59 protein-coding genes and 1 riboswitch are annotated in these 55,988 nt (G+C 28.5%); of the genes, 43 read left to right on the top strand and 16 right to left on the bottom strand.

The window, feature by feature from the left end; all coding sequences use genetic code 11:
- Window positions 1-91 precede the first annotated feature (91 nt).
- From RSF37_RS05840 to add, 3 genes are all read left to right on the top strand, one after another.
- Window positions 92-952: an MBL fold metallo-hydrolase gene (locus RSF37_RS05840; protein ID WP_332563464.1), complete on the top strand. Its 861-nt coding sequence runs from the start codon at window positions 92-94 to the stop codon at window positions 950-952.
- A gap of 80 nt (window positions 953-1,032) precedes the next feature.
- Window positions 1,033-1,200 (top strand): small, acid-soluble spore protein, alpha/beta type, encoded by a 168-nt coding sequence (locus RSF37_RS05845; protein WP_332563465.1) that lies wholly within the window; start codon window positions 1,033-1,035, stop codon window positions 1,198-1,200.
- A 38-nt stretch (window positions 1,201-1,238) separates the two neighbouring features.
- Window positions 1,239-1,338, top strand: a riboswitch (purine riboswitch).
- A 78-nt stretch (window positions 1,339-1,416) separates the two neighbouring features.
- A complete protein-coding gene (gene add, locus RSF37_RS05850; protein WP_332563466.1) occupies window positions 1,417-2,415 on the top strand; it encodes an adenosine deaminase in 999 nt (332 codons plus the stop codon).
- Window positions 2,416-2,696: 281 nt separating this feature from the next.
- Here add and RSF37_RS05855 read toward each other — a convergent pair whose 3' ends face one another.
- A complete protein-coding gene (locus tag RSF37_RS05855) occupies window positions 2,697-4,055 on the bottom strand; it encodes an MATE family efflux transporter (protein ID WP_332563467.1) in 1,359 nt (452 codons plus the stop codon).
- Window positions 4,056-4,145: 90 nt separating this feature from the next.
- Here RSF37_RS05855 and RSF37_RS05860 point away from each other — a divergent pair, with 90 nt between their 5' ends.
- Complete coding sequence (locus RSF37_RS05860) at window positions 4,146-4,958, top strand: MerR family transcriptional regulator (RefSeq protein WP_332563468.1); 813 nt, start codon at window positions 4,146-4,148, stop codon at window positions 4,956-4,958.
- A 40-nt stretch (window positions 4,959-4,998) separates the two neighbouring features.
- Here RSF37_RS05860 and RSF37_RS05865 read toward each other — a convergent pair whose 3' ends face one another.
- Both RSF37_RS05865 and RSF37_RS05870 read right to left on the bottom strand, forming a co-directional pair.
- Entirely contained in the window at window positions 4,999-5,736 is a 738-nt protein-coding gene (locus tag RSF37_RS05865; RefSeq protein ID WP_332563469.1) for an amino acid ABC transporter ATP-binding protein, read from the bottom strand.
- 12 nt (window positions 5,737-5,748) lie between these two features.
- The gene (locus RSF37_RS05870; RefSeq protein ID WP_332563470.1) at window positions 5,749-7,257 is read right to left on the bottom strand and encodes an ABC transporter permease subunit; all 1,509 of its coding nucleotides are present in this window, start codon (window positions 7,255-7,257) and stop codon (window positions 5,749-5,751) included.
- Between the two features lie 225 nt (window positions 7,258-7,482).
- On the opposite strand from RSF37_RS05870, the gene RSF37_RS05875 reads away from it, so the two are divergent.
- The 18 genes from RSF37_RS05875 (at window position 7,483) to aspS (ending at window position 26,584) form a co-directional block, all read left to right on the top strand.
- Complete coding sequence (locus tag RSF37_RS05875; protein ID WP_332563471.1) at window positions 7,483-8,484, top strand: tyrosine-protein phosphatase; 1,002 nt, start codon at window positions 7,483-7,485, stop codon at window positions 8,482-8,484.
- 78 nt (window positions 8,485-8,562) lie between these two features.
- A complete protein-coding gene (locus RSF37_RS05880) occupies window positions 8,563-9,561 on the top strand; it encodes a tyrosine-protein phosphatase (RefSeq protein ID WP_332563472.1) in 999 nt (332 codons plus the stop codon).
- Window positions 9,562-9,626: 65 nt separating this feature from the next.
- Window positions 9,627-10,211: a hypothetical protein gene (locus tag RSF37_RS05885; RefSeq protein WP_332563473.1), complete on the top strand. Its 585-nt coding sequence runs from the start codon at window positions 9,627-9,629 to the stop codon at window positions 10,209-10,211.
- Window positions 10,212-10,410: 199 nt separating this feature from the next.
- The gene (ruvA, locus tag RSF37_RS05890; protein ID WP_332563474.1) at window positions 10,411-11,019 is read left to right on the top strand and encodes a Holliday junction branch migration protein RuvA; all 609 of its coding nucleotides are present in this window, start codon (window positions 10,411-10,413) and stop codon (window positions 11,017-11,019) included.
- A 13-nt stretch (window positions 11,020-11,032) separates the two neighbouring features.
- Entirely contained in the window at window positions 11,033-12,067 is a 1,035-nt protein-coding gene (gene ruvB / locus RSF37_RS05895; RefSeq protein ID WP_332563475.1) for a Holliday junction branch migration DNA helicase RuvB, read from the top strand.
- A gap of 12 nt (window positions 12,068-12,079) precedes the next feature.
- The gene (gene queA, locus RSF37_RS05900; protein WP_332563476.1) at window positions 12,080-13,105 is read left to right on the top strand and encodes a tRNA preQ1(34) S-adenosylmethionine ribosyltransferase-isomerase QueA; all 1,026 of its coding nucleotides are present in this window, start codon (window positions 12,080-12,082) and stop codon (window positions 13,103-13,105) included.
- Between the two features lie 30 nt (window positions 13,106-13,135).
- Entirely contained in the window at window positions 13,136-14,269 is a 1,134-nt protein-coding gene (gene tgt, locus RSF37_RS05905; RefSeq protein ID WP_332563477.1) for a tRNA guanosine(34) transglycosylase Tgt, read from the top strand.
- Between the two features lie 133 nt (window positions 14,270-14,402).
- Window positions 14,403-14,681, top strand: coding sequence for a preprotein translocase subunit YajC (yajC, locus tag RSF37_RS05910; RefSeq protein WP_332563478.1), 279 nt, complete (start codon window positions 14,403-14,405; stop codon window positions 14,679-14,681).
- Between the two features lie 247 nt (window positions 14,682-14,928).
- Window positions 14,929-16,179, top strand: coding sequence for a protein translocase subunit SecD (secD, locus tag RSF37_RS05915; RefSeq protein WP_332563479.1), 1,251 nt, complete (start codon window positions 14,929-14,931; stop codon window positions 16,177-16,179).
- A 4-nt stretch (window positions 16,180-16,183) separates the two neighbouring features.
- On the top strand, window positions 16,184-17,053 hold the full coding sequence (gene secF, locus RSF37_RS05920) for a protein translocase subunit SecF (RefSeq protein ID WP_332563480.1): 870 nt from the start codon (window positions 16,184-16,186) through the stop codon (window positions 17,051-17,053).
- 143 nt (window positions 17,054-17,196) lie between these two features.
- Window positions 17,197-18,054 carry a DHH family phosphoesterase gene (locus RSF37_RS05925; protein ID WP_332563481.1) on the top strand — a complete coding sequence of 286 codons (858 nt, stop codon included), beginning with the start codon at window positions 17,197-17,199 and terminating at the stop codon, window positions 18,052-18,054.
- A 71-nt stretch (window positions 18,055-18,125) separates the two neighbouring features.
- A complete protein-coding gene (locus RSF37_RS05930) occupies window positions 18,126-18,644 on the top strand; it encodes an adenine phosphoribosyltransferase (RefSeq protein ID WP_332563482.1) in 519 nt (172 codons plus the stop codon).
- 120 nt (window positions 18,645-18,764) lie between these two features.
- Window positions 18,765-20,951, top strand: coding sequence for a RelA/SpoT family protein (locus RSF37_RS05935; protein WP_332563483.1), 2,187 nt, complete (start codon window positions 18,765-18,767; stop codon window positions 20,949-20,951).
- Window positions 20,952-20,965: 14 nt separating this feature from the next.
- The gene (gene dtd, locus RSF37_RS05940) at window positions 20,966-21,415 is read left to right on the top strand and encodes a D-aminoacyl-tRNA deacylase (RefSeq protein ID WP_332563484.1); all 450 of its coding nucleotides are present in this window, start codon (window positions 20,966-20,968) and stop codon (window positions 21,413-21,415) included.
- 20 nt (window positions 21,416-21,435) lie between these two features.
- The gene (locus tag RSF37_RS05945) at window positions 21,436-22,035 is read left to right on the top strand and encodes an MBL fold metallo-hydrolase (RefSeq protein ID WP_332563485.1); all 600 of its coding nucleotides are present in this window, start codon (window positions 21,436-21,438) and stop codon (window positions 22,033-22,035) included.
- Window positions 22,036-22,044: 9 nt separating this feature from the next.
- Window positions 22,045-23,481 carry a coproporphyrinogen III oxidase gene (locus RSF37_RS05950; protein WP_332563486.1) on the top strand — a complete coding sequence of 479 codons (1,437 nt, stop codon included), beginning with the start codon at window positions 22,045-22,047 and terminating at the stop codon, window positions 23,479-23,481.
- 11 nt (window positions 23,482-23,492) lie between these two features.
- Window positions 23,493-24,743, top strand: coding sequence for a histidine--tRNA ligase (gene hisS / locus RSF37_RS05955; RefSeq protein ID WP_332563487.1), 1,251 nt, complete (start codon window positions 23,493-23,495; stop codon window positions 24,741-24,743).
- A 47-nt stretch (window positions 24,744-24,790) separates the two neighbouring features.
- Window positions 24,791-26,584: an aspartate--tRNA ligase gene (gene aspS / locus RSF37_RS05960; RefSeq protein ID WP_332563488.1), complete on the top strand. Its 1,794-nt coding sequence runs from the start codon at window positions 24,791-24,793 to the stop codon at window positions 26,582-26,584.
- Window positions 26,585-26,620: 36 nt separating this feature from the next.
- Here aspS and RSF37_RS05965 read toward each other — a convergent pair whose 3' ends face one another.
- Complete coding sequence (locus RSF37_RS05965; protein ID WP_332563489.1) at window positions 26,621-26,998, bottom strand: hypothetical protein; 378 nt, start codon at window positions 26,996-26,998, stop codon at window positions 26,621-26,623.
- Between the two features lie 146 nt (window positions 26,999-27,144).
- Between RSF37_RS05965 and RSF37_RS05970 the strand changes: the two genes are divergently transcribed.
- The 5 genes from RSF37_RS05970 (at window position 27,145) to RSF37_RS05990 (ending at window position 34,005) form a co-directional block, all read left to right on the top strand.
- Window positions 27,145-27,705: a hypothetical protein gene (locus tag RSF37_RS05970; protein WP_332563490.1), complete on the top strand. Its 561-nt coding sequence runs from the start codon at window positions 27,145-27,147 to the stop codon at window positions 27,703-27,705.
- A gap of 184 nt (window positions 27,706-27,889) precedes the next feature.
- Window positions 27,890-28,675, top strand: coding sequence for a dimethylarginine dimethylaminohydrolase family protein (locus RSF37_RS05975; RefSeq protein ID WP_332563491.1), 786 nt, complete (start codon window positions 27,890-27,892; stop codon window positions 28,673-28,675).
- Window positions 28,676-28,828: 153 nt separating this feature from the next.
- Complete coding sequence (locus RSF37_RS05980) at window positions 28,829-30,586, top strand: C40 family peptidase (RefSeq protein ID WP_332563492.1); 1,758 nt, start codon at window positions 28,829-28,831, stop codon at window positions 30,584-30,586.
- Between the two features lie 173 nt (window positions 30,587-30,759).
- Complete coding sequence (locus RSF37_RS05985; protein WP_332563493.1) at window positions 30,760-32,058, top strand: homoserine dehydrogenase; 1,299 nt, start codon at window positions 30,760-30,762, stop codon at window positions 32,056-32,058.
- A gap of 288 nt (window positions 32,059-32,346) precedes the next feature.
- On the top strand, window positions 32,347-34,005 hold the full coding sequence (locus tag RSF37_RS05990) for a cell shape-determining protein (RefSeq protein WP_332563520.1): 1,659 nt from the start codon (window positions 32,347-32,349) through the stop codon (window positions 34,003-34,005).
- Between the two features lie 40 nt (window positions 34,006-34,045).
- Here RSF37_RS05990 and RSF37_RS05995 read toward each other — a convergent pair whose 3' ends face one another.
- Window positions 34,046-35,263: a ComEC/Rec2 family competence protein gene (locus RSF37_RS05995; protein WP_332563494.1), complete on the bottom strand. Its 1,218-nt coding sequence runs from the start codon at window positions 35,261-35,263 to the stop codon at window positions 34,046-34,048.
- Between the two features lie 158 nt (window positions 35,264-35,421).
- Between RSF37_RS05995 and RSF37_RS06000 the strand changes: the two genes are divergently transcribed.
- The 5 genes from RSF37_RS06000 to RSF37_RS06020 all read left to right on the top strand — a co-directional run bounded on the left by RSF37_RS06000 (window position 35,422) and on the right by RSF37_RS06020 (window position 38,930).
- Window positions 35,422-35,793 (top strand): GntR family transcriptional regulator, encoded by a 372-nt coding sequence (locus RSF37_RS06000; protein ID WP_332563495.1) that lies wholly within the window; start codon window positions 35,422-35,424, stop codon window positions 35,791-35,793.
- An 18-nt stretch (window positions 35,794-35,811) separates the two neighbouring features.
- The gene (locus tag RSF37_RS06005) at window positions 35,812-36,681 is read left to right on the top strand and encodes an ABC transporter ATP-binding protein (protein ID WP_332563496.1); all 870 of its coding nucleotides are present in this window, start codon (window positions 35,812-35,814) and stop codon (window positions 36,679-36,681) included.
- A 5-nt stretch (window positions 36,682-36,686) separates the two neighbouring features.
- The gene (locus RSF37_RS06010; RefSeq protein WP_332563497.1) at window positions 36,687-37,307 is read left to right on the top strand and encodes an ABC-2 transporter permease; all 621 of its coding nucleotides are present in this window, start codon (window positions 36,687-36,689) and stop codon (window positions 37,305-37,307) included.
- A 1-nt stretch (window position 37,308) separates the two neighbouring features.
- Window positions 37,309-37,986: an ABC-2 transporter permease gene (locus RSF37_RS06015; protein ID WP_332563498.1), complete on the top strand. Its 678-nt coding sequence runs from the start codon at window positions 37,309-37,311 to the stop codon at window positions 37,984-37,986.
- Between the two features lie 197 nt (window positions 37,987-38,183).
- Window positions 38,184-38,930: a MurR/RpiR family transcriptional regulator gene (locus tag RSF37_RS06020; protein ID WP_332563499.1), complete on the top strand. Its 747-nt coding sequence runs from the start codon at window positions 38,184-38,186 to the stop codon at window positions 38,928-38,930.
- Window positions 38,931-38,982: 52 nt separating this feature from the next.
- On the opposite strand, the gene gltS is transcribed toward RSF37_RS06020, so the two are convergent.
- The 4 genes from gltS to RSF37_RS06040 all read right to left on the bottom strand — a co-directional run bounded on the left by gltS (window position 38,983) and on the right by RSF37_RS06040 (window position 42,509).
- Window positions 38,983-40,179 carry a sodium/glutamate symporter gene (gltS, locus tag RSF37_RS06025; RefSeq protein WP_332563500.1) on the bottom strand — a complete coding sequence of 399 codons (1,197 nt, stop codon included), beginning with the start codon at window positions 40,177-40,179 and terminating at the stop codon, window positions 38,983-38,985.
- Between the two features lie 489 nt (window positions 40,180-40,668).
- Window positions 40,669-41,124 carry a YdeI/OmpD-associated family protein gene (locus RSF37_RS06030; protein ID WP_332563501.1) on the bottom strand — a complete coding sequence of 152 codons (456 nt, stop codon included), beginning with the start codon at window positions 41,122-41,124 and terminating at the stop codon, window positions 40,669-40,671.
- A 74-nt stretch (window positions 41,125-41,198) separates the two neighbouring features.
- The gene (locus RSF37_RS06035; protein ID WP_332563521.1) at window positions 41,199-42,176 is read right to left on the bottom strand and encodes a calcium/sodium antiporter; all 978 of its coding nucleotides are present in this window, start codon (window positions 42,174-42,176) and stop codon (window positions 41,199-41,201) included.
- A gap of 33 nt (window positions 42,177-42,209) precedes the next feature.
- Window positions 42,210-42,509, bottom strand: coding sequence for a metal-sensitive transcriptional regulator (locus RSF37_RS06040; RefSeq protein ID WP_332563502.1), 300 nt, complete (start codon window positions 42,507-42,509; stop codon window positions 42,210-42,212).
- A gap of 168 nt (window positions 42,510-42,677) precedes the next feature.
- Here RSF37_RS06040 and RSF37_RS06045 point away from each other — a divergent pair, with 168 nt between their 5' ends.
- From RSF37_RS06045 to RSF37_RS06055, 3 genes are all read left to right on the top strand, one after another.
- Window positions 42,678-44,234, top strand: a complete 1,557-nt coding sequence (locus RSF37_RS06045; protein WP_332563503.1) for an ABC-F family ATP-binding cassette domain-containing protein — start codon at window positions 42,678-42,680, stop codon at window positions 44,232-44,234.
- A gap of 91 nt (window positions 44,235-44,325) precedes the next feature.
- Window positions 44,326-44,844 (top strand): GNAT family N-acetyltransferase, encoded by a 519-nt coding sequence (locus tag RSF37_RS06050; RefSeq protein WP_332563504.1) that lies wholly within the window; start codon window positions 44,326-44,328, stop codon window positions 44,842-44,844.
- A gap of 301 nt (window positions 44,845-45,145) precedes the next feature.
- Complete coding sequence (locus RSF37_RS06055; RefSeq protein ID WP_332563505.1) at window positions 45,146-45,454, top strand: hypothetical protein; 309 nt, start codon at window positions 45,146-45,148, stop codon at window positions 45,452-45,454.
- A 251-nt stretch (window positions 45,455-45,705) separates the two neighbouring features.
- Here RSF37_RS06055 and RSF37_RS06060 read toward each other — a convergent pair whose 3' ends face one another.
- Complete coding sequence (locus RSF37_RS06060) at window positions 45,706-46,053, bottom strand: winged helix-turn-helix transcriptional regulator (RefSeq protein WP_332563506.1); 348 nt, start codon at window positions 46,051-46,053, stop codon at window positions 45,706-45,708.
- 124 nt (window positions 46,054-46,177) lie between these two features.
- Here RSF37_RS06060 and RSF37_RS06065 point away from each other — a divergent pair, with 124 nt between their 5' ends.
- Window positions 46,178-46,813 (top strand): SDR family oxidoreductase, encoded by a 636-nt coding sequence (locus tag RSF37_RS06065; RefSeq protein ID WP_332563507.1) that lies wholly within the window; start codon window positions 46,178-46,180, stop codon window positions 46,811-46,813.
- A 311-nt stretch (window positions 46,814-47,124) separates the two neighbouring features.
- On the opposite strand, the gene RSF37_RS06070 is transcribed toward RSF37_RS06065, so the two are convergent.
- The 3 genes from RSF37_RS06070 to RSF37_RS06080 are packed head-to-tail and all read right to left on the bottom strand — an operon-like array spanning window position 47,125 to window position 48,839.
- Window positions 47,125-47,490, bottom strand: a complete 366-nt coding sequence (locus tag RSF37_RS06070) for a hypothetical protein (RefSeq protein ID WP_332563508.1) — start codon at window positions 47,488-47,490, stop codon at window positions 47,125-47,127.
- Window positions 47,491-47,507: 17 nt separating this feature from the next.
- Window positions 47,508-48,014 carry a hypothetical protein gene (locus RSF37_RS06075; RefSeq protein ID WP_332563509.1) on the bottom strand — a complete coding sequence of 169 codons (507 nt, stop codon included), beginning with the start codon at window positions 48,012-48,014 and terminating at the stop codon, window positions 47,508-47,510.
- An 18-nt stretch (window positions 48,015-48,032) separates the two neighbouring features.
- The gene (locus RSF37_RS06080; protein ID WP_332563510.1) at window positions 48,033-48,839 is read right to left on the bottom strand and encodes an MBL fold metallo-hydrolase; all 807 of its coding nucleotides are present in this window, start codon (window positions 48,837-48,839) and stop codon (window positions 48,033-48,035) included.
- Between the two features lie 138 nt (window positions 48,840-48,977).
- Here RSF37_RS06080 and RSF37_RS06085 point away from each other — a divergent pair, with 138 nt between their 5' ends.
- Window positions 48,978-49,106 carry a hypothetical protein gene (locus tag RSF37_RS06085; protein ID WP_332563511.1) on the top strand — a complete coding sequence of 43 codons (129 nt, stop codon included), beginning with the start codon at window positions 48,978-48,980 and terminating at the stop codon, window positions 49,104-49,106.
- 44 nt (window positions 49,107-49,150) lie between these two features.
- Here RSF37_RS06085 and RSF37_RS06090 read toward each other — a convergent pair whose 3' ends face one another.
- A complete protein-coding gene (locus RSF37_RS06090; protein ID WP_332563512.1) occupies window positions 49,151-49,966 on the bottom strand; it encodes an alpha/beta fold hydrolase in 816 nt (271 codons plus the stop codon).
- A 162-nt stretch (window positions 49,967-50,128) separates the two neighbouring features.
- Between RSF37_RS06090 and RSF37_RS06095 the strand changes: the two genes are divergently transcribed.
- A complete protein-coding gene (locus RSF37_RS06095) occupies window positions 50,129-51,040 on the top strand; it encodes a DUF2935 domain-containing protein (protein WP_332563513.1) in 912 nt (303 codons plus the stop codon).
- A gap of 51 nt (window positions 51,041-51,091) precedes the next feature.
- Here RSF37_RS06095 and RSF37_RS06100 read toward each other — a convergent pair whose 3' ends face one another.
- On the bottom strand, window positions 51,092-51,952 hold the full coding sequence (locus RSF37_RS06100; protein WP_332563514.1) for a hypothetical protein: 861 nt from the start codon (window positions 51,950-51,952) through the stop codon (window positions 51,092-51,094).
- A gap of 161 nt (window positions 51,953-52,113) precedes the next feature.
- Here RSF37_RS06100 and RSF37_RS06105 point away from each other — a divergent pair, with 161 nt between their 5' ends.
- From RSF37_RS06105 to RSF37_RS06115, 3 genes are all read left to right on the top strand, one after another.
- Entirely contained in the window at window positions 52,114-52,569 is a 456-nt protein-coding gene (locus tag RSF37_RS06105; protein ID WP_332563522.1) for a hypothetical protein, read from the top strand.
- Between the two features lie 55 nt (window positions 52,570-52,624).
- Complete coding sequence (locus RSF37_RS06110) at window positions 52,625-53,005, top strand: hypothetical protein (protein WP_332563515.1); 381 nt, start codon at window positions 52,625-52,627, stop codon at window positions 53,003-53,005.
- A gap of 117 nt (window positions 53,006-53,122) precedes the next feature.
- Window positions 53,123-53,899 (top strand): potassium channel family protein, encoded by a 777-nt coding sequence (locus RSF37_RS06115; protein ID WP_332563516.1) that lies wholly within the window; start codon window positions 53,123-53,125, stop codon window positions 53,897-53,899.
- Between the two features lie 20 nt (window positions 53,900-53,919).
- Here the strand turns inward: RSF37_RS06115 and RSF37_RS06120 are convergent, their stop codons facing one another.
- Window positions 53,920-54,129 carry a hypothetical protein gene (locus RSF37_RS06120; protein ID WP_332563517.1) on the bottom strand — a complete coding sequence of 70 codons (210 nt, stop codon included), beginning with the start codon at window positions 54,127-54,129 and terminating at the stop codon, window positions 53,920-53,922.
- A gap of 368 nt (window positions 54,130-54,497) precedes the next feature.
- Between RSF37_RS06120 and RSF37_RS06125 the strand changes: the two genes are divergently transcribed.
- Together RSF37_RS06125 and RSF37_RS06130 are read left to right on the top strand one after the other, a co-directional pair.
- The gene (locus RSF37_RS06125; RefSeq protein WP_332563518.1) at window positions 54,498-54,995 is read left to right on the top strand and encodes a hypothetical protein; all 498 of its coding nucleotides are present in this window, start codon (window positions 54,498-54,500) and stop codon (window positions 54,993-54,995) included.
- Window position 54,996: 1 nt separating this feature from the next.
- Window positions 54,997-55,988 (top strand): hypothetical protein (locus RSF37_RS06130; RefSeq protein WP_332563519.1); only part of this gene is annotated, 992 nt, incomplete at its 3' end.

The raw sequence follows: 55,988 nt of genomic DNA on the forward strand, positions 1-55,988 counted from the left end.
GTTTTTTTTATTTGTTTTTAGTAAAATTTTATTTAAAAAAATGATATAATCAAGATGTACAAAAGAGAATAAGAGAAGGGATTGAGGACATATGCTTAAGAAACTTACAAATAGAGTATATTATATGGAAAATAGAGAAGAAGGAGACAGACCAGCACTTGGTGTTGTAATTGGAGATAGATATAGCTTAGTTATTGATGGAGGAAATTCAAAAGCTCATGCAGAAGAATTTCTAAAAGAAATAGAAAAATTAAATCCAACACCTTTAAAATATTTAGCAATAACACATTGGCACTGGGATCATATATTTGGAGCGTCTCATATGGGATTAATAAATATAGCAAATGGTGTCACAAATGAAAAGCTAGAATGGCTTAGAGGCTTAGAATGGACAAACAGTGCTATAGAAGAAAGAGTGAAAACTGGTGAAGAGATAGAATTTTGTTTAGAACATATAAAGATAGAACATCCAAGTGATGATAGAAAAGTCACTGTTCCTGTTATTGATATAATTTATGATGAATTTTTAAAAATTGATTTAGGTGGAGTTAAAGTTGAGATAGAACACATTCCAAGTGACCATTCAAAAGACAATTCAATAATTTTAGTTCAGGAAGAAGATAAAAATGTTGCTTTTGTAGGAGATTCACTTTATTTAGATATGTACAATGGTGAGTGGAGTTATTTAAAGGACAAGTTTATCCCATTACTAATAGAATTAAAATGCTATGAGGCCGATTATTATGTACCATCTCATCATGGAGTTTATACAAAGGAAAGTTTTTATGACTTTGTAGATTACATGAAAAAGTTAAGTGAAATAGTTTCAGATAGAATAACTTTAGAAGGTGCTAAAGAAGAATTTAAAAAAGAGTTTAATAGAGAGCCAAGTGAAGATGAAGAATTTGATATGAAATGCTTCATCTTAGGAAATATAAAAGAATTGCAATAAATTAACAGCATATATAATCTCTTAAAATTAAATAATATAAAAGATAGCTTATTTAATTAATAATAAAAGGAGAGATTATTATGTCACACAAAAATAATAAAAATAGTAAAGATAATAAAAAAGTAAGTCAGAAGACAAAAAAAGAAGTGGAAAAAATGAAAGTAGAAACAGCAAATGAAATTGGTTATTCAAAAGAATCTAGGAAGCTTGGTAAAGATAAAGAAAGAAAAGTTCCATTTAAAAAATAAATTTTCTATTGATTTATTTAAACTTTGTGATAAAATAGATTTAATTTAAAAATAAAATTCGTATAATCCTTAAGATACGGTTAAGGAGTTTCTACCAAGAACCAATAATTCTTGATTACGAAGAATATGTTCAAAATAGTATTTTGATTATGTTCTTCGCAGTCAGGAATTTTTTTTATAGAAAAATACGAGTTAAACGGGGAGCGATTATATAATATGAAGTTTAAAAATGCACCAAAAATAGAGTTACACTGTCATTTAGATGGTTCTTTAAGAATAGGAACAGTTTTAGAGTTAATTGAAGATGAAAACATAAAGCTAGATGATAAAAGTTATGAAAAAATAAAATCAGAGCTAATTGTGCCAGATGACTGTGAATCGTTAAATGAGTATTTAAAAAGATTTGATATTCCAAATATGGTTATGCAAAAGAAAGATAACATAAAGAGAATTGCATATGAATTAATTGAAGATGTAAGTGGAGAAAATGTTAAATATATCGAAGTTAGATTCGCACCACTTTTACATATGGATGGTGGACTTACTATTAAAGAAACGATAGAGAGCGTTTTAGAAGGCTTAAAAGAAGGGGAAAAAGACTTTAACGTTAAAAGCAACCTTATATTAAGTTTATTAAGACATATGAGCGTGGAATCTGCTTTTGAGGTTATAAAAGAGTCAAAAGAATTTGTAGGACAAGGTGTTGTAGCTGTAGACCTTGCAGGTGGAGAAGAAAAAGGTTTTGTCCATAGATATGAAGATGCATTTAAGTTAGCTAGAGATTATGGATATAGAGTTACAATACATGCTGGGGAGACAGGCTTCTCTGAAAATGTTAGTGATGCAATTAATATTCTTAAGGCAGAAAGAATAGGGCACGGAGTAGCTATATTAAAAGATAACAAAGTTTATGAATTAGTAAAAGAGAAAAATGTAACTTTGGAAATGTGTCCAAAGAGTAATGTACAAACAAAGGCAGTTAAAGATTACTTGAATCATCCAATAAAGAAATTCTTAGATAAAGGATTATTAGTAAATTTAAGTACAGATAATAGAACTGTATCTAACGTTACATTAACAGAAGAATGCAATAATATTAATGAAGCGCACACATTAACAGAAAGTGATATGGAAAAAATATATTTAAATAGTATAAAAGGTGCTTTCTGCGATGATAAAACTAAAGATTGGCTTAAAAATCAACTAACTTTATAAAAATAAAAAAATCTAATAAATCCCTTAAAAAGTATATTGAAAAATATATATTATATGGTAAAATTATATCAAATGTGAATATATTTGCATTTAAACTATGGGTGAGAGGGGATTTTTAAATGAAGAATAAGTTAGAACTAGAGGTTAGAAGAGACTCCTTAATGAACAGAGGAAGTCATAATGCAGCACTTGTTGCAAAAATAGTAAGAAAACTTAGAAAATTAGAAGAGTAAATATAATGAAAGGCATTCCAATTGGTCATTGGAGTGCCTTTTAAAATTTTATTCTAAATCAAGAGTATTATATACTTCAGTAGATTCATATATAACAGATCTTCCATATTTAAAATAATAAGTTATTGATAAGAATATAGTAAGCAATTCAGCAATAGGGATTGCTAGCCATATACCATTAACATCGATAAATCTAGGTAAAAATATAATAGCTAAAGTAACAAATACTAAAGAACGACTAATTGATATTATAGCTGATATGTGACCACTACCAATAGAAGTAAAGTAGCCAGACATAAATACATTAATACCAATAATTAAAAACCCAAATGAGAATAGTTTGATACCTGATAATGCAATTTCATAAACAATTAAGTCATTAGTAAATATACCTATTATATACTTACCAAATAATATAGAAATTAAAAATATAACAATGGATAATATAATAATAGTTAAAAAGCTATGTTTTAAACTTTCTTTTATCTTTTCTTTATTCTTAGCTCCAAAGTTATAACTTATTACAGGGGATATACCAACTGTTATACCAAAGTATATTGATATAAAGAAATAGTACATATAAGTTATTATTGACATTGCAGCGACACCATTTTCGCCGTAATATGCAAGTATCGCTATATTAAATAAAAAAGTTGTTATCCCAGTTGAAAATTCAGTAAACATCTCTGAACTACCATTGTAACAAGAAATCCATAAGTCTTTACTATAGAACTTAGTTTTTTTGAATTTTAAATGAGATCTACTGCTTAAAAAATATATTAATCCAATAATAGTTGATAAGCTTATGGATAAAAATGTTCCAAGGGCAGCCCCTAAAATTCCAAAATCTAATATTACTATAAAAATAAAATCAAATATAACGTTTAGCACTAACCCAATACCAGACATAAGTAATGAAAGTTTAGGATTTCCATCTACACGAGCATAATATTCAAAATATAATTTAAACATCATAGGTAAAGTCATAAGTATTGTAACTAAACCGTAAGTATGTGCATAGGGCATTATAGATTCAGTTGCACCTAAAAATGTTAAAATAGGTTTTAAAAAAATAATTCCGATTATTGTTAAAGAGATTGATATTACAAGCAAAACTATAGTAATAAATGAGAATAGCTCATTTGCACCATCAATATCTTTTTCTCCTAGTTTAATACTTACTAAAGCTCCAGAACCTGTAGCTAGCATTACTGCTATACCAAAGACTATACACGTTATTGGGATAACAATGTTAATAGAAGCTAATGCTTTTGAATTTACAAATATAGATACGAAAAATCCATCTATCGTTGTATAGAATGATAAGAATATCATTGCAATAATAGAAGGTAAAACATATTTTAAAAATTGTAAGTAGGTTTGTTTATTTGTAAAACTTGTATTCATATTAATATCCTCCTTATGTGTGTTTGACATACATAAGTGTAAAGGATATAGTAACTATATAGTCAATATAGAAATTTTTAGAGGTGTATAATGGATATAAAATTTACAATAGGCGAGGTTGCTAAATTGCATAATTTATCAAAACAGACTTTGATTTTTTATGATAAAATTGGTTTGTTTAAGCCTAAAATAGTGAATGATTATAATAGGTATAGATACTATACTTCAGAGCAATTAGAAATTTTAGATAGTATATTAATTTTGAAAGAGATAGGTATACCACTTAAAGATATAAAAGACTTTCTTCAAGATAGAAATATTGATTCTACTTTAGATTTAATGAAAAAGCAAAGGGAAGAATTAAAGATTCAAGAGGAACAATTAAAACTTATAATAAAGAGATTAGGTAAAAAGATTGAAACTTTAGAACATTTAAGAGATCTTGAAAATAGTGTTTATTTTGAAGAAGTAGAAGAGGAATACTTAGCCATTGAGACGGTGGATAAGCCATGTGAATTATTAGAAACAAATATATCAATAAAAAACTTATTAAATAAAGCTACAAATAATTCATATAACTATAATTATCAAATAGGAGTTATGATTTCAGTTGAAAGTTTACAAAGTGGAAATTATACTTTAGCAGATTATACATTTTTACCATTGAATAATAAATCTCAAAGTAAGGATGTTGTTTTAAAGCCAAAAGGAATATATGCAATAGCACATCATAAAGGTAAATATGAGGATGTTGGACGTACTTATAAGTCTTTACTAGATGAAATATCATTAAGAGGGTATGAACCAATTGGTCATTCTTATGAGTACTGCGTTTTAGATAGTTTAACAAGTATAACACCAGATGATTATATAACTGAAATAGCTATAAAAGTAATTAAATAATAAATAAAAGCCTAAAAATACTTTAGGCTTTTATTGTATATTATGAGTTTACAAATCTATTTAAAAATTGTTTTGTTCTTTCGTTTTTTGGTGAATTAAATATTTCATTAGGAGTTCCTTCTTCAACAATAAATCCATCAGCCATAAATATTATTCTATCTCCAACATCTTTAGCAAAGGACATTTCATGAGTAACTATTATCATAGTTCTACGTTCTTTAGCTAAGTTTTTTATTACTGATAAAACCTCAGTTACAAGTTCTGGATCTAGGGCGGAAGTTGGTTCATCAAATAAAATAACATTAGGATTTATCGCCATAGCACGAGCTATACTAACTCTTTGCATCTGTCCACCTGACAAAGTACTAGGGTAAGCATCCTTTTTATCTATCATTCCTACCTTTTTAAGGGCATCTAATGCAATTTTAGTAGCTTCTGATTTACTGAATTTTTTAACTATGATAAGAGCTTCAGTTACGTTTTGAAGTACAGTTTTATTATTAAAAAGATTATAGTGCTGAAATACCATAGCAGATTGTTTTCTTAAGTTATGAATATCCTTCTTTGAAACTTTAGGAGCATTTATTGTAGCATCTCCAATTGTTATAGAACCTTCATCTGGTTCTTCTAAGTAGTTTAAACATCTTAAAAATGTTGATTTACCAGATCCAGAAGGGCCAAGTATAACAACAACTTCACCTTCTTTAACATTAATACTAATATCTTTTAATACATCTATTTTATTAAATTGTTTTTTTAAGTTATCTACTTTAATCATTTTATACACCCCTTAATACACTGAAAGCTTACGTTCTAAAATCTTTTGAAGGTAACTAAAGAATTGAATGATGACCCAATACATAATAGCAACAATTATATAACTTTCAAAGAATTTATAACTAGAAGAAGCTGCCATCTGAGCTTTAGCTAACAGTTCAACAACACCTAAAGTGAATGCAAGAGATGATCCTTTAACTGTGTCAACAAATATATTACCAAGAGGTGGTACAGCTATTCTGAAAGCTTGAGGAAGTATTATTCTTCTAAGACCTTCACCTTTTGTCATACCAACTGAAAGACAAGCTTCCATTTGTCCTTTATTTATTGCATCTATTGAAGAACGCAATATTTCAGCGATGTAAGCAGAAGCATTAAGTCCAAGACCTACAAGAGCTGCAGTATAAGCACTCATATTTTGAAGTGCAGGTATTACTTGTGGTATACCAAAGTATAGTAAGAATAATTGTACTAAAAGAGGTGTTCCTCTAAAGAATGATATATAAACTTCAGCAATTTGTTTTAAAACAGGAAGTTTATAAACTCTTATAATAGCAAGTGTAATTCCAACTGCTAATCCAAGTAGCATACCGAATATTGAAAGTGAAATAGTTACCTTTGTTGCTTTAAGCAACATTGGAATTAGTTTTAATGAATACATAAAGTCAAATGAAGATACAGAAGTCCCGTTATTCACTACATTATTATCATTATTTTCAGTATTATTTGGACTTGTCACATTCATTCCAAGCCATTTTTCTGAAATTGACTTTAAAGTACCATCAGTTCTCATTGCACTTAAAGCTGTATCAACTTGTGATACAAGTTCCTCACCTTTTTTATCTTTTACAAAAGGATAAGCATTTTCTATTTTATCTATAGGTTCCCCAGCAAGTTTTAAATTAAGGTTTTTTTCCTTAATTGTAGCTATAGCAGAAACTCTATCTATAACAACTGCATCAAGTCTTCCAAGTAAAAGCTCATTAAATGCAGCATCTGTATTTTGATATGTAATTACATTAACATTTAAATCCTTACCTTTTTCTTTAACTATTTTTTCATAGTTACTTCCAAGGTCAACTCCAACCTTTTTATTTTTTAAATCATTAAAAGATTTTACTGAGTCATTATCTTTTTTTACAACTATTTGAGCACCACTATATACAGATGGTGTTGTAAAATAGTATTTTTCTTTTCTTTCATCTGAAACAGACATTTGGTTCGCAATAGTATCTACTTTTCCACTTTCAAGCATTCCAAAAAGTCCACTAAATGAGGCTGGTTTGAATTCGATATTATATCCTAAACGCTTTCCGATTTCATTCCAAGTATCAATTTCGAACCCTTCTAGTTTTCCGTTATTTAAAAAAGTAAATGGATAATAAGTCCCTGAAGTCCCAACTGTTATAGTCTTACTATTATTACTTGCTGTTGAATTTTCTGAATCATTAGCTGAACATCCAACAAGTGATAAGACTATTAGCATTAAGGACGTGATAAGTAGTGTAATCTTTTTTTTCATTCGTATTCGTCTCCTAATTTATTATGTAATTAGCATTATATACAATTCCCATCAGAATTGTCAACAATGAAAGTTTCTATTATACTTCCAATTAATATGATTAGTATTAACTAGGTAAGTTATGTAGAAAATATAAAGAATTTACTCCAAATATTAAAAAATAAAATTTACTAAGTGATGTATAATATAGTATATATTTTAAATGTTTAGAAGGAGAGAGTGAATATGAGAAAGTTAAACGGTACTTTAGTTAGAGAAGATAATTGCAATATAAAAATTAAGCTTAATTATGTATACAAAAGTGGAAAAGTATATTACAAGGATACAATTTCAGGAGAAAAGAAATTTTTAATGGATATAAATAATACTGACGAAGTAACATTTAAAGATCCAGAGCCAAATAATAGAACATTTTATGAAATTCACTGTGATGGTGAAAAACTAATTTTAGCAGAGAGACTAGTACCCCTTAAAAATTTTTGCAATTTTAGAGATTTAGGCGGATACGATACTGAAGATGGAAGAAAAGTTAAATGGGGCTTATTTTATCGTTCTGAAGACTTATCTAATTTAAAAGGAGAAGATTTAGAGTATTTTAAGTCTCTTAATATAAAATATGTTCTTGATTATAGATCAGAGAGCGAAGAAGAAAATGCTAAAGATGTGCAAGTTAAAGGTATAGATAACATTCATATATCAGCTATGAGTTCTTTAGATAATGGTAACTTAAATATGGAAGACTACGTAAAACAAATGCTTGCAGGAAATAAAATGGAAATTACACCTAAACAAATTCTTATAAATGGATATAAAGATATGCCTATTAATAATGAAGCTTATAAAACTTTAATGAATCTTTTTAAAGATCCAAGTAATACTGCTATACTACAGCACTGCACTGCAGGAAAAGATAGAACCGGACTTGGTTCAGCTTTAATTTTACTTGCGCTTGGAGTTCATGAAGATATTATTATAAAAGACTATTTAAAGAGTAATGATTATAGAGCTTTGAATAATAACGCAATGCTTAATATGTATAAGCAGTATATAAAAGATGATAAGATGAAAGGTTTAATACAAGAAGTATTAGGTGTAGATAAATCATATATATTAGAAAGCTTTAAGACAATAAAGGAAAAATATAGTTCATATGAAGAGTACTTCAAAGGTGAATACGGATTAGATAAGGAACAACTTAAGAAGTTAAGAGATGAATATTTATATTAGATTTAACATTGTGGGACTAAATGAAAATATAATTTAGTCCCTTTTTTATAAGACATAATAGGAAAAGGAAGATAACATATGAAGAAATTAAATGGAAATTTAACTAGAGACAAAGATGGTAATATAGTTATTAAATTAAATATGCTATGTGAAGAAGGAAAATTATATTACAGAAATAGAGTAAATGGAGAAAAAATTTTTTTATTAAGTATACATAAGTTAGATGAAATTAAATTTAAAGATCCAAACCCAAATAATAGAACATTTTACGAAATAGAAAGTGAAAATAACAATCTTATTTTAGCGGAGAGGTTAGTGCCTTTAGATAAGTATCGTAATTTTAGAGACTTAGGAGGATATGAAACTAAGGATGGAAGAAAAGTAAAATGGGGTCTTTTTTATCGTTCAGAAAATCTTTCAAAGCTAAAAGGGAGAGATTTAGAAATTTTCAAATCTTTGAATATTAAGAATGTTTTAGATTATAGATCAAATGCTGAAGCTAAGAAGAAGCCAGATGTTGAAATTAAAAATGTAAAAAATATAAGAATTTCTGCAATGGGAGAATTAGATGATAATAATTTTAATACAAAATATTATGCAAAAAAAATGATATTTAATAAACCGATGGTAAAAACACCAGAGGAAGTTTTACTTGAAGGATATGAGAGCATGCCAATAAACAATTCTGCCTATAAAAAACTAATGGAGCTATTTAAAAATCCAGATAATACTGGAATTTTGCAGCATTGTTCAGAAGGTAAAGATAGAACAGGATTTGGATCAGCACTTATATTATTAGCACTTGGAGTAGATGAGAAGACCGTAATTAAAGATTATTTAAAAAGTAATTATTATATGGAAAAACATAATAAACTAATTGAAGAAGTAACAAATAAAATAATTAATGAAAATATGGAAAGATTACTTGAACATATTTTAGGTGTAGATAAAAAATATATAGGATTAAGTTTTAAAATTATAAAGGAAAAGTACTCATCATATGAAGATTATTTTAAAAAGGAATATGATTTAGATAAAGATAAATTAAATAAGCTTAGAGACATATATTTATATTAAAAAATTTTAGATAATTGTATAAAAATATGTTAAAAGGCAATAATGACCAATGAGGAGTGATGAATATGAAAGATAATAAGAAAAAATACATTGCTATTTCAGCATTCGGAATTGTTGGTTTGTTTTTTTTAACATATTATGTAGTAACATCTAAAATTGAATCTAGAAATTTAGAGTATTTAAATACAGTTGCAGAGGAAACTAGTGCAAATAAATCTAATGAAGTATTAAAAGATGATCTTAAAGTATCTTTTTACACAGATAATTCAAAAGATAAAGTTACAACAATTAAAGGTGTAGTAGATGAGTATAAAATAGCAGACAAGAAAGCAACAGAAGCAACAATAAGTAGTGCTGTAGCTTCAAAGGGATATAAAATGCTAAGTAAATCAGACGAAGGTATAATTTTTAAAAGAGAAGCTAAAGATTCATTAGAAAAAAATACTTATTATATAGGTGAAAAAGATGGATATTTAGCAATTTATAAAACAGATGATAAAGGTAATATGAATGTGCATAAAGTGTATTCAGACTATCACGGAATTGATAACCTTAGAGAAAATGATATTGATAAAATTAAAAATTATCAGTACTTTAATAGTACAGATTTAAGTAAAGTTGAAGAAATGATAACTGAGTTAACCACTTAAGAACCTCTTAATTTAATATATACACCCTATAAAATTAGTTTATAGGCTTTAAGACCTAGCAAAATATTGTTAGGTCTTAAAGTGCTTAGAAAAATAACAGGATTTCTTGAAAGATTTCTTCTAAAATGATAAAGTAATAAGTAGACTTGTATGGGAACATACTTTCACTTACAGAAAAGTAGAGAGGGGGATTTTATTAGTGTACGAATACATAAAAGGAAAATATATTGGAATAGTAAAAGACTATGTAATTGTTGAAAACAATGGAATAGGATATAAAATATTTTCTTCAGGAATAACAATGTCAAGTATGCCATCTACTGGTGAAGAAGTTATGCTTTATTTAGTTCAAATCGTAAGAGAAGACTTTATAGGCTTGTATGGATTTATTTCAAGAGAAGAGCTTCAGATGTTTAATATGTTACTTGGTATAAATGGTGTTGGTGCAAAGGCTGCACTTTCATTATTATCAATAAGTAGAATAAACAATTTAAAGTATGCAATAATGACAGGTGATGAGAAACATATATGTAGAGCACCTGGTATTGGTAAGAAAACAGCTGGAAGAATAATTTTAGAACTTAAAGATAAATTAAAGCCAGATGAACTTATAGATGGAAATGAAATGTTAGATAGTTTAGGAAATGCAGTAGATGATGATTATGCTATAAAAGTATCAGAAGTATTAGGTGCTCTTTTAGCACTTGGATACAGTGAGAAAGAAGCTAATATGGCAATAAAGAATATAGATAAGAGCAATAGTGTTGAAATTATGATAAAAGATTCTTTAAGAGTATTAATGGGGTAGGTGATTTATATATATGGAAAGAATTATTACACCAGATGAACTTAATGAGGACTTTGGAAGTGAATTAAGTTTAAGACCTCAAAAAATTAGTGAATATATAGGTCAAGATAAAGTTAAGGAAAGGCTTGATATATTTATAAAGGCAGCCCAAAATAGGGGAGAAGCTTTAGATCATGTTCTTTTATACGGACCACCAGGACTTGGTAAAACAACTCTTGCAAACATAATAGCAATTGAGATGGGTGGAAACTTAAAAGTAACATCAGGTCCAGCAATTGAAAGAGCTGGGGACTTAGCTGCAATACTTACTACACTTCAAGATAATGATGTTTTATTTATTGATGAAATTCATAGACTAAATAGAAATGTTGAAGAAATTTTATATCCAGCAATGGAAGACTATGCACTTGATATAGTAATTGGTAAAGGTGCTGCTGCAAAGTCTATAAGGTTAGACTTACCACAGTTCACTTTAATTGGAGCTACAACTAGAATAGGAATGCTAACATCTCCTTTAAGAGATAGATTTGGAGTTCTTTGTTCTATGGAGTACTATACCGAAGACCAATTAAGAGATATAATAGTTAGAAGTTCAATGGTGCTTGGTTCATCAATAACAGTTGAAGGAGCAGGTGAAATTGCAAGAAGGTCTAGAGGAACACCAAGAATAGCAAATAGACTTTTAAAAAGAGTTAGAGATTATTCAGAAGTTAGAGCTGATAATATTATAAGCTATAAAGAAGCAAGGGAAGCATTAGAACTTTTAGAAGTTGATAATCAAGGTTTTGATAGAGTTGATAATAAAATTTTAGAAGCAATAATTGATAACTTTAAAGGTGGTCCAGTTGGAATAGAAACACTTTCTTATTTTATAGGAGAGGAACTTGGAACTTTAGAAGATGTTTATGAACCGTATTTACTTCAAAGAGGGTTTATTGTAAGAACTCCTAGAGGAAGAGTTGCAACTGAGGCTGCATATAAACATTTAGGACGAAAGTTTGGTGAAAATACTAAACTAGGAGCACAAAAAAGTTTTTTTAATGAGTAAGGAGAGAAAATAATGAAAGTAAGCGATTTTGACTTTTACCTACCAGAGGAATTAATAGCACAACATCCATTAGAAAAGAGAGATAGTTCAAGATTAATGGTACTTGATAAGAAGACTGGTGAAATAGAACATAAAATTTTTAAAGACATAATTAATTATTTAAATGAAGGAGATACTTTAGTTTTAAATAATACGAGAGTTATGCCAGCTAGACTTATAGGTGAAAAAGAAGAGACTGGTGGTAAAATAGAATTTTTACTTCTTAAAAGATTAGAAGGAGATAAATGGGAATGTCTAGCTAAACCTGGAAAGACAGCTAAGCCAGGAAGAAGATTCTCATTTGGAGAAGGAAAACTTAAGTGTGAAGTTAAGGAAGTATTAGAAACTGGTAATAGAGTAATTGAGTTTGAATACGACGGAATATTTGAAGAAGTATTAGACTCACTTGGAGAAATGCCACTTCCTCCATATATTCATGAAAGACTAGAAGATAGTGAAAGATATCAAACAGTTTATTCAAAAGAAAAAGGATCAGCTGCAGCACCAACTGCAGGACTTCACTTTACAGAAGAATTATTAAATGATATAAAAGCTAAAGGTGTTAATATTGCTTATGTAACATTACACGTTGGTCTTGGAACATTTAGACCTGTAAAAGCTGAAACTATAGATGAACATGTTATGCATTCAGAGTTCTATCAAGTTTCAGAAGAAACAGCAAATATCATTAATAAAACTAAAGAAAATGGTGGGAAGATAATTTCAGTTGGAACAACATCAACTAGAACTCTTGAAACTATCAGCGATGAAAATGGAAGAGTTAAAGAATGTAGTGGATGGACTAATATATTCATATATCCTGGATATAAGTTTAAAATTGTAGATAATTTAATTACAAATTTCCATCTTCCAGAGTCAACATTGATTATGTTAGTTTCTACTTTAGCTGGAAAAGAGCATGTACTTAATGCTTATAATGAAGCTGTAAAAGAAAAATATAGATTCTTCTCATTTGGAGATGCTATGTTTATAAAATAACTTTATGATAAATTTAGAGGAGTGAAATTTTTGAGTAAAAGATATACATTATTAAAAAAAGACGGGAAAGCTAGAAGAGGTAGATTCGTAACGCCTCATGGAACGATAGAAACTCCAGTTTTCATGAATGTTGGAACATTAGCTGCAATTAAAGGAGCTGTTTCAAGTATGGATTTAAAAGAAATTGGATGTCAAGTTGAACTTTCAAATACTTACCATTTACATTTAAGACCATCAGATAAAGTTGTTAGTGAACTTGGCGGATTACATGAGTTTATGAATTGGGATAGACCAATACTTACAGATTCAGGCGGATTCCAAGTATTCTCACTTTCAGGAATGAGAAAGATAAAAGAAGAGGGAGTATACTTTAGCTCACATATAGATGGAAAGAAAATCTTTATGGGACCAGAAGAAAGTATGCAAATTCAAAGTAACTTAGCTTCAACAATTGCAATGGCATTTGATGAATGTATCGAAATACCTTCACCAAGAGAATATGTTGAAAGATCTGTTGAAAGAACAACAAGATGGCTTGAGAGATGTAAAGCTGAAATGGATAGATTAAATGCGCTTCCAGATACAATAAATAAAGAGCAAATGCTATTTGGTATAAATCAAGGAGCTACATTTAAAGATATTAGAATAGAACATGCAAAGACTATAACAAAGATGGACCTTGATGGATATGCAATTGGTGGTTTAGCAGTTGGAGAAACTCATGAAGAAATGTATGAAACAATAGATGCTGTAGTGCCTTACCTTCCAGAAGATAAGCCAATATACTTAATGGGAGTTGGAACACCTGCAAATATTTTAGAAGCTGTGGAAAGAGGAGTAGACTTCTTTGACTGCGTCTTACCTGCAAGAAACGGAAGACATGGGCATGTATTCACTAAAAATGGCAAAATAAATATAATGAACAAAAAGTTTGAATTAGATAAGAGTCCAATTGATGAAGGATGTCAATGCCCTACATGTAAGAATTACACTAGAGCTTATATAAGACATTTATTTAAAGCAAAAGAGATGTTAGCTATGAGACTTTGTGTTCTACACAACCTTTATTTCTATAATAAACTTATGGAAGATATAAGAAATGCAATAGATGAAGGTAACTTCAAGGAATTTAAAGAACAAAAGCTTAAAGAGTGGAATATTTAAGTTTGTTTAAAATGAATTAACTATAAGGACATAAAGTTATATTGACAACAAATTTAAATAAATGTAAACTCATTTTAGGAATACTATTATATTCCAAAAAATAAAGAATTTAAATTAGAAAGGAAGTATAGTGATGGGAGCAATTTTATATAATGTAATACCTTTAGTATTAATATTTGGTCTTTTCTTCTTCATGATAATCTTACCAGAAAAGAAGAGAAAGAAACAATACGGACAAATGATGGATTCATTAGGAGTAAATGATGAAGTAATGACAAGAGGCGGAATTGTTGGTAAAATAGTTCAAATGGATGACGAACATGTAACTATTGAAACAAGTTCAGATAGAACTAAATTAAAACTAGTTAAAAACGCAATTGCTAGTAAAGTTTATAAAGAAGATACTAAATAATAATTTATTGTGAAATCCATCAGTATAATTGCTGATGGATTTTTATTATTAAAATTTATTTCAGCATTTTACTTTTTTAGATAAGTTATTAAAAAAAGATTATTATAATACTATAATACTTTATAATAAATTTTTATTATGGTATAATAAAAAACGATTTAAATAATAAAATGCCAATAATTGTAAAGGTTATTATTTCGAAAAATAGAAGAATATTACACAAAAAAACTCATAGAGGGGGATAAAGATGAAGGCAAAAGGAAAAAGTACATTTATTTTTACACTTTGCACCCTAGCTATCATAGTTCTTGCGCTTGTATGCTTTAAAGGAGTGACGATAGGTGGATGGGAGGTTAAATCATTTGACCAAACAATTACAAAGGGACTAGACTTGCAAGGTGGAGTTTCCGTTTTATTAGGGATTCAAGACGAGAATGTAAGTAAAGAAGACTTACAAAAAACAAAGGATTTAATTCAATTAAGAGTTAATAAACTTGGAGTAGCTGAAACTGTTGTTACTACAGAAGGGGACAATAGGATAAGAGTTGATATTCCAGGAGAATATAATTCACAAGGAATTGTAGATTCATTAAGTAAAACAGGTAACCTTACATTCAAGGCACCAGATGGAAAAGTTTTATTAACAGGAAAAGATGTTAAATCAGCATCAGCTGTATTAGATCAACAATCAGGTAAGCCACAAGTTTCTTTAGAACTTAACGATGAAGGAACTAAGAAGTTTGCAGAGGCTACAGGACAATATTTAAATCAACAAATTTCAATTAATATGGACGAAGAACAACTTACAAATCCAACAGTTCAAAGTCAAATAACAAACGGAAAAGCAGTAATAACTGGAATGGAAAGTATGGATGAAGCTAAAAATATAGCAGGTCTTATAAATTCAGGAGCATTACCAGTTACAATAAAAGCTCTTTCACAACAAACAGTTGGTGCTCAACTTGGAGCGACAGCATTACCAAATGCAGTTAAAGCAGGTGTTGTGGGTATAGGATTAATATTCGTATTCATGATACTTTATTACAGAATACCAGGATTAATTGCAAGTATAGCATTAACATTATACGTTACACTTGTATTATTAATATTCGTAGAAATTGGAGCTACACTTACATTACCAGGTATAGCAGGATTCCTTCTAACGATAGGTATGGCAGTAGATGCTAATGTACTGATATTTGAAAGAATTAGAGAAGAACTTAGGAAAGGTGTAACAGTAAAAGCATCTGTTAAGAGAGGTTTTGAAAATGCACTTTCATCAATAGTAGATTCAAATGTAACAACAATAATCGCAGCTTTAGTACTGTATTTTATGGGTTCAGGTTCAGTTAAAGGTTTTGCAATTACACTATTAATTGGTATAGTTGTAAGTTTATTTACAGCACTTGTAGTTACAAAATTCTTAATGAATCAAGCGCTAAATATGGGGCTATTAAATAAATTATCTCACTTTAGAGTGAAAGCAAAGAGGGGGTAAAGATATGCTTAAGATAATTGAAAAATCAAAGATATGGATTTCTTTATCCCTAGTAGTTATAGTAATAGGATTAGGTTTCATGTTTACTAGAGGACTTAATTTTGGGATAGACTTTAAAGGTGGAACACAAGTAGTATTTGATTTTGGCAAATCATTTGATAAAGCTGCAGTAGATAAAGTAGTTAAAGGTTATGCTGAGGATGCATTAACTAATACAGTTAATGGAGATCAATATGAAATAAAATCATCTAAATTAGATTCACAAAAAGTTAATGAAATATTTGATCAGCTAAAAAAGGATTATGGATTAAAAGAAGATGCTTTAGTATCTCAAAATGATATTGGATCATCAATTGGTAAAGAATTAACTCAAAAGACTATTTTAGCTTTAATAGTGGCATTTGCTGCTATGCTTATATATATAGCAATAAGATTTGAATTTAAATTTGGGGTAGCTGCACTTACAGCTTTATTCCATGATATACTAATAACATTAAGTGTATACGCAATATTCGATATACCTGTAAATGCACCTTTTATCGCTGCTTTATTAACTATAATCGGATATTCAATAAACGATACTATTGTTATTTTTGACAGAATTAGAGAAAATTCTAAAAATATGAGAACAATGCCAACAATTGAAATTGCGGATAAGAGTTTAACACAAACTATGTCAAGATCTATTAATACAACTCTTACAACATTAATAACTATCATAGCTGTTAATGTATTTGTACCAGCTGTTAGAGACTTTTCATTCCCGCTTGTAATTGGTATAGCTACAGGAGCTTATTCATCAATATTTATAGCATCACCAACATGGGTATGGCTTAAAAATAAGGCTCCAAAAAAGAAGGTAGCAAAGGCATAACTTATAAATTTAGCATAAAAAATAGAAACCTTCAAAACTAAGTTTTGAAGGTTTTATATTTTTTTATCATAAATATTTGTCAAATTACCTGTTTTAAATTATAATATTATTGTTTTCTAATTTTATGGAGGAGATAGTAAGCGATGCGTAAGTTTTGGGAGAGCATATATTGCCCTAATTACATAAGAGGATATAATCCCTTTATATTAAAAGACATGAACAAGTCTATTGAGCGACTTGTGACTGCTATTAATAATAGGGAGAAAATCATTATATATGGAACAAACACTGTTGATGGTATTTGTGCAATTGCTTCCTTAAGCTTAGTGCTAAGATACTTGAATGCTGATGTAGAGTATTTGATACATGACGGAGGGGAAGATTGTAAAGAAGTAGATACTTTTGACATCAAGACAAAAGTTGATTTCCTTGGAGGAGAGCTACTTATTACATTAGGAGTGGATTTAGTTTCGAAGCAAGAGGTGGAACTTTGTGAAAGCCTAGGTATAGATCTTATAGTTCTTGAGAACAAAAAGACAGAATCTAAGAGGGATTATATTTATATAAACCCGAGACAGAAAGGTTGTCAATACAGATATAAGACATTATCCACAAGCGCATTAACTTTTAAGTTGATGCAAGCAATAGCTATTTATTATAATATGAAAAGTATTAATAAATATCTAGATTTAATTTTAATTGGTACTAAATGGGCAGGTTCTTCATCTAGAGGCGAAAATGCAGTATTCTTAAAAGAAGGCAAAAAGTTTTTAGATAATACAAATAACATTGGGTTAAGAGCAATTATTAATTTTAATAACGTTGAAGAACTTGACGATGAGAATATAGATAAAATGATAAATTTAATTACGCCAACAACAAGTGCTGTTGGAATGATTAATAATGCAAGGATTGTTTTAGAATTATTAACTACAGATGATGAGGATAGAGCTGAGCAAATATCAAAGTATTTATACAATACTAGGATACGTCAAAGGTAATGTTGTTATATAAGAGAGAGTATGTGGCTAAAATTAATTAAAAGATTAATAAAATTATTGGAGGAATTAATATGAATTTAAAGGATAAGATAAGAGTAATAGATAATTTTCCTAAAGAAGGTATAAGTTTTAAGGATATTACTACACTAATAGGTGATGGAGAAGGATTAAGAGCTTCAGTTGATGAAATAGTTAACCACTTAAAGGACAAGAATGTTGATGTTGTAATAGGACCAGAAGCTAGAGGATTCATATTTGGAGTTCCAGTTGCATATGCTTTAGGCGTTGGATTCGTACCAGTTAGAAAGCCTGGTAAGTTACCAGGAGAAACATTAAGTATGGCTTATGACTTAGAATATGGTACAGATAACTTAGAAATACACAAAGATGCAATTAAAAAGGGACAAAGAGTAGCAATCGTTGATGATTTATTAGCAACAGGTGGAACTATAGAAGCAGTTGCAAAACTTGTTGAACGTGCTGGTGGAGAAGTAGTTTCATTAGATTTCGTAATTGAACTTACAGAGTTAAGAGGAAGAGATAAGTTAGAAGGTTATGATGTAATGTCATTAACTCAATATGATGTATAAAATTATTTGAAAAAGATTTGACAATATTATATAATAATAGATAATGGCTGGTTAGAAAACCAGCCTTTGATTTTAAGTAATTATACTAATTATACTATTTAAAGGGAGCGTAATCCTAATATGATAGACGATTTAATTAAAGTTATCAATGAAAATTGTAACAATGTCGATATTGATGTAATAAAAAAAGCTTATAAGTTAGCAGAAAAAGCACACAAAGACCAAAAAAGAGAATCAGGAGAACCGTACATAATACATCCAATTGATGTAGCTTGTATTTTGGCTGAACTTGGTATGGATACTAGCACAATTGCGGCTGGTCTTCTTCATGATGTAATCGAAGATACTGATTATACTTATGAAGATATGGAAAATGAGTTTAGTGAAGAAATAGCAAACTTAGTTGAAGGTGTAACAAAACTAGGTAAAATACAATACAAAACAAAAGAAGAACAACAAGCAGATAATGTTAGAAAAATGCTACTTGCAATGGCAAGAGATATAAGAGTAATAATTATAAAGCTCGCAGATAGACTTCATAATATGAGAACTCTTAAATTTATGAAAAAAGAAAAGCAAAAGCAAAAAGCTAAAGAAACATTAGATATATATGCACCACTTGCACATAGATTAGGTATGTCAAAGATAAAGTGGGAACTTGAAGATCTTTCTTTTAGATATTTACATGAAGAAGAGTATTATGATTTGGTTCACAAAATTGCAGAGAAGAGAATCGAGAGAGAAGAATATATTGATTCAGTTATATTAGACTTAGATGATAAACTTCAAGATGCCGGAATAGATGCAGATATTGAAGGAAGACCAAAACATTTCTATAGTATATATAGAAAGATGGTTAATAAGCATAAATCTATTGAACAAATATTTGATTTAACTGCAATAAGAATATTAGTTAATTCAGTAAAAGACTGTTATGGTGTTTTAGGAATAGTGCATACTATTTATAAACCAATACCAGGAAGGTTTAAAGATTATATAGCAATGCCAAAACCTAATATGTATCAATCACTTCATACAACTGTAATTGGACCTCAAGGGAAGACTTTTGAGATTCAAATAAGAACATTTGAGATGCACAAGACTGCTGAGTACGGTATAGCGGCTCACTGGAAGTACAAAGAAGGTAGCGAAGAGGAAAAGGGCGTTGACTTTGAAAAGAAGCTAGCGTGGCTTAGAGATATATTAGAATGGCAAAAGGAAACTTCAGATGCTGAAGAGTTTATGGAAGGATTTAAAATAGATTTATTCTCTGATGAAGTATTTGTATTTACACCAAAAGGTGTTGTAATAAATTTAGCTAGTGGATCAACACCAATAGACTTTGCTTATAGAATTCATACAGATGTGGGTAATAGATGTATTGGAGCTAAAGTAAGTGGTAAGATTGTACCACTTGATTATAAACTTAAAACTGGTGAAATAGTTGAAATTATAACTTCTAAAACTGCAAAGGGACCTAAGATGGATTGGCTTAATATTGCAAAGAGCAATCAGGCAAAGAGCAAAATAAGACAATGGTTTAAAAAGGTTAAAAAAGAAGAAAATATAGATAAAGGTAAAGAATTCTTAGAAAAAGAGCTTAAGAAGCAAGGTGTTTTATTTAATGATATAGCTAAAGGCGATGCATATGATAAGATGCAAAAGAGATATAATATTCATAGCATGGAAGACTTATATGCTAGTTTAGGAATTGGTATGCTTAGTGCATCAAGTTTTGTTTCAAGGCTTAAAGAAGAAAATATAGATGATAAAGATAAACATTCTAAAGAGGCTGTAGAAAAGAATGTTGAAGAACAAATTTTAAAAAGTGAAAGAAAGCAACAGTCAAGTGATAATAATTATGGAATTACTGTAAAAGGCCTTAATAACATTATGGTTAGATTTGCAAAGTGTTGTAATCCAGTTCCCGGTGATGAAGTATTAGGCTACATCACAAAAGGTAGAGGGGTATCAATACATAGAAAAGACTGTAGTAATATAAAGTCACTAGTTAAAAATGAACCTGAAAAGATAGTTGAAGCAAGTTTCGGAAAAGAAAAAGGTGCTGGATACTTAGCTGAGGTTCAAATTAAAACAGAAGATAGAATGGGTATAATCTCAGACGTTATGCAAGTTATTAATGATAAAGGGTTACCTTTAATCGGATTAAATGCAAATTCTTCTAAAGGAAATGTTGCCTTAATAAATCTAAAAGTTAAAATAAATTCAGTTGAGCAATTAAAAGAATTTATGAAAAACATTAGAAAATTAAAAGGTGTTACAGATGTGTATAGAGTAAATAATTAAAGGATGTGCAATTTATGAGAGCTGTAGTTCAAAGGGTTTCTTCATCTAACGTTAAAGTTTCTGGAGAAGTAATAGGTAGTATTGGAAAAGGGCTTAATGTTTTAATTGGTATTTCAAAAGAAGATACATTAGAAGATATAAAGTATATTAAAGATAAAATAGTAAATTTAAGAATATTTGAAGATGAAAATGAAAAGATGAATTTTTCATTATTAGATATAAAAGGTGAGCTTTTAGTAATTTCTCAATTTACACTATATGGTGATTGTAGAAAGGGAAGAAGACCAAACTTTATGAATGCTAAAGGTGGCGAAGAAGCTAATATATTATACTTAAAACTAATAGAAATGCTAAAAGAAACAGGGCTTAAAGTTGAATGTGGTGAATTTGGAGCAGATATGAAAGTTGATATTCAAAATGACGGGCCTGTAACGTTGCTTCTTGATAGCACTAAAGAATTTTAATATTAAGGAGATGGTTTTTTATGATGATAAAGACAATACCAGCAGGAATATATGATGCAAATTGTTATATAGTTATTGATGAAAAGACAAAGGAAGCTGGAATAATTGATCCAGGCGGAGATGATGTTAAGCTTTTAGAAATAATAAAGGGTTTAAATATTAAGCCAAAATTTATTTTATTAACTCATGCCCATTTAGATCACGTTGGAGCTACTGAATTTTTAAGTAAAGCACTTAATATTCCTTTTTACGTTCATGAAGCAGAACAAAAATATATAGAAAATGATAATTATGTATTTGGCAATATAAGAAAAGCAGATGGGTATTTAACAGAAGATACAGAACTTTATATAGGTGATAATAAAGTTAATATTATTCATACACCAGGACATACAGAAGGTGGAGTATCTTTCTTAATAGGAGATTCGCTTTTCTCAGGAGATACATTGTTTAAAGGTGCTATTGGAAGAACAGATTTCTCAGGTGGAGATTTTGGTCAAATAATAAATAGCATAAAAACAAAATTATTAAAATTAGATGATTTTATTGATGTATATCCAGGTCATGGACCAAAGTCAACAATTGGATTTGAAAGGAATAACAATCCATTCTTAAATTAAGGAGAAAATATGATAATAAATATAGGGTTAAATGATTTAAAATACAGATATGATGTTTATCAAATGTTTAACATATATTTTTCTTTAGATGAACTTAAATTCCCAAAGGAAGATGAAATAGAAAAATACGATTATTTGATAAATGTAAATGATAAAGAAGTTACGTTCAAGTATGGTAACTTTGAACTTAAAGAAGAAGTTACAGATAACATAAAAGATTCTTTAAAACTTCTTATATTCAAGGGCCTTAAAGAAATAACTTCAGATGAGTACCCTTGGGGAACTTTAGTTGGTATAAGACCATCAAAGATAGCCCTTAAGCTTTTAGATGAGGGTAAAACAGAAGAAGAAATAGTAGAACACTTTAGCAGTAAACACATGGCTAGCAAAGAAAAAGCAAAACTTTGTATTGAAGTTGCAGAATTTGAAAGAAAATTTGTAAATAAAGAAAGAAATAAGATTGCTATATATATCGGAATGGCCTTTTGCCCAACTAGATGTCTATACTGTTCCTTTGCATCGAATCCTATTTCAGGTAATAAAAAATTAGTAAGACCTTATTTAGATGCACTTTCAAAAGAAATTTTAAAAATAAGAGAATATGTGGATAATAAGAACTTAGAGATAGAAACTGTATACTTTGGAGGGGGTACTCCTACTGCAGTCTCAAATGAGGAGTTTGAAGAAATTATGGATAAGGTTTATAATTCTTTTGTAAAGGATAAAAATATTTTAGAATTTACTGTAGAATGTGGAAGACCTGATTCTATAACTGAAGAAAAACTTAGAACTATGAAAAAGTTTGAAGTTTCAAGAATAAGTATAAATCCACAAACAATGAATGATGAAACCTTAAAGATGATTGGAAGAAATCATTCATCAGAAGATGTTAGAGAAACATTTAAAATGGCAAGAAATTTAGGATTTGAAGATATTAACATGGATATGATAATTGGACTTCCAGCGGAAGGTCTTGAAAATGCTAAAATAACAGCTGAAGAAATTAAAAAGCTTAATCCAGACAGCTTAACTGTTCATGGTCTTTCTTTAAAGAGAGGATCAAGACTTTATGAGAATTTCATTCTTAAAAAAGGTCTTGGTATAAAGAGCCAGGAAGAGATAAGTAAAATGTATGAAGAAAGTAAGAGATTGGCTAATGAATTAAACTTAAAGCCATATTATATGTATAGACAAAAAAATATGGTCGGGAATATGGAAAACTTAGGATATGCGATGGAAGGCAAAGAATGTATTTATAATATGCAAATGATTGAAGATAAGCAAACTATAATTGCACTTGGAGCGGATGCGGTATCTAAAGTTGTATTTTTAGAAGAAAACAGAATAGAAAGATTCCCAAATGTTAAAGATGTTAGAGAATATATAAGTAGAATAGATGAGATGATAGAAGGTAAGATTGATTTACTTAATACATTATATAAATAGGAGGTAAATAGATGGAAATACAAGCGCCTAAAGGTACTAAAGATATGTTACCAAGTGATGCGTATAAATGGCATTATGTTGAAAATATATTTAGAGAAATGTCAAAGAATTTTGGAATTAGAGAAATAAGAACTCCAATGTTCGAACACACTGAACTATTTTTAAGAGGAGTTGGAGAGACAACTGATATAGTTTCAAAAGAAATGTATACTTTTAAAGATAAAGGTGACAGAAGTATAACTTTAAAGCCAGAAGGAACAGCACCAGCTGTTAGAGCATTTATAGAAAATAGATTGTTTAATGAAGTACAACCAACAAAACTTTTCTATATAACACCATGCTTTAGATATGAAAAGGCTCAGAAGGGTAGATATAGAGAATTTCATCAATATGGAGTAGAAATGTTTGGTTCAAAAGAGCCTTCAATAGATGCAGAAGTTATGGCACTTGCTATGTCAATACTTAAAAAGATAGGGTTAAAAGGATTAAGCTTAAATATAAATAATTTAGGATGTCCTGAATGTAGACCTAAATACAATGAAGCTCTTAAAAAATTCTTAGAAGAAAATTATGAAGGATTATGTCCTACTTGTAAGGAAAGATTCAATAAGAATCCTATGAGAATTTTAGATTGTAAAGAGAGATCATGTAATCAAATAACAAAGAATGCCCCTACAATTTTAGAATACATATGTACAGATTGTAGTGATCACTTTGAAAAAGTAAAAGAGTACTTAGATATTCTAGGAATAGAATATAATATAGATCCTTCAATTGTTAGAGGACTTGATTATTACACTAAAACTATATTTGAAATATTAAATTCAGACTTCACAGTGTGTGGAGGAGGAAGATATGATAAACTAATAGAAGAAATAGGTGGACCGGAAACTCCAGCTATAGGTTTTGGTATGGGAATAGAAAGACTTATAATGACAATAGAAAATGAAGGAATTGAAATTCCAAATGAACCATTAGTTGAATTATATTTAGCATCTAGAGGGGAAGAGGGAGCAAGAGAAGCATTTAAGTTAGCTCATGCCCTTAGAGAAGTTGGAGTTAATGCAGAAATAAATCATGCAGGAAGAAGCTTTAAAGCAGAAATGAAATATGCAAACAAAATAGATGCAAAATTCAGTGTTGTTTTAGGTGATGATGAACTTAATACTAGAATTGCAAGATTTAAGAGAATGAGTGATGGAGAACAATTTGAATTAAGCTTAGAAGACTTAGATAAAATAAAAGAAGTTATAAAAGCTTAAAATTAATTTGCTAAAATAATATTAAAATAGATATGGAGGAATCACATATGGCAGAAGCGCTTAGCGGTTTAAAAAGAACAATGATGTGTGGTGAACCTAGAGAAGAACATAAAGGTAAGAAAGTTACTTTAATGGGATGGGTTCAAAGAAATAGAAAGCTTGGAGGATTACAGTTCATCGATTTAAGAGATAGAACTGGAATAATGCAAGTAGTATTCGGTGACGATGTAAAAGAAGAAGTTTTTGAAAAGGCAAAGGGAGTAAGACCAGAATATTGCGTAGCTGTAACAGGTGAAGTTGTATTAAGAGAAGCTCCAAATAAAGATTTAGCTACAGGACTTGTAGAACTAAAATGTGAGGACATTAAAATTCTTTCAGAATCAGAAACTCCTCCAATATACATTAAAGAAGATTTAGATGCAGCTGAAAATATAAGATTAAAGTATAGATACTTAGACCTTAGAAGACCAGATATGCAAAAAATATTCATGATTAGAAATAGAGCATCAAAGGCTGTTAGAGATTACTTAGATACAAATGGTTTCTTAGAAGTTGAAACACCAATGCTTACAAAGAGTACTCCAGAAGGTGCAAGAGATTACTTAGTTCCTTCAAGAAACTACCCAGGAATGTTCTATGCACTTCCTCAATCACCACAAATATTTAAGCAATTATTAATGGTGTCAGGATTTGATAAATATTATCAAATAACTAAGTGTTTCAGAGATGAAGACTTAAGAGCTAATAGACAACCTGAATTTACTCAAATCGATTTAGAAATGAGTTTTGTAGATCAAGAAGATATTATGGCGTTAAATGAAGGCTTAGTAGCTCACGTATTTAAAGAAGTTTTAGGACATGAAGTTAAGCTTCCAATTAAGAGAATGACATTTAAAGAAGCAATGGAAAGCTACGGTTCAGATAAACCAGACTTAAGATTTGGAATGAAGATTCAAGATCTTACAAAAGCTGTAGAAGAAGTTGAATTCAAAGTATTCAGCGATGCAATTGCAAATGGAGGTTCAGTTAGAGGACTTCTTGTTGAAGGCGGAGAATCTATGGGAAGAAAAGACATAGATAGACTTGGTGAATTTGTTAAAACATACAAAGCTAAAGGTCTTGCTTGGATTAAAGTTAAAGAAGATGGTATACAATCTCCTATAGCTAAATTCTTAAGTGAAGAACAAATGTCTAATCTTTTAGAAACTGTAGGAGCAAAGAGCGGAGACTTAGTTTTAATCGTTGCTGATAAAAATTCAGTTGTATTCCAAAGTTTAGGTGCTTTAAGATTAGAACTTGCAAAGAAGCTTGATTTAATTAAAGATAAAAAAGAATTTAACTTTACATGGATTACAGAATTCCCACTATTTGAGTACAGCGAAGAGGAAAATAGATATACAGCATGTCACCACCCATTCACAGCTCCAATGGAAGAAGATTTAGAATTCTTAGAAACTGATCCAGGAAAAGTTAGATCAATAGCATATGATTTAGTTTTAAACGGAGAAGAATTAGGTGGAGGATCAATAAGAATCCACGATACTAAACTTCAAGAAAGAATGTTTAAAGCATTAGGATTCACAATGGAAGAAGCTTGGGCAAGATTTGGATTCTTATTAGAAGCATTCAAATTTGGACCACCACCACATGGCGGATTAGCATTTGGTCTTGATAGAATGATTATGTTCTTAGCTGGAACTGATAACATTAAAGATGTTATTGCATTCCCTAAAAATCAAAATGCATACTGCTATTTAAGTGAAGCTCCAAACATTGCTGATGAAAAGCAATTAAGAGAACTTGGAATATTATTAGCTCCAAAAGAAGAGAGCGAAGAATAATTGTTAAGGCACCTAATTTTAGGTGCCTTTTTTAGTTTAAAATATACTCATAATAATTAAAAGTATACCAGACAACATTACTTCTAGATTGTGAAATCTTAAGTCAAAAATAGTTGAATTTAAAAATCTATTTTCCTTTAATATTTCATTTTCTCTTTTAGCTAAAGCAAGTTTAGCTTCAGAAAAATACGGAGATTTACTTTGGCTTAATGAATTAAGTTCAACCATAGCACTATGTCCATCATACAAAGAGAAACATCCGAGTATAGCAGGAACAAGACCTATACATAGTAAAACATCGTTATAAAGAATATTAGTACTTATTGATATGAAAAAGGCTATAATTAGCTCAAGTAAAAGATAAATAATAAAACATTTCAATCTTTCTTTTAGTTCAAACCTCTTAATTTTCATAAATGGAGCCTCCTAAAAACCTTCTATTACTAAATTATATTCAGCAGGTATTTCAAAGTAAACATTTTCCAATGAACTTATAGAATAATTTTTTTGCTTTGAGGAAAAATAATTTGTGTATTGATAATTAAGGAGGATAAGATATTATGAAAAATAAGATTAGAAAAAGTATTATTGCAGCAATGTTATTTATTGGATTATTTTCAATTCCAGTTTCTGCAAGTCCAATGAAGGGACCATTATTTATGGGAACAGTAACAAAAGCTGAGAAGTGCAATGACTCTAAAAATATTAAGCTAACTGTAGAAGGCTACATGAAAGCTTGTGATGTATATAAAGGTCAAATTATTGTTATAGTTAATGATAGCACTAAGATTACTTCAAGCTGTGATAAAAAGGATTCAAAAGAAGATATTAAATGTGAGGTTGGAGACTATGTATGTATAGCACTAGATAAGAAAATTACAAAATCAATTCCACCTCAAGCAGCAGCTAAAAAAGTTCAAGTAACTAAAGCTAAAGAAAGAGCAGAAAAAGAAACTAGTGTAAACGACGTTTATACTGAGGAAGAAAAAGCGGAAGCAGAAGAAGACAAAGAATCAAAAGATGAAAAAACTTTTGGAGAAGATATTAAAAGTAATCCAGAAGAAGAGTCTAAAAAAGAAATAAAAAAAGAAGTTAAAGAAGAAACAAAAGAAGAAAAATAATAAAAAAGAGAGAACTAAAAATAATCTTTTTAGCTCTCTCTTTTAAATTTAATGTTAAAATTTATAGATTATATAGTACAATATAATATAAGTATATAAATATTGATAAATAATAAATGGCGTTATATTATAATAATAAGAAATGATTGTTCATAATAATTAAAAACGAAAGAGGACTGAGAATATGAAAGATTTAAAATATATTTTAATGAGGTATCCAAGTTATTTTGAAATTATAGATTATAGAAATGAACATAAAGATACTATTACAATGGAAAAAGTTTATGATAATTACAATAATCTTTTAAATATATTATCAGAAGAAAATATTCAGTATTATTTCTTAAATACTGGTAAGGGACCAAGTGAAGTATTTACAAGAGATATAGGATTTACTTTAGATGATACATTATTCGTATGCAAATTAAAAAGCAGGCATAGAAAAAAAGAAACTGAGAAACTTTTAGAACATATAAAAAAGAATAGATATAAATATTATGAGTTTGAAAATGAAATTGAAGGTGGGGATATTGTAATTGGTGAATCAACAATATTTGTTGGATTAAGCCAAAGAACCAGTGAAGAAGCAATAAAAGAACTTGAAACATATTTAGAGGAAACTAAAAGTAAGTACAAAGTTCAACCTATAAGGTTTGATACTGAAAGTAAATTACATTTAGACTGCGTATTTAATATTTTAGATAAAAAATCAGCAATTGTATGTGATTATATTTATGATATGGAAATAATTGAAAATAATTTCAAAAATCTTTATTATTTATCAAAGAAAAGCGCTGACAATTTTGGTACTAATGTAATACCTTTAGGAAAGAAAAGGGTCATATGTAGTGATATTGAAGCTATAAGGGTACTTAGAAAAGGTGGATATAAAGTATTGCAATGTGAGTTTGATGAAATTACTAAGGCTGGAGGAAGTATTTGTTGTAGCACACTCCCAATTAGATTATAATTCCTAAAAGCCTATATACTGTAAATTATGTTACGTAAATGTTACTTTTGGCATAAAAGTTACAAAATGATTAAAATTTCCTTTAAAAAAAATTGTAATTAGAGTAAAATGTAATTATATAGTGTTATAATTTGGGTATATGGGAGTGATAAAATGGATAATAAGAAGAAAATAATGGCATTAGTATTAGCAACATCTGCAGGTACAGGAGCAGTTCTTTTACAAGATGGAAATATAGCTCATGCAGATAATTTAAATAAACAATCAATGCAATCAGAAAGAATAGCAAGCACAGGTGAAGTCGTTAATATATCAAGTTGCTTAAGAGTTAGATCTAAAGCAAGCACTAGTTCAGAAATCGTAGGATATTTACATAATAAAGATAAAGTAAATATTCAAGGAAAAGAAGGTAGTTTTTATAAAATTAACTTCAGTGGTAAAACAGGATATGTTCATGAAGATTATATAAAAGTTGGATCAAGTGGATCAAATGATACAACATCTTCAGGTAAAGGTAAAGTAGTAAATATAACTAGTAGCCTTAGAATAAGAAGTGGTGCATCAACTAATACTTCAACAATTGGTTACTTATATGAAGGAAATACTTTCGATATAATTGGTAAGTCTGGAGATTGGTACAAAATAAAAACTAATGGTACAACAGGATATATATATGGAGAATATGTTGAAGTACTAGGTAGTAATGGTAATGGTAATGATAACAATAATGATAACAGCAATACCGGAAAAATGGGACAAGTTAAAAATGTTACAAGCAGTCTTAGAATAAGAAGTGGTGCTGGAACAAACCATTCAGTTGTTGGTTATCTTTCTAATGGAGATAAATTTAAAATATTAGAAAAAAGTGGTTCATGGTACAAAATTAATGGTAATGGCAATGTAGGATATGTACATAGTGATTACGTTAGTGTAATAGGAGAAGATAGTGGTAATAATAACAATGGTGGCGAAACAAATGAAAAGTCTACTGGTAAGGTTATTAATATTACTTCAAACTTAAGAATAAGAAATGCACCAAACACAACTAGTTCAGTTGTTGGTTACTTATTAAATGGACAAACATTTAATATTACAGGAAAGTCAGGTTCTTTCTATAAAATAAATCACAATGGAACAGTAGGATATGTACATCAAGATTATGTACAAGTTATTGGAGATGGCAATACTGGTGGTAACGACAACGGTGGAAGTAACAATAACAATGGTGGAACAGCAATTAATAAAAATGGAAGATTAGTTAATGTTTCAACTAGTTTAAGGCTTAGAAATGAGCCAAGCACAAATAGTTCAGTAGTTGGATACTTAGTACCTGGTGAAACATTCAAGGTAATAAGTAAGCACGGAGATTGGTATAAAGTAAGTTCAAATGGAAAGACAGGATATGCAAGTGCAGAATATATTAAAATAGTTGATGGCAATGATGATAATACATCAAACTCAGCAAGCTTTGAAGCTGTATTTAATATTTTAAAAGCCCAAGTTGGCTCACCATATATATGGGGAGGTAAAGGAGAACTTATAACAACAGATAGCTTAAGAATGTTCAAAAACATGTATCCATCAGAAGCTGCAGAAGGTAAGTATAACATTCCTTCTAAGTATATAAATAATGGATATAGAGCATTTGACTGTTCAGGACTATTATATTGGGGCTTTAGACAAGTTGGAATCAACATTGGAGGATCAACTTATTCACAAATAAACGCTGGTAGAGAAGTATCAGTAAATGATGCAAGACCAGGAGATTTATTGTTCTACGGTAGCTTAGAGCATGTTGGAATGTATATTGGTAATGGTCAATGGATACAAGCACCAAAATCACATGACTACGTTAAAATATCAAGTGTGCCATGGAGCAGAATAGGAAGAGCTAGAAGAGTATTAAATTAAGATTTTATATAAGAGAGTGTAAGTTAATTATTTTAACGGACACTCTTTTTTTTATGTGCATTTATGGAAAAATTAAACATAAATAACAATAATATATGGAAAAATTATACTTTTAACTGTATAATTAGAGTTGTATCGTAATTGGGGTATTTTAGAAAAAAGGGGGTATATTCATGAAAAAAATTAATATTGCATTACTAGGTCTTGGTAATGTTGGGCGTGGAGTTTGGATGATATTAAACTCCAATAAAGATGAAGTTATTAAACGTTCAGGTTATGAAATTGAAGTATCAAAAATTCTAGTAAGAGATGTTGATAAGGACAGAGGCTTTTCGGTACCTAAAGAAATCTTAACAACTGATTTTAATGAAATCTTAAATGATGATTCTATAAAAATAGTTATAGAAGTTATGGGTGGAGTTGAACCAGCTAGAGATTATATGATAAAGTGCATGGAGAAAAAGAAGCATATTGTAACTGCAAATAAGATGTTACTTGCAACTAGAGGTGATGAATTATTTGAAAAGGCAGATGAAATGGGGCTAATGTTCCAATATGAAGCTAGCGTTGCAGGGGGAATCCCTATTATACAAGGGATTAATGAAAGTTTAACTGCAAATAAAGTTATTGAGATGTACGGAATAGTAAATGGTACAACAAATTATATTTTAACTAAGATGGAATTGGAGGGTTTAACTTTTGAAGAAGCATTAGAAGGAGCGCAAGCAAAAGGATATGCAGAAGCGGATCCAACATCAGATATTGAAGGCTTTGATGCTCAATATAAGCTTGCAATACTTTCATCTTTAGCTTTTGGAACAAAAATTGATGTTGAAAATGTATATAGGGAGGGTATTACAAATATTAAACCTTTAGATATTGAATATGCTAAAGAGTTTAAGAAAGTAATAAAATTATTAGCGACTGTAAAAGATAAAAATGGAAAGCTTGAAATGAGAGTTCATCCAACAATGATTCCAGAAAATCATCCACTTGCTAATGTATATGATTCTTATAATGCAGTGCTTGTAAAAGGAAATGCAGTTGGAGATTTAATGTTTTATGGAAGAGGTGCTGGAGATCTACCAACAGGAAGTGCAGTTGTAAGTGATATGATAACAATACTAAAAAATGATGTATATAGTGAAAATTTAAATACAGTAGTTAAAAACAATTTATGGGATAAGAAAATAAGAGATATGAGAGGTGTTGAAAGTAAATATTATATAAGGACAAGGGTATTAGACGAACCTGGAGTTCTTGGTGATATAACAGCAATATTTGGAGATTATGATATAAGCTTAGGATCTGTAATACAAAAGGGAGAGAATATAAAAACTAATGAAGTTGATTTAGTTTTAGTAACTCATAATTGTAGAGAATCTCAAATAATTAATGCTATTGATGATATATACGAACTTAAAACAGTCAGGAAGATTGAAAATATAATTAGGATCGAAGATTTTAATTAAGCATACAATAAAAATAATAAAAGTCTAAAAATATTTGGGTAAATAACAAATATTTTTAGACTTTTTATTGTTATATTTTAAAGTGTAAACATACATTTTAATAAAGTTAATAAAGAATGTAAAATTTATGAATAAAGTTTAAAATAATATAGTATTAATTATTACATTATGATATAATTAAAACAACTTAAATAAGAAGGAGATTAAATTATGAATGGTAGAGGAGATTTTTCGGAAATTTTTGATTTTATATCAAAACTAAAGAAGAAGAAAAGCAATGTTTACAACATGAATGGAAAGAAACCAGCAACTTTAAAAGGATATTTAAAATGGCTTGTTATAGCATATTTAGCTATGGGTATAATATTATTTATGCAAAGCAAATTAATATTAGATTTTTCACTTAGCTTTTTCGCTTTAGTAGTCCCTTTTGCTGTATGTAGTATAATTTATGGAGTTACACACTTAAGCAAAAAGTATACAAGCATTGGAGCTGCAGCAATAGTATTATATGTTGCGCTTATGATAATTTTTAGTCCTCTTGTAAGTTATAAAGCTCATAGAGAACTACTTGGAAATGTTGATAGCGTTGAATTTTCAAGTCAAATTAAGCATATTGATTTAAAACAATTACCTACAATAGATAAAGAACTTGCAGACAAGCTTGCAGATAAGAAACTTGGAGAGATACCAAGCCTTGGTAGCCAAGTATATGTTGGAGATTTAACACTTCAAAGTGTAAATGGTGAACTTTATTATGTGGCGCCACTTGAGCATTCATCACTTTTTAAATGGATTTCAAATCATGAAGGAACACCAGGATATGTGAAAGTTAGTGCTACAAATCAAAATGATGTACAATTAGTTACTGAACTTGATGGAGCACCATTAAAGATTAAGTACTTACAATCATCATACCTATTTAGCGATTTAGATAGAGCAGCATTTTTAAGAGATATGAAGGCTGGACATACTGATTATACATTTGAACTTGATGATCAAGGAAAACCATACTGGGTAGTTACAAGATACGACACAGGAGTTGGTATTACTGAATCAAAAGCAACAGGAGCACTTATAATTGATGCACAAAGCGGGAAATCAGAAGTATATAATATAGAAGATATGCCAAAATGGGTAGATAGAATTCAACCTGATAGATTTATTAAAAATTACATTGATAAATGGGGTACACTAGTTCATGGAGTATTTAACTTTAGTGATAAAGATAAGCTTGTATCAACAGATGGAATGAATTTAATATACAATAATGATGAATGTTATTACTATACTGGTATAACATCAGTTGGAAATGATGAAGGGTTAGTTGGATTTACATTAACTAATACTAGAGACGGAAAGACTACTATGTACAAAACAGCAGGAGCTACAGAAAATGCAGCAATGAAGTCTGCTGAAGGAAAAGTACAACAATATAAGTATACAGCAACATTCCCATATTTAATTAATATTCAAAATGAGCCAACATACTTTACAACATTAAAAGATGCTAATGGATTAGTTAAGAACTATGCTATGGTTAATGTTAAGAATTACAATACTGTAGCTGTTGGAGATTCACTTCAAGCAACACTTAACAAATATTTAGAGGCACTTACAAATACTAATATTTCTCTTGAAGGAAGCGATAATGCTAAAACTTCAGAAGGTGAAATTGAAAGAGTAGGACTTGTAATAAAAGAAGGTTCTAGTATATATGATATTAAGTTAAAGGGTGATGATAATATTTACTCAGTTTCTACAGAGACTGCAAGAGAAGTATCATTAAGTAAGCCTGGGGATAAAGTTAAGATAGAATATATGAATGTTGGAGATTCTAGATATATAATAGTAAACTCCTTCGAAAATATAAATACAGCTTTAAAAGATAAAAAGACTTCAAAGCCAAAAGAAGAAAAACCTGCTGAAGAAGCAAAAACAGAATAGATAAATTAAATCCCTGTAGGAAATTCCTACAGGGATTTTTTTAGTTACATTTTGAGCAAGCATCGTAACTTTTTTGTGCTTCTGATAAAGAAACTTGAGTTGCGTTATTTGGATTCATTCTTCCACAATTATTTATTGAATGATATTTACTGCCAGTTTCAGACAACCAAACTTTAGAAATGTTAGTATCTTGTTTAGTAGGTTTTGATTTTTCTTTAGGTTTACTTTTTTCAGGATGTTTTTCTGTGTTGTTCTTTGGTGTTTCCTTTACGCTGTCTTTAGAATCATCCTTATAGGAATAGCTTCCAGAAGAACAATCTGTTTTAACACCAGAACCAGTTGAAGTGAATATAATATTGCCGCATTCATCAGTTCTATGGACTTTAATATTTTTATTTTTAAGCTTATCCATTGTTTCTTTGTGAGGGTGGTTATATTTATTATCTTTTCCAACTGTTAATACAGCATATTCCGGATTAACTTTATTTAAAAATTCAGAAGTAGTACTTGTACGAGATCCATGATGGGCAACTTTCAGTACATCAATATCAATCATCTTACTTAATATTTCTTTTTCAGTTCCTTTTTCTGCATCACCAGTAAATAAGAATTTATCATTACCATTTACATATAAGGTAACAAGAGATTCTTCATTTGCATCAGAACCACCATTAGTATTAAAAATTTGTATATATGAATTATTATTTAATTCGAATTTACTTCCTTCTAAAGGAACGCTTGGACTAACTTTTTTATTAGCTGCTGCATTAATAAAATCTGTATACGTATCTGATGTACTAGATCCGTTAGCAACTAATAGATTATCTACTTTAAATGCATTTAAAACAGCATCAAGAGCACCAATATGATCAGCGTGAGGGTGGGTTGCTATCATATAATCTAAAGATTTAACACCATTATCTTTAATGTATTTTACTAAAGATTGTTCGTCATTATTATCTCCACCGTCTATAAGTATATTTTTAGAACCTGTAATTAAAATAGCATCACTGTTACCTGTATTTATAAAATGTACTTTACTTTCAGAAAGTGAATCATTAGACTTGCTTGTATTATCTGTATCATTACTTATAGAATTTTTAGTACTTTCATTTGAAGTAGATTGGCTTTGATTCGCATCAGCAGTTTTAGTATTGTCAGGACTAGAACAGGCTGAAAAAGTTAATGTTAAGGAAATGCAAATTGCTATTAGAAATGCAAACCTTGTATTAAGTAGTTTCTTGTTTGATTTTTTCATAATTTAACCCCTTTTGTAATAAAATGTCGTTAACTATAATATCACACAATAAATATATTTACAAATAATTAACAAAAAAGGTTGACTTTAATAAATACTGTGTATATACTGTATATATAGTATATACACAGTATTAACGATTCGGAAGAGGTGAAAGAATGAATATAATTATTTCAAATACTTCAGGGGTACCTATATATGAACAAATTTCAAAAGAAATAAAAAATGAAATATTAAATGGAAGCTTAATTGAAGGAGAAGCACTTCCGTCAATAAGAAGCTTAGCATCTGAACTTAGGGTAAGTGTTATTACAACAAAAAGAGCTTATGAAGAGCTTGAGAGAGAAGGATACATATATACAGTACCTGGTAAAGGCTCTTATATAGCAAGACAAAACAAAGAAATATTAAAAGAAGAGAAATTAAGAGAAATTGAAGAGAGATTATTAGATGCTATTGAAATATCAAATAGTATAGGACTTGAATTTGAGGAACTAATTGAAATGTTAAAAGCTTTAAAAGAAATATAAAATGAAGGAGAGAGTTTTATGAAAGAATATGTTAACGCTTTAGAAATTAATAATATAACAAAAAAATATAAGGGATTCTCTTTAGAAGATGTAAGTTTTACATTAAAAAAGGGATTTATAATGGGTTTAGTTGGACCAAATGGAGCAGGTAAAACAACTACAATAAAAGCAATAATGAATTTAATACAATTAAATAGTGGAAATATAAAAATATTTGAAGAAAGCATGAAAGAAAATGAAATAGGTATAAAAGATAGAATAGGATTTGTTTATGATGACTGTACTGCTTTTGATGATTTTACAATTGAGTATAATAAAAAAATAATATCATCATTTTACTCTAAGTGGGATGAAGATAAGTTCAATGAATATTTAAAGTTATTTGAACTAAATAGGCAGAAGAAAGTAAAAGACTTGTCAAAAGGTCAAAAGATGAGGTTTTCTCTTGCTATAGCATTATCACATGGAGCAGAACTGTTAATTCTTGATGAACCAACATCAGGTTTAGATCCTGTTTTCAGAAGTGAACTATTAGAACTGTTTTTTGATCTTATAAAAGATTCTGAGTTATCAATATTATATTCAACTCATATAACAGCTGACTTAGAAAAACTTGCAGATTATATTACATTTATAAAAGATGGTAAAGTTCAGTTTTCAAAAGAAAAGGATATTCTTTTAGAAGAATATTCAATAATTAAAGGTTCTCTAGATAAGTTAACAGATGATATGAAGAAAGATTTAATTGGTACAAAAGTATCAAAATATAACTTTGAAGCATTAATAGCGAACAAAGATAAATTCCTTAAGAAGTATGGAAAAGATTTTATTACTGAAAGAGCTAGTATTGATGACATTGTAGTTTACTCATCAAAGAAAAGGGGGTAATAGTAATGATAAGCCTACTTAAAATGGAGTTTTTGATACAAAAACAATATATAAAAACTTTTATATTTGCAATTGTAATAATAAGTACAAGTTTTATTATTAGTGGTGGAATATCAAGTATAAATGCTGTAAGTGCAGTATTGGTATTTTTATTAGTAGTAACAACTATTGAGGTTGAGAAGAGAAGTAAATTCAACTTATATTTAAACTCAATGCCTATTAAGAGAAGTGATTATATTGTATCTAAATATGTAAGTGCGCTTTTTTATATAATATTGGTAAACTTAATATGCTTTTTAATATATATTTTCCTAGATAAAATAATGAATAATAGTATAACAAATATAGATTATAACATTATAATTTTAACTGTATCGATGGAACTTATATATATAAGTATAATTGAGCCAGTATTCATTTTATTAAGTCACAAGTATTATAGAATTGCAAATATGATAACTGTTTTAGGGATCATGTTTATAGTCGAACAATTATATTCAAATGGATTATTATTAAATACAGTTAATAGGTATGGTAGCTTTATAATTTTAATAGTTGGAGCGGTGATGTTTCTTTTATCATTTATTTTCATTAATATAATTTATAGTAAAAAGGATGTGAAGTAACATGATTAATCTTGTACTAAAGGATTTAAAGGTTCAAATGCATATGTTTTTAATATGTATAGCAGTAATATTAGTTATGACAGCAGTATTTGTTGTAGGAATTAATAGTGGCGAAATTAATATTAGTAAAAGTTATAGCGAGATAGGTATGATATATATATTTGTCATAATAATATTTCCTATAAATAGTATAAATTATATTATAGCTAAGACAACTGGAAGAAGAAATAGTTCGAATGTATTATTAAGATCTCTTCCTATTAATATGAAAGATATAGTTATTAGTAAAGTACTTACACCTCTTGTAGTATTTCTTTTATATAATATAATTGCAATCATACCTATGGTAATTATATATTTAATTTATGGTATTAATGTACTGAATTTTGAAGTTATTTTAATAGCCTTTATAGTATTTTATAGCTTTTCAGTATTTAATATGTACACTAATTTATTATACCCAGATAGCAATACACTTGCATATGTAAGGGTTATACCAGTATTTATATTAGCCATTTCAGTAACATTGTTAAAAAAGATAGTTTTAACTGTTTCAGAATTAACATTAATTTTAGAGAATTTAAATGTTGTTTTAATGTTGATAGCGGTAGTTATAGTAGTTATAGCCTTTTTATCAGTAAATATAGTATTAAAAAAATATAAATCAATAGAAATATGAAAAAACAGGACACTAAATATAAAATACAAATTATATTTAGTGTCCTATTTAAATACAATTGAGAAAAATTTATCTAAACATACTATAAAAATTATGATAAATTTATCTAAAAGTAAACTGCGAGAGTGAAAAAAATGTCGTTTTATGATAAAGTTAATTCGAAAATGATTACGTGACTATGGAAAGGATGGACGGGTATGAGTTTACAAAAGAGAATAACAGCATATAATAAAAATCTTACAAGACTTGAGAGAGAGTTATTAGATAAATTGCTCAAAAGCAGAGAAAAATTTAACTATAAAACTTTTACTATAGAAAATATAGCAGAGTTTTTTAAAACTAGTACAAGTACTGTCCATAGAATTTCTAAAAAGTTAGAATATAAAAGCTTCATACAATTTAAAGATGATTTTTTTGAAAAAAATAAGTTTGGTGAAGAAAAGAAAGATTTTTTAGATAATTCTTATATGAATTCAATTTTAGAAACATATAATCTTGTATCAATGGGACTTAAAGATGATATTATCGATAAAATGGAACAGTGCAAAAGAATTACATTTTATTCAATAGGAGTAAATAAGTATTTAGGCAGAATATTTAAAATGGAACTTCAGAAACTGGGAGTTCCAGTGGATGCTCATGATGATCCGAAATTTATGGCACTTTCAAGTAAAATACTTAGAAGACATGATGATCTTGTGTTTATTATATCAAGAAGTGGAGAGACTAAAGCCCTTTTAGAAGTTTTAGTTGAAGCAAATTTAAATGGGGTAGATGTTGTACTTATAACAGGGAACAAAGGTTCAACTTTTGAAAGACTATGTAAACATGTTATATATACTGGATCAGAATCTAGTTTAGATGATAGTGATACAAGAATAAATGCTCATATTGCTATGGATATAATAATAAGAAAGTTTGAAGAAAAGTATAGGAAAAAATAAAAGGGATTATCTCGGATAACTAAAAGTTATTTCGAGATAGTCCCTTTTGTTATTAGTGAAGTATATTTATAAATAATGTTATAACAGCTGAGTTAACAAAGTCTATAAATAGACATCCTATTATAGGTACTACTAAGTATGGTGTAGGAGCAAATCCAAATTTGCCTGTAAGTGCATCCATGTTTGCAACAGCATTAGGTGTAGCACCCATACCAAAACCACAGTTAGCAGAAGCAAATACAGCAGCTTCGTAGTCTCTCCCCATAACTCTGAATGTTATAAAGTAAGCAAATAGTCCCATAAGAACTGTTTGACCTATTAGCATAACAAGCATTGGAAGAGCTAAGTCAAATAACTCCCATAACTTTAAGCCCATAAGAGCCATTGATAAGAAGAATGAAAGGCTAATCCCTCCAATTACTTCTATTTCTTTTTGCTCAAGTTTAACTTTTCTAGCATCTGAAATATTTCTAATTAGTGCAGCAGCTAGCATTGCACCTATATAAGATGGGAAGGTTAGTCCTAAATCTTGTATGAATCCTGATATTATTGAACCAATTCCCATTGCTATGAAAATCCAAGATACACCCCTCATAAGCTTTTTATTACATAAAATAGCTTGGTTATCTTCGTGGAAATCACTTACTGGAATTGAGTGGTCTTCAGACTCTTTAGGTGTTTTAAGATCTTTACGTTCTATTAAGTTCTTAGCAACAAATCCTCCAACTAAACTACCCATTATAAGACCAAAAGTTGCAGAAGCAAATGATACTGTTGTGGCACCTGCTACGCCCATTTCTTCAAGTAGTGGGCCAAAGGATCCAGCGGTACCGTGTCCACCAATCATTGGTATTGATGCTGTACATAGTCCAAGTAATGGATCTAAGTTAAATAATTTTGCTAGTGAGGCTCCAAGTGCATCTTGAGATACAACTAGCAATATTGATAATACAAGGAATATTACAACGTTCAGACCGCCTTTTTTTAGTATCTTAACACTAGCTGTAAATCCTACACTAGTAAAGAATGCTGTCATGAAAATATTCTGTAATGTTGTATCCAAAGTAATGGTTGCAAGACCAGTAATTCTTAGTATAAGAATTAATATAGAAAAAATAAGTCCGCCAACAACTGGTGCAGGTATACAATATTTTGATAAAAATTTAATCTTTTTCTTTAAGTACTTACCAAAATAAAATACGATAGTTGCTAAAGCCATAGTTTGGAATATATCGAATTTAAATTCCATGTTATGTCATCTCCTTCTTTTAAGTTTGTATTGCATATATACGTCGATTTTAGTTTCAATATGGAGAATTTTCTGTATATTTAAATGCGTGTAAATACTATTCTACAACATTTTTAGAATTTTTCAAAGTTTTTATTATTTATATATTTTAATATAATTAAAAAAATGGACATATAATAACGAAAAAGTAGATTAAGAGAGATTTTTATCAAATGGAATAGTTCGCATAATGTAAATATGTATTATTGTTTAAAAGTACTAATTACAGCTCATTTTTTTTACAATAATACATTTAAAGTAAATATTCTTTTCTGATAAGAGAAGGATAGAAATATAAAAAAATCATTTGATTAAATATTCTTTTGAAGTAAAGCTATTAGAAAGAGTGAAGTATATGTAAATATAATTAAAAATTACCAAATTATCCGATTTAATATGAAGGATTATTTTTTATTTAAGGCAAAAAAATCAACCTATATAAGGTTGACTCTAAAGTTTCTCTTTATTATTAAGTTTTTCAATTGCACTTTCAATACGGTTATTTCTTGTTAAATCTTTCTTAGCAGAAGTTATCCAAATGATGTACTTCTTCTTAGAAGAGAAAGAAAGAGAGCTGAAGAAATCATTAGCATCGCTATTTTCTTGAAGCTTTAAGCTTAAATCATCAGGGATAGTAATAGTTCTATCATCAATATCTTCTATAAGAGTAACGGTAATTGTATCATTAAATGTTTTATTAATTTTATCACGTATTTCTTTAGTTACACCAATTATGTGGCAATCAGTTCCCATCTTAACAAGGGAACCCCTATATTCAACACCGTCAAAAGTTGCTTTAACTTTTACTCTTTTCTTGCCGTATACTTTAAAGACATCAAAAGGTATCTCAATATAAGAGGCGTTTTTATCTGGTACTTTCTTTAATATTCCTTTGAATTCTTTCATTATAAAAGTCCTCCTAAATTTGTTTATAAAAAAGGGACTTTTGATTTATTAAAAGTCCCCTTAAGTAGTTTATACTAATTTCTAATTATTATATATGCAAGATATGTAGCATATAAACATATTAGTATTGTACCCTCAATTCTATTTAATTTTTTAATTTCTTTTGATTTATTTAAGTAAATCATAAGTCCGATTACAACAGTAGAGAATAATAGGAACATCAAATCTACTGAAAGATTACCAGAAACAATTATTGGATTAATTGTTGATGAAAGACCTAGTATTAAAAGTATATTAAATATATTAGATCCAAGTACGTTACCAATTGCAATCTCTGTTTCTCCTTTAAGTGCTGCAACTATTGAAGTTACAAGTTCAGGAAGAGAAGTACCAACTGCTACAATTGTAAGTCCAACTAATTTTTCACTCATTCCAATTGAATAAGCAATACCAGTTGCACCATTAACAACAAGATTACCTCCAAGTACAATTCCAACAACACCAATTAAAATTTTAACTACATTAGATGAAGTCTTTATTGAATTTAATTCTGATTTTTCTTCATTTGATAAATTACCATTAGTATTATTTTTAGAAGCACTTCTTATAAGTACTATAGTGTATACTACACATATTAGTAATAATATAATTCCTTCAGCTCTTGTTATTATGCCGTTATTACCGCTTAGAGTTAAACCGAATGTTGCTACATAGAGTAAGCATACAACTATTATGTTAAATATAAAGTCCCTTTTAACTAAACGTTTGTTTATGACAAGGGGCATTGCAATTGCAGTACCTCCAAGTACAACTAACGTATTAAATATATTTGATCCTAAAACATTACCTATAGCAATTCCATTATTTCCTTGAAGGGCAGATATTGAACTTACTGCAAGTTCAGGTGCACTAGTTCCAAGGGAAACAATTGTAAGTCCTACTATAACAGATGGTATTCCAATCTTTTTTGCTATTTTTGAAGATCCAGAAACAAAAAGATCAGCACCCTTAATTAAGAGAACGAATCCAATTACTAAAGTAATAATATTTATAATATTATTCATCTCATAATTTCTCCTTTTAAATTATTTTACAAAGCTATTTATTTTTTTTACTAATACTTGTATCTTTTTTTCTTCTTCTGTTCCAGCTTCAAAACCTAAACAGTTAATTGCGTAGTTTTCTATTATAAGTCCACCTACGTTATTTATTGCAGATCTTATTGCAGAAACTTGAACAAGTACGTCTCCGCAGCAAGCATTTTTCTCCATCATACCTTGGATTCCCTTAACTTGACCTTCGATTCTTTTAAGTCTATTCATTATATCTTTTCTAAGCTTTTCATTATGTTCATCAAAGATAAGCATTTCGTCATTATTTTCCATTAACTAAACATCCTCCTTATACCTCTAGGTGGTATATATTTATTCTTATATTTTACCCTATTTTGAATTTTTTTAAAAGACATTAATATTGTACACTTTTACTTTACAAATTATGATGATATGAATTAAACTTATTTGTAGAAATGATTTTTAAGGAGGACATAATTTTTGAGTATAGTTACTGTTAAAGATATGAATCATGGCTTTGGAGATAGAGCCATATTTGAAGATGTTTCTTTTAGATTACTAAAAGGAGAACATGTTGGTCTAATTGGAGCCAACGGAGAAGGTAAATCAACTTTTATGAACATAATCACAGGAAAGCTTATGCCTGATGAAGGAAAGGTTATTTGGTCTAATAATGTTAGAGTAGGATATATGGACCAACATGCTGTGCTTAATAAGGGAACTTCAATTAGAGATGCTCTAAGAGATGCGTTTAAGTATCTTTTCGATATGGAACAAGAGATGAATGGTCTTTATGAGAGAATGGGCGAGATGGATGAAAATGAAATGACTAAAGCACTTGAAAGAACTGCGGTTATTCAAGATATGCTTGATAATAATGGATTCTATCTAATTGATGCAAAGGTTGATGAAGTTGCTAAAGGGCTTGGTCTTTTAGATCTTGGACTTGAAAAAGATGTTGATGACTTATCAGGTGGTCAAAGAACTAAAATACTTTTAGGTAAGCTTCTTTTAGAAAACCCAGATATTTTACTTCTTGATGAGCCTACAAACTATTTAGATGAAGAACATATTGAGTGGCTTAAGAGATATCTTATAAGTTATGAGAATGCATTTATTCTTATATCACATGATATTCCTTTCTTAAATGATGTTGTTAATTTAATATATCACGTTGACGAGAGAAAACTTACTAGATATGTTGGAGATTACTACGAGTTTAAGAGAAAGTATGATGAAAATAAGAAGAGAATTGAAGCTGCTTATGAAAAGCAACAAAAGGAAATTGCAAGACTTGAGGATTTCGTTGCTAGAAATAAGGCTAATGTTGCAACTACAGGAATGGCTAAATCAAGACAGAAGAAGCTTGATAAGATGGATAGAATTGAAATTTCTAAGGAAAAACCAAAGCCAGAGTTTGATTTTAAGGTTGGAAGAACAGCTGGTAAGGTGATTTTTGAAACTGAGGATTTAGTTATTGGATATGATGAACCTTTAACTAAACCACTTAACATATCTATGGAAAGAGGTCAAAAGATTGCTTTAGTTGGAGCTAATGGTCTTGGTAAGTCTACTCTTTTAAAGAGTTTACTTGGCACGGTTAAGCCTTTAAGTGGTAAGGTGCATTTAGGTGATTATCAACAAATAGGTTATTTTGAACAAGAGGATAGAGTTGAGAATAATAATACTTGTATTGACGAAGTTTGGCAAGAGTTCCCAAGTAAGACTCAATATGAGATTAGATCTGCTCTTGCAAAATGTGGTCTTACTAATAAGCAACTTGAATCTAAGATAAGGGTTTTATCTGGAGGAGAGGCTGCAAAGGTTAGACTTTGTAAGATTTTAAATGTTGAAACTAATATTCTTATTTTCGATGAGCCTACTAACCATTTGGATGTGGATGCTAAGGAAGAACTTAAGAGAGCTCTTAAGGAATATAAGGGAACTATTCTTTTAGTATCTCATGAACCTGAGTTTTATAGAGATATTGTAACTGAGACATGGAACTGTGAGGATTGGACGCTGAAATTGGTATAGTAAAATTTTACAAAGAGTTAGTGTTACTACTAACTCTTTTTTGCTATACTTAAGTAAATATAGTTAGGTATTAAAGGGGGTAATTGATAATATGAGCATAAGAATAATTGGTATTAATGAGAAAGATTGGCATGATTTATTGAAATTTGAAATTGATAATAGAAGCTTTTTTGAAGAGAGTTGTATATCAAGAGGTGATAAATATTATGAAGAAAATAACTTTAAAGAGATACTAAGGGAATTAATTAAAGAGCAAGAGCAGGGAATACATTATATGTATTTAATAAAGAATAATAATGATGAAATTGTAGGAAGAATAAATCTTGTGGATATTATCAGGGGAAATATGAATAAGGCTGAGTTAGGATATAGAATAGCTAAAACTCATACTGGAAGAGGTTATGGCAAGAAGGCAGTAGAACTTATTTTAAGAGAAGCTTTGAACATTCATAAACTCCATAGAATAGAATCAGGGACAGCTATAGGAAATATAGCCTCTCAAAATATATTAGAATCTAGTGGTTTTAGAAAGGTTGGAATATATAATAAGTATATATATTTAAATGGACAATGGAATGATAGTGTTATTTACGAAATACTATTAAGTTAAATGATTGAAATTTGGTACAAACTTGAATAGCTTTTTCTTGTCATAAAGGTATGATGGAGGGACAACAAAATTAGTATAAGAACTTATTAAAGGGTTAGTTTTTATACTAACTCTTTTTGTTATATTTAAAGAAAAATATGTTGATTATTTGTATTAAGATTTTTAGATTTTGTCTTAGCAGCTTAATTTAGATGTGGCTATAAAAATAAAAAAGAATTTTTATTATATGATAGCTTTTAGCTTAAGATTAACATATAATGAATGTATAAAAAATATATCTTTAAATACAGAGGAGAAAAATATGAATACATATACTATAAATTTTTATTTACAAGAAGAATCAAAGGAATGTGGATGTGGAGGTCATGATCATGAACATACACATGAAATTCGTGATGACTATGAAGTTGTAGGAACTATTAAAACTTTTGGAGCATGGGCAAACATTATGCCAGATAGTTATATAGTTAAAAGTGAACTTAAAGCTGAAGAGATGAAAGCAAAGATTATGGTACACTTAAAGTCAAATGATATACTTCTTATTACAAAAGTTGATGGAGAAGATAGTGCATCTTCAATAGAACAAGCTATTCAATGGATAAATAAATAATAAAAAGAGAAAAAATTTATCGGTAGAATATTATTAAAAAAATGTTGGAACAAAATATAATAGTTGCCTTAAAATTTTGTGGAACAGCTCGTGAGGATTGGACTACTAAAATAGTATAGTAATTATTAAAGAGTTAGTGTAAAAACTAACTCTTTTTTTATTATACTGAAGCTAAAAATTGGTAGGAAGAATAAATAGTGTAGATGTTCTTAGAGGGAATATAAATAAAGCTCATTGGATTTAAAGTATATTCAATTATGTTTTTTATCATAACTGTATTTTTCATATATATTAGACCAATTCTCTAAAGCTTCTAATACTGGCAAAAACTGAATACCGATATCGGTTAAAGAATATTCTACTTTAGGTGGTATTTGATTATAAACATTTCTATAAATCATTCCATACCCTTCTAAACTTTTCAACTGTTTCGATAACGTTGCTTGTGTCATTTCAGGCAATTTTCTATGTAATTCTCCAAATCTAAGTGTTTCCTTACTTAACAAATATATAATTAACATATCCCATTTTCCACTTACTATTTTCTGAACCTTTGCAAATGAACAATCTTTAAATGATTTATCTTCTAAATTTTTCATAAAAAACACTCCTTACGCTATCATAAAAGATAGTACTATCTTTTAGTATTGTACTTTATATTTTTATTATAGTATGTTAAATTGAGCATATCAAGAAAATAATAAATTAGGAGTGACTTATATTATGAAAATTGCAGTGTTTGGTGCAACAGGCGGAATTGGAAAATTTATTGTAAAGCATGCACTAGATCAAGGATATAGTGTAAATGCTTATGTACGTAATCCAGAAAGGCTTAAAAATATAGATAATAATCTTAAAATTTTTGTTGGGGAAGTATATGATTTTAATAAAATAAAAGAAGCTATTACAAATTGTGATGCGGTTATAATAGCACTTGGAATATCTATGAAGTGGGGATATGAAGATATATCATCAATAGAAGCTCATAAAAATATTATTAGAGCCATGAAGGAAGCTAATGTAAAGAGACTTATAGATTGGTCTACGCCTTCAATAAAATTTAAAGATGATAAACCATCTTTCGTAACAACTATTCCAGGAATTATGGCATCAGTATTTTTACCAAAAGCAAAAAAAGTTCTGATTGAGGTAAACAGACAAGTTATTGATTCTAATTTGGATTGGACAATTGTTAGATTTATGGCTCCAAAAGATTCGAATTTCACAAAGAAAATTAAAGTCGGATTTGGTGGTGTTAAAATGAATTTTAATATTTCTAGAGAAGATATTGCTTATTTTATGGTTAACCAATTATCAGATAATAAGTACATTCATTCTATGCCTATTATTGGTAGTTAGTAGCAAGTGTTAAAATTAAAGGTTAGAAAATCATCAGAAAGAATAGCAGAAGTATTTTGATAAAAGACCGTATTTAACCATTGATTATAATTAAATACAAGAAAAAACTGGACAAACAAAGTTGATTGTCCAGTTTTTTATCTCTTTTTATCCTTTTTCTTTCTACCAAAAAAACCTACCATGAATAATACCATAACTAATGCTATATATACATATGAATATCCGTCCAAAAAACTATCACCCCTTAAGAAAAAATATTATATATATCTATTATACATAATTAATGGACATGAATTCCAGATATATAAATATTAAACCCAATTATTAATTTCAGCTGTTATCAATGATTTTGAAATATACATTGCGTTTATTAACTTTTTAAATCGGGTATAATGAGAAGTACCTTCTTCAAATTTTGATTGTCCCTTTTCACATTTACTAATAATTGAAGATACAGGGCGTAATGCATCATTTAGTTCATTCTTTGAATATTTAGAAAGAACATTTTCACAACTTAATAATGATTTTGAGATATGTAGAGCCTTTATTCTATTTTTTAGTAACGTATGTTGTGATGTACCCTCAGCAAATTTAGGTTGTATTTTTTCACAGTTTTTTATAGTAGAAGATACAACTTGTAGTGCATCCTTTAACTCGTCTGTTGTATATTGTTCCATAATATTTCACCTCAAATTCATAGTACTTGCGTATTAACTTCAATAGTATTACCATTAATATCATAAGCTGTAATAGTACCAGCATCATTAGGCACAATAATTGCAAATGGTTTTGTGCTATCAACATTAATCGAATTTCCACTATTAGTTTTAATTGTACTAACATGTTCATTATTCATAGAAATTAAAGCATTTTCATTACAATTATCTATATGAAATTCTGATATTCCAATTGGTGCAATACCTCCACCAATTCTATAAAAATATCCGAAAGACAAACCATCTCTGTTAGAATAAATAGAAAAAGTATTTTTACTATGAGAATCATCATAAAATATCATTGCTGACGCCATTTCTGTAGTATCCTTTGAGACCTTCCAATTATCAGAAATCTTTTGATCAGCCCTTGCGTCAGTCTCAATATTCTCTTTGTAAGTACCAATGTCATTATTAAAATATAAAATAATAAATGCAAATAATATAAGACTAATGGTTACCCACGTATACTTAAATAATCTTTTCATTGTATCACCTCCAATATACTACCATTCTAATTCTAAACCAACGCCTACTTCTTTTATAGGTATAGATTTATACATTTCAGCTCTAACGGAAAAAGAAGTACAATGGCAAGGATATAATTCAGCTATCATATTGTTATTTAGATAAGTTATAGTTTCTTTTAGCTGATCATCTATATCAAAGAGATGAAACCCACCAATAACCCCTAAAACTCTATGGTCATTACATACTTTTTTAGCATATTCAATTATATTACATATACCACTATGTGAGCAGCCTGTAATAATATAAATTCCATTTTCACTTTTGTATGCAATAGCTGTATCATCGAGAACGTAATCTGATACTAGATTATTATTTACAACTTGACTACCAATGATTTTTCTTTTTTCAAATGAGTTAGTTTGTGGGATTTCTCCTAAAAAAGTTATGTTTTTACTGATTTTTATAGGTTCTTTAGAAAGAATTAGATTGCATTTTTTCTTTAGAGATTCCTCTAAAATGGGGGAGCAAATTTTAAGGTTATTAATGGATTTTTCTTTAAAAGCATCTGGATGAGCAATTATTGAAATATTATTTTCAGGATTTTCTTCAAAATAATATTTCAACCCTCTTGTATGATCATCATGCCCATGTGAAATTACAATAGTATTTATATCTTCTATTTTTATACCAAATTCACTTATATTCCTTAAAAATAAATTAGAATACCCAACATCTAATAATAACTTAATATCATCATCTTCAATATAATATGAAACAGCTGGTTCACCACAATAGTAATTATCAATATATGTGTTATTATCTACTAAAACTTTTAATTTCATAGTAACCTCCTTATTTGAATTAATAGCATGTACAATAATTATACATTATATTTTAACAATAAACCCATAAATTATAATATTTGCTATTAATGATGTGATGTATAATTAAAATAGATAGTATGATTGGAGATGTATAAAATGGAGGATAATAAGAAGACAGAAAAAATAAAAAGAGAAGAAGAGGAAGAAGAACTTAGAAGGAAACAGTATATAGAAGATAGAGACAATATGAAAATAAAATATTATAAAAATTTAAATATAAAATAAAGAAATATAGAAGAAGCTATCTCATAATGAGATAGCTTCAAGTTTTATTCTTCAATAAAACATATTAATTCCTTATTAAACTTATCCTTTTCATCATAAAATAATCCATGACCACTTTTTTGAAACTTCACAAGTTTAGAGTTTTTTACAAGCTTATTTTGTTCTTCACCAAGCGGTGGCAAAATTACTTTATCGTGGATTCCATGAAGAATTAACGTAGGGATATTGATTTCTCGCATATCCTCAAATAAACTTTCTTCATCAAGCCAAGTGTTAGCAATTGCAGCTGTGGACCAACTTGCTGCTTGGAATCCTAATTGTAAAAACCAATCAGAAAATGGTTTGCTTATTTTTTTATAAAAGAAAGTTTTACCGAAGTCATATAACATTTTAGGTCTATCTGAATATGTTCCTTTTATAATATTGTCAACATCTTCTCGTTTTAATCCATAAGGGAAGTATGGTCGTCTAATTAGACTAGGGGCAGCAGCTGCACATAAAACAAGTTTAGATATTCCATGCGCCTTGTGCCTTGCAACATACCTAATAGCAATAGCGCCACCAGTAGAATGACCTAATAGCGTAACATTTTCTAATTTCAATGTATCTATAACACATTTAACATCATCAGATAATCTATTATAATCATATCCATATAGTGGTTTATCTGATTTTCCAAATCCTCGTTGATCTAAGCCAATACATCTATAACCTTTTTTTATTAGATAATTAAATTGATACTCAAATAATTCATGACTTCCAGGCCAACCATGTAAAAATACGATAGTTTTATTTCCACTTGCATTAAGATCCTCAACATAAACTTTAACATTTGGTTCGACTTCAATATAATAACCCATTAAATACACTCCATAAAAAAATTCGTAGTATAAATATACTCTTAAATACATTTAGTTGTGATTCTAAGTAAAGGGATAATAATAAATAAAAACCTTTAAGTTAAGTATGAACAGAAGAGCTCTTAAAAGAGTATAATGTAGTAAAACTTTATGGAGGAACATATGTTAAGTAGAGAAAAATATGTTACATTATCACTAGAATTACATTTGTTTTTTGCTCGAATAATGAAAGAACATTCATTATTTTTGGAGGCGGGATTTACACCGAAAAATAGTAAATTATCGAAAGAAGCAGAGGGGTACAAGGAACAGTTTGAAAAATTTTTATCGGATGTAGTAAAACTAAGCTCAGGAAAAGTTAGAGATTCAGTAATAGATTCTGGAGAACTAGTTACAAAATACACTTTAAATACTGAAGAAAAGACACAATACTATACAGGCATAAAGATAAATTCTAAAATAACTTCAATGGAGTATAATCTTCAGTGTGAAACTTCAAAGAGTACCGATAGTAGAACAGTAAAATGTGTTAAAGAGCTTAATAAAAGGGCCATAAAATTACTTGATGGACTTATAGATTTAAAAATGAGAATTTTAGATGATATGTTAAATTGCAAGATATTTACTTTGAATTATCCTTTACTTATTGAGCACATAATACGAGAAGCTAAGCTATATCACTCATATATTTATTCACTTGAGAATAATGAGGATATTGAGAAAAAAGATATTAAAGATACGGAATTATTTTGGGACAGAATTATGATGGAGCATTCCTTATTTATTAGAGGATTACTTGATCCTAGTGAGAATAAATTAATAGATACATCTGATCAGTTTGCAAAAGATTATAATGATTTACTTAATAAGGCAATAAGTATGAATGATGCGACAATACTAAGTATTACAGAAGATACATTAGTAGAAACAACAAAATTGAGAGACTTTAAAAAAGCAGGTACAGAGGGAATAGTTGACTGTAAAATAAAATCTATAATATTACCACTTCTTGCAGATCACGTATTAAGAGAAGCTAATCACTATATACGATTACTAAATAATTATAAAAGATAATATGAGAAAAGACCTAAACTTATAATAAGTTTAGGTCTTTTTTCATTAAAATTAACCTAGAACATCAAATCCTAAATCTAAAATATTAGCAAATAATGATAAAGTAGTATTTGTTGGGATAACATTATTTTTAATATCTAATAATTTACCAAGGCCGTATTCAGTATATATACTAACAGTTGGGTAATTATTCTCATCACCTAAATCACAAATAATATCAGTATCCTTTAAAGTTACTATATTACTAGAATTGGTATTTACAAGTGAATAAAGTCTAACGATATAATCATATCTTAGAACTTTTACTCTATCAGTAACTTCTATTTTATTAATCTTATTATTTATATCATATTTTGATATTGAAGAAGTTAGATTTCTAACTACAAAGTAATCAACATTTCTTTTATAATCAGCTCTATCTTTAAATTCAGCTAATCTTTCTAAATTTAAATTGATATCAACTGTTTTTTCTTCTTTATCTAAATTATTAAAACCAGCTTTTATGTAAGTTAAATCTTCTTTGCTAGTAAGTTCTTTATTTAATATATCCATACAGTTTTTATAAACATCCTCAAATGAACCAAAAGGCAGAGCATACTTAATGTTATTTAAAATTACATATACTTTAAATTTAGCAGAGCTATCACCACTTCTAGATGAATAGTTAACTTCAACTAATAGCATTTCATTAAGTTCTTCAGTATCATAAGTTAATCTTTCATTTCCATTATTATATTCTGAAATATAATTATCATTTTTACATAAAGATTGTGTATGTTGGTCTATTATATAAGTACTTTTAAGCCCAAGGTCATTAGCTGAACCTACTCTTATTGATGTTCTTATTGGTAGTTTCTTTAAATTAATGTAAGGTCTATCCTCACAAAGGTTGTTTTCTAATATTATTCGCATATTTTATCTCCTTGTTTAGACTAACAGTAGTGTTAGTTTGTATTATAAATTATAACATATTTTAAAAATAATAAATAAGATAGATTACATATTGAAAAATTATTTTACAAAATGTATAATTTATATATGGTATAAAATTTAAATAATAAAGTTGAGAAATGATGGTACATATTGTTTACTGTGACGATAAGGAAAAAGTTTTAGAAAAGATTATTAGTGGTACAAAAACTATGGTAATTAGAGGGGCAGCTGGAAGAAAGATTCCACATAGTAGAGTATTTGATGGGGAAACTTTATACTTTATGAAGAAGGGTACAGGCAAAATAAGTGCAAAAGCAAATGTAGTTAATGTAGAAAATCACGTAAAGCTTACTCAAGATGAGTCACTTAATATTATTCAGAAAAATGGTGATAAATTAAATTTATCCAAAAAGCAAATTAATAGGTGGAATAAAAAGTGTTTATGTTTAGTGGAGTTTAATAATATAGAAGAGATAGACAGCTTAGAACTTGATCATCAAAAAAATATGGATGATTGGCTTATAGTAGAAAAAGTGGAAGATGTCCTTGTAGGAACTAGTATAGATTATAATTATGATAAAACAAAACTAAAATAGATTTTAATGGTATAATAAAAGACCTAGTTAATTAAAACTATAGGAGGAATATTATATGAATAAGTTATATTTAGTTGAGTTAATAGAATATTACTATGATGGTTACTCAGAAGGAATTGATCAAGAGCAACCTGAGATACTTGGGCTATATACTACTGAAGAGGAGTATATGGAGAGAGTAGAATTTGAAATAAATAATTATAAACGAGCAAGTAGAACAGAACTAGAAATTTCAAGAGATGAAGAGTTAGTTGAAGGTTGCATGGAAGTTGTTGATATTGTATCAGAAGATGCTAGAGTAACTTTAATTGTAACGGAAGTTCAAATTGGAGCATCAAAGAAATTAGTTGATTATAATAGAATTAACTATTATTTTGATTATGAGAAAACTAGTGAAGTTGAAGTAATCAATGTAGGTAATGATAAGCTTAAATAAGTATAAAAAACTCAGCAATTGCTGAGTTTTTCTTATTTTTAAATATAAATAAGAAGTTATACTATTTATATTTATTGTAATTTAATGTAAACTATTGTTAGGCTAGGAGGGGGAAGTATGGGGGGAGCGGATAAATTACAAAAGTATTATAATATATTAATTGCTATGTTAGCTTTACTTGTAGGTGTAATGATAATAATTGAATTTAGTGTTCAATTATCACTAGAAAATGAAGCTAGATTTATTCTAATAAATAAGGTGATATGGATAGTATTTTGTTTTGATTATTTTGGAAGGATGATATTAAGTAAATCAAAGGTTGAATTTGTTAAAGATAATATTATAGATCTACTATCTATAATACCATTAGACTCGGCATTTAAAATTTTGAAAATATTTAAGATAACAAAATTGATGAAGTTAACTAAATTTTTTAAGGTTATGATAGTGTTATCAAAGTTTAAATGTAAAATGAATAAATTCTTAAATACTAATAAGTTTAATTACGTAATTTATATTACAATTACAATAATACTTTTAGGTGCAATAGGAATATCTATAGTTGAGGAAATGACATTTTCAAATGCTCTATGGTGGAGTTTTGTAACAACAACGACTGTAGGGTATGGCGATATTTCACCATCTTCATCACTTGGAAGAATAATGGCAGTAATACTTATGTTAGTTGGCATTGGATTTATTGGTATGTTAACAGGAACTATAGCTACATTTTTTCTGAAAAAGGAAGAAGAGAATAGGACATATAAACAAAGTGTTATAAATGATATAAAAAATAAACTAGATGATTTTGATTCGCTTACAAGCGAAGAAATAAAGGATATATACTTAGTATTAGATAGTTTAAAAGAAAGAAGAAATGATAAGCTGTTATAAAATTTATTATTTATAACAGCCTAATTAATTAGAAACAACTCAATACCAAAAAGTCCACATCCTGTAGTAACCATAACATCAACAATTCCATAAATAACACATAAAGAGAAACTACTAAATGAAGAGTGGTTCTCTTTTTTTAATGAGTACATTTCAGGAAAGTTCTTTATTTGTTCTAATATTTTAAAAATAAATCCTATAAATAATGAAAAGTAAGCTAGTTTAATCATATAAATCTCCTTAAGAAAATGGATTAAGCAATATCGTTTTTATGAAATAGTCTGAAAAGAAAACTGTAATGGCAATAATTACAAATTTCATAACAACGGCTAATGTTGTCATAAAAATTTTAGTTCGGATAGATTCTTCATCAGTCCACACTTCGTATATTGAGTCTTTTAGTTCAAAAAGTCTCATAAAAACTACTATAGCTATAAAAATATAAAGTACAAAAATAAACATATAAAAACCTCTTTTTACAAATTAAATATATATTAACATAATATAACAAAAAACACATAAATTCATTAAAAATCTTTGATTTGTTAATAAAATTAATATATAATCTATATACAATATTTAGTTTTGGGGGGATGAAATGTATAAATACAAAATTTTGTGGGATGAAAAAAATTTATCTATTATGAAAAAGATACAAATTAAGAGGTTGTTACTCCGAAATTTAATATCAATAGTAATAACGGATATACTACTGTTTGGTTTATTTTACTTTTTATATAAAATGAATGATATGAAAGAGCTTTTAGTATACTTCGTTACTATCGTAATATTAGTTCAAATTACCTCTTTAATAGTTTATTCTATTAAGAAAAATAATGAAATGCTAGAAGAGCTTAATGATATAGACTTATTAATGAATTTTAATGAAGAAGGAATTGAATTTGAATGTAAAGATATATATAAGTATTTTACTTGGGATGGAATTAGTAGTATTAAGGTATTTGATGAATATTTAATAATAAATCATGATATTAGTTGGCAATATGGGAAAATAGTATTATTTGATGGGTTCGAAGCAACAAAAGAAACTATAATTTCTGAATTTGAGAAATTTAATGTTGTTAGGAGGGCTTAAAATGAAGTTTGAATTTAAACCTTCCGAGAATGGTACAAGCCATAATGATGTAGCAAAATATAATGCCCCTATTAGTGTTAATAGTATGATGCATTTAATATGTTTTAAAATGCCATGCATTATAATGTCACTATTAGTTGTAATTGATCTTTTTTCTAGGGATATATCTATATTTTTAGATAAAGTTATAATTGTTGCAATTGCATTTTTAATAATTTGGATTACATATTTTTTAATAAAAAAGAAGAAAAAAACGAAAGCTGAGAGGACTAAGTTTAAAAAATTCTGTGACTTAGATACTACATATTATTTTACAATTGATGATAACTACTTAATTAGAGAAAATGAATTTAGTAAAATAAAAGTAAAGTTAAATAAAGTAATAAAAGTTGAGGTTTTAAAATCTACTATTATTTTATTAGTAGAAAATGATTCAACTTTAATATATATACCTATAAGATGTTTACCGGTTGGTTTATATGAATTTATTAATATAATAAAAGAAAAAAATAATGCTATTGTAATAAATGAATATTATAAAAATATTAAAAAGTCATCTAAAAGATATATTATAGTATGTATTATATCTATAGTATTAGCGATAATTGGATCATTTTTTATAGGGAAATATGAATATGAAAACAACTTTACAACGTATAACTTAAAAATCCAAGATGAGCTTAAGAGAGAAGATTTTAATGATAGTTACTATTATGAAAATAAGAATTTGAGCCTTGGTATATACTTTCCTCAAAAGTGGGACGGTAAGTATGGCATAGAAGAACTAAATGATAGAATAAATGTTTATTATTTACCAAATAGAATACAAAGTAATAAGACTACGTTACTTTTTTCAATAGTAAAATTAGAGAATTTTAATGAAAGAGATGAAATGTATATTAGCAGAGTTGTGGATATAGCTAATGAAAGGTATAAAATATTTTCTCCAAAAACAATATCTACACTTAAAAATAATGGAGCAGAATATAAAGA

It is taken from the genome of Clostridium sp., assembly GCF_036643715.1.
Taxonomy (GTDB): domain Bacteria; phylum Bacillota; class Clostridia; order Clostridiales; family Clostridiaceae; genus Clostridium.

Excerpts from the sequence above, each read along its gene's own strand:
- RSF37_RS05880 (WP_332563472.1), top strand. The coding sequence starts at position 8,563 with ATGAAGAAATTAAATGGAAATTTAACTAGAGACAAAGATGGTAATATA.
- secD (WP_332563479.1), top strand. The coding sequence starts at position 14,929 with ATGAAGGCAAAAGGAAAAAGTACATTTATTTTTACACTTTGCACCCTA.
- RSF37_RS05860 (WP_332563468.1), top strand. The coding sequence starts at position 4,146 with ATGGATATAAAATTTACAATAGGCGAGGTTGCTAAATTGCATAATTTA.
- gltS (WP_332563500.1), bottom strand. The coding sequence starts at position 40,179 with ATGGAATTTAAATTCGATATATTCCAAACTATGGCTTTAGCAACTATC.
- RSF37_RS06100 (WP_332563514.1), bottom strand. The coding sequence starts at position 51,952 with ATGCGAATAATATTAGAAAACAACCTTTGTGAGGATAGACCTTACATT.
- RSF37_RS06070 (WP_332563508.1), bottom strand. The coding sequence starts at position 47,490 with ATGGAACAATATACAACAGACGAGTTAAAGGATGCACTACAAGTTGTA.
- hisS (WP_332563487.1), top strand. The coding sequence starts at position 23,493 with ATGGAAATACAAGCGCCTAAAGGTACTAAAGATATGTTACCAAGTGAT.
- RSF37_RS06090 (WP_332563512.1), bottom strand. The coding sequence starts at position 49,966 with ATGGGTTATTATATTGAAGTCGAACCAAATGTTAAAGTTTATGTTGAG.
- RSF37_RS06065 (WP_332563507.1), top strand. The coding sequence starts at position 46,178 with ATGAAAATTGCAGTGTTTGGTGCAACAGGCGGAATTGGAAAATTTATT.
- RSF37_RS06000 (WP_332563495.1), top strand. The coding sequence starts at position 35,422 with ATGAATATAATTATTTCAAATACTTCAGGGGTACCTATATATGAACAA.
- RSF37_RS06075 (WP_332563509.1), bottom strand. The coding sequence starts at position 48,014 with ATGAAAAGATTATTTAAGTATACGTGGGTAACCATTAGTCTTATATTA.
- RSF37_RS06060 (WP_332563506.1), bottom strand. The coding sequence starts at position 46,053 with ATGAAAAATTTAGAAGATAAATCATTTAAAGATTGTTCATTTGCAAAG.
- RSF37_RS05875 (WP_332563471.1), top strand. The coding sequence starts at position 7,483 with ATGAGAAAGTTAAACGGTACTTTAGTTAGAGAAGATAATTGCAATATA.
- RSF37_RS06040 (WP_332563502.1), bottom strand. The coding sequence starts at position 42,509 with ATGGAAAATAATGACGAAATGCTTATCTTTGATGAACATAATGAAAAG.
- ruvB (WP_332563475.1), top strand. The coding sequence starts at position 11,033 with ATGGAAAGAATTATTACACCAGATGAACTTAATGAGGACTTTGGAAGT.
- RSF37_RS05980 (WP_332563492.1), top strand. The coding sequence starts at position 28,829 with ATGGATAATAAGAAGAAAATAATGGCATTAGTATTAGCAACATCTGCA.
- RSF37_RS06005 (WP_332563496.1), top strand. The coding sequence starts at position 35,812 with ATGAAAGAATATGTTAACGCTTTAGAAATTAATAATATAACAAAAAAA.
- RSF37_RS05985 (WP_332563493.1), top strand. The coding sequence starts at position 30,760 with ATGAAAAAAATTAATATTGCATTACTAGGTCTTGGTAATGTTGGGCGT.
- RSF37_RS06125 (WP_332563518.1), top strand. The coding sequence starts at position 54,498 with ATGTATAAATACAAAATTTTGTGGGATGAAAAAAATTTATCTATTATG.
- queA (WP_332563476.1), top strand. The coding sequence starts at position 12,080 with ATGAAAGTAAGCGATTTTGACTTTTACCTACCAGAGGAATTAATAGCA.
- RSF37_RS06020 (WP_332563499.1), top strand. The coding sequence starts at position 38,184 with ATGAGTTTACAAAAGAGAATAACAGCATATAATAAAAATCTTACAAGA.
- RSF37_RS06010 (WP_332563497.1), top strand. The coding sequence starts at position 36,687 with ATGATAAGCCTACTTAAAATGGAGTTTTTGATACAAAAACAATATATA.
- RSF37_RS05965 (WP_332563489.1), bottom strand. The coding sequence starts at position 26,998 with ATGAAAATTAAGAGGTTTGAACTAAAAGAAAGATTGAAATGTTTTATT.
- RSF37_RS06080 (WP_332563510.1), bottom strand. The coding sequence starts at position 48,839 with ATGAAATTAAAAGTTTTAGTAGATAATAACACATATATTGATAATTAC.
- RSF37_RS06115 (WP_332563516.1), top strand. The coding sequence starts at position 53,123 with ATGGGGGGAGCGGATAAATTACAAAAGTATTATAATATATTAATTGCT.
- RSF37_RS06095 (WP_332563513.1), top strand. The coding sequence starts at position 50,129 with ATGTTAAGTAGAGAAAAATATGTTACATTATCACTAGAATTACATTTG.
- RSF37_RS05865 (WP_332563469.1), bottom strand. The coding sequence starts at position 5,736 with ATGATTAAAGTAGATAACTTAAAAAAACAATTTAATAAAATAGATGTA.
- RSF37_RS05935 (WP_332563483.1), top strand. The coding sequence starts at position 18,765 with ATGATAGACGATTTAATTAAAGTTATCAATGAAAATTGTAACAATGTC.
- RSF37_RS05855 (WP_332563467.1), bottom strand. The coding sequence starts at position 4,055 with ATGAATACAAGTTTTACAAATAAACAAACCTACTTACAATTTTTAAAA.
- add (WP_332563466.1), top strand. The coding sequence starts at position 1,417 with ATGAAGTTTAAAAATGCACCAAAAATAGAGTTACACTGTCATTTAGAT.
- RSF37_RS06055 (WP_332563505.1), top strand. The coding sequence starts at position 45,146 with ATGAATACATATACTATAAATTTTTATTTACAAGAAGAATCAAAGGAA.
- RSF37_RS06105 (WP_332563522.1), top strand. The coding sequence starts at position 52,114 with ATGGTACATATTGTTTACTGTGACGATAAGGAAAAAGTTTTAGAAAAG.
- RSF37_RS06015 (WP_332563498.1), top strand. The coding sequence starts at position 37,309 with ATGATTAATCTTGTACTAAAGGATTTAAAGGTTCAAATGCATATGTTT.
- RSF37_RS05845 (WP_332563465.1), top strand. The coding sequence starts at position 1,033 with ATGTCACACAAAAATAATAAAAATAGTAAAGATAATAAAAAAGTAAGT.
- RSF37_RS05870 (WP_332563470.1), bottom strand. The coding sequence starts at position 7,257 with ATGAAAAAAAAGATTACACTACTTATCACGTCCTTAATGCTAATAGTC.
- RSF37_RS06050 (WP_332563504.1), top strand. The coding sequence starts at position 44,326 with ATGAGCATAAGAATAATTGGTATTAATGAGAAAGATTGGCATGATTTA.
- RSF37_RS06110 (WP_332563515.1), top strand. The coding sequence starts at position 52,625 with ATGAATAAGTTATATTTAGTTGAGTTAATAGAATATTACTATGATGGT.
- RSF37_RS05930 (WP_332563482.1), top strand. The coding sequence starts at position 18,126 with ATGAATTTAAAGGATAAGATAAGAGTAATAGATAATTTTCCTAAAGAA.
- RSF37_RS05945 (WP_332563485.1), top strand. The coding sequence starts at position 21,436 with ATGATGATAAAGACAATACCAGCAGGAATATATGATGCAAATTGTTAT.
- RSF37_RS05995 (WP_332563494.1), bottom strand. The coding sequence starts at position 35,263 with ATGAAAAAATCAAACAAGAAACTACTTAATACAAGGTTTGCATTTCTA.
- RSF37_RS06085 (WP_332563511.1), top strand. The coding sequence starts at position 48,978 with ATGGAGGATAATAAGAAGACAGAAAAAATAAAAAGAGAAGAAGAGGAA.
- RSF37_RS05885 (WP_332563473.1), top strand. The coding sequence starts at position 9,627 with ATGAAAGATAATAAGAAAAAATACATTGCTATTTCAGCATTCGGAATT.
- dtd (WP_332563484.1), top strand. The coding sequence starts at position 20,966 with ATGAGAGCTGTAGTTCAAAGGGTTTCTTCATCTAACGTTAAAGTTTCT.
- RSF37_RS05950 (WP_332563486.1), top strand. The coding sequence starts at position 22,045 with ATGATAATAAATATAGGGTTAAATGATTTAAAATACAGATATGATGTT.
- RSF37_RS05990 (WP_332563520.1), top strand. The coding sequence starts at position 32,347 with ATGAATGGAAAGAAACCAGCAACTTTAAAAGGATATTTAAAATGGCTT.
- RSF37_RS05970 (WP_332563490.1), top strand. The coding sequence starts at position 27,145 with ATGAAAAATAAGATTAGAAAAAGTATTATTGCAGCAATGTTATTTATT.
- aspS (WP_332563488.1), top strand. The coding sequence starts at position 24,791 with ATGGCAGAAGCGCTTAGCGGTTTAAAAAGAACAATGATGTGTGGTGAA.
- RSF37_RS06120 (WP_332563517.1), bottom strand. The coding sequence starts at position 54,129 with ATGATTAAACTAGCTTACTTTTCATTATTTATAGGATTTATTTTTAAA.
- RSF37_RS05840 (WP_332563464.1), top strand. The coding sequence starts at position 92 with ATGCTTAAGAAACTTACAAATAGAGTATATTATATGGAAAATAGAGAA.
- RSF37_RS05925 (WP_332563481.1), top strand. The coding sequence starts at position 17,197 with ATGCGTAAGTTTTGGGAGAGCATATATTGCCCTAATTACATAAGAGGA.
- secF (WP_332563480.1), top strand. The coding sequence starts at position 16,184 with ATGCTTAAGATAATTGAAAAATCAAAGATATGGATTTCTTTATCCCTA.
- yajC (WP_332563478.1), top strand. The coding sequence starts at position 14,403 with ATGGGAGCAATTTTATATAATGTAATACCTTTAGTATTAATATTTGGT.
- RSF37_RS06030 (WP_332563501.1), bottom strand. The coding sequence starts at position 41,124 with ATGAAAGAATTCAAAGGAATATTAAAGAAAGTACCAGATAAAAACGCC.
- RSF37_RS05975 (WP_332563491.1), top strand. The coding sequence starts at position 27,890 with ATGAAAGATTTAAAATATATTTTAATGAGGTATCCAAGTTATTTTGAA.